The sequence below is a fragment of the Frigidibacter sp. MR17.24 genome, from assembly GCF_037095655.1.
Classification (GTDB): domain Bacteria; phylum Pseudomonadota; class Alphaproteobacteria; order Rhodobacterales; family Rhodobacteraceae; genus Frigidibacter.
The window spans coordinates 136,642-192,976 of sequence record NZ_JBAWKE010000002.1; the positions used below are offsets into that span (position 1 = coordinate 136,642).

Annotated in this window: 49 protein-coding genes, 1 tRNA gene and 1 pseudogene (1 of these 51 cut by a window edge); 29 read left to right on the plus strand and 22 right to left on the minus strand. The window is 71.9% G+C overall.

Annotation, left to right across the window (positions count from 1 at the left end; all coding sequences use genetic code 11):
- Window positions 1-172: 172 nt before the first annotated feature.
- The 3 genes from V8J39_RS07835 to V8J39_RS07845 are packed head-to-tail and all read right to left on the minus strand — an operon-like array spanning window position 173 to window position 3,137.
- Window positions 173-1,663 (minus strand): tripartite tricarboxylate transporter permease, encoded by a 1,491-nt coding sequence (locus V8J39_RS07835; protein WP_336460337.1) that lies wholly within the window; start codon window positions 1,661-1,663, stop codon window positions 173-175.
- Between the two features lie 13 nt (window positions 1,664-1,676).
- Window positions 1,677-2,114: a tripartite tricarboxylate transporter TctB family protein gene (locus tag V8J39_RS07840; protein WP_336460338.1), complete on the minus strand. Its 438-nt coding sequence runs from the start codon at window positions 2,112-2,114 to the stop codon at window positions 1,677-1,679.
- A gap of 57 nt (window positions 2,115-2,171) precedes the next feature.
- Complete coding sequence (locus tag V8J39_RS07845) at window positions 2,172-3,137, minus strand: Bug family tripartite tricarboxylate transporter substrate binding protein (RefSeq protein ID WP_336460339.1); 966 nt, start codon at window positions 3,135-3,137, stop codon at window positions 2,172-2,174.
- Between the two features lie 219 nt (window positions 3,138-3,356).
- On the opposite strand from V8J39_RS07845, the gene V8J39_RS07850 reads away from it, so the two are divergent.
- From V8J39_RS07850 to V8J39_RS07890, 9 genes are all read left to right on the plus strand, one after another.
- Window positions 3,357-4,031, plus strand: a complete 675-nt coding sequence (locus tag V8J39_RS07850) for a response regulator transcription factor (protein WP_336460340.1) — start codon at window positions 3,357-3,359, stop codon at window positions 4,029-4,031.
- A complete protein-coding gene (locus tag V8J39_RS07855; protein WP_336460341.1) occupies window positions 4,021-6,429 on the plus strand; it encodes a sensor histidine kinase in 2,409 nt (802 codons plus the stop codon). The genes V8J39_RS07850 and V8J39_RS07855 overlap by 11 nt, the downstream gene beginning before the upstream one ends.
- Before the next feature lie 388 nt (window positions 6,430-6,817).
- Window positions 6,818-7,405, plus strand: a complete 588-nt coding sequence (hisB, locus tag V8J39_RS07860; RefSeq protein ID WP_336460342.1) for an imidazoleglycerol-phosphate dehydratase HisB — start codon at window positions 6,818-6,820, stop codon at window positions 7,403-7,405.
- Window positions 7,405-8,043, plus strand: a complete 639-nt coding sequence (gene hisH / locus V8J39_RS07865; RefSeq protein WP_336460343.1) for an imidazole glycerol phosphate synthase subunit HisH — start codon at window positions 7,405-7,407, stop codon at window positions 8,041-8,043. The genes hisB and hisH overlap by 1 nt, the downstream gene beginning before the upstream one ends.
- Window positions 8,043-8,975 (plus strand): glutaminase, encoded by a 933-nt coding sequence (locus V8J39_RS07870; RefSeq protein ID WP_336460344.1) that lies wholly within the window; start codon window positions 8,043-8,045, stop codon window positions 8,973-8,975. The genes hisH and V8J39_RS07870 overlap by 1 nt, the downstream gene beginning before the upstream one ends.
- Window positions 8,976-9,065: 90 nt before the next feature.
- Window positions 9,066-9,797, plus strand: a complete 732-nt coding sequence (gene hisA / locus V8J39_RS07875) for a 1-(5-phosphoribosyl)-5-[(5-phosphoribosylamino)methylideneamino]imidazole-4-carboxamide isomerase (protein WP_336460345.1) — start codon at window positions 9,066-9,068, stop codon at window positions 9,795-9,797.
- Between the two features lie 211 nt (window positions 9,798-10,008).
- Complete coding sequence (hisF, locus tag V8J39_RS07880) at window positions 10,009-10,770, plus strand: imidazole glycerol phosphate synthase subunit HisF (protein ID WP_336460346.1); 762 nt, start codon at window positions 10,009-10,011, stop codon at window positions 10,768-10,770.
- The gene (locus V8J39_RS07885; RefSeq protein ID WP_336460347.1) at window positions 10,767-11,081 is read left to right on the plus strand and encodes a phosphoribosyl-ATP diphosphatase; all 315 of its coding nucleotides are present in this window, start codon (window positions 10,767-10,769) and stop codon (window positions 11,079-11,081) included. Before hisF ends, V8J39_RS07885 begins: the two co-directional genes overlap by 4 nt.
- A gap of 16 nt (window positions 11,082-11,097) precedes the next feature.
- Complete coding sequence (locus V8J39_RS07890) at window positions 11,098-12,513, plus strand: M20 family metallopeptidase (RefSeq protein WP_336460348.1); 1,416 nt, start codon at window positions 11,098-11,100, stop codon at window positions 12,511-12,513.
- A gap of 39 nt (window positions 12,514-12,552) precedes the next feature.
- Here V8J39_RS07890 and V8J39_RS07895 read toward each other — a convergent pair whose 3' ends face one another.
- The 4 genes from V8J39_RS07895 to V8J39_RS07910 form a co-directional block, all read right to left on the minus strand.
- On the minus strand, window positions 12,553-13,533 hold the full coding sequence (locus V8J39_RS07895) for a hypothetical protein (protein WP_336460349.1): 981 nt from the start codon (window positions 13,531-13,533) through the stop codon (window positions 12,553-12,555).
- Between the two features lie 41 nt (window positions 13,534-13,574).
- Window positions 13,575-14,420, minus strand: a complete 846-nt coding sequence (locus tag V8J39_RS07900; RefSeq protein WP_336460350.1) for an alpha/beta hydrolase — start codon at window positions 14,418-14,420, stop codon at window positions 13,575-13,577.
- 73 nt (window positions 14,421-14,493) lie between these two features.
- A tRNA-Leu gene (locus tag V8J39_RS07905) sits at window positions 14,494-14,580 on the minus strand.
- A gap of 150 nt (window positions 14,581-14,730) precedes the next feature.
- Window positions 14,731-16,239, minus strand: a complete 1,509-nt coding sequence (locus V8J39_RS07910; protein WP_336460351.1) for a peptidoglycan-binding domain-containing protein — start codon at window positions 16,237-16,239, stop codon at window positions 14,731-14,733.
- 117 nt (window positions 16,240-16,356) lie between these two features.
- On the opposite strand from V8J39_RS07910, the pseudogene lipB reads away from it, so the two are divergent.
- The 3 genes and pseudogenes from lipB to ctaD all read left to right on the plus strand — a co-directional run.
- A pseudogene (gene lipB / locus V8J39_RS07915) lies at window positions 16,357-17,061 on the plus strand (lipoyl(octanoyl) transferase LipB); the annotation flags it as partial.
- Between the two features lie 180 nt (window positions 17,062-17,241).
- Window positions 17,242-17,655: a c-type cytochrome gene (locus V8J39_RS07920; protein WP_336460352.1), complete on the plus strand. Its 414-nt coding sequence runs from the start codon at window positions 17,242-17,244 to the stop codon at window positions 17,653-17,655.
- 158 nt (window positions 17,656-17,813) lie between these two features.
- Window positions 17,814-19,487 (plus strand): cytochrome c oxidase subunit I, encoded by a 1,674-nt coding sequence (gene ctaD / locus V8J39_RS07925; protein WP_336460353.1) that lies wholly within the window; start codon window positions 17,814-17,816, stop codon window positions 19,485-19,487.
- A 212-nt stretch (window positions 19,488-19,699) separates the two neighbouring features.
- Here ctaD and V8J39_RS07930 read toward each other — a convergent pair whose 3' ends face one another.
- On the minus strand, window positions 19,700-20,053 hold the full coding sequence (locus tag V8J39_RS07930; RefSeq protein WP_336460354.1) for a hypothetical protein: 354 nt from the start codon (window positions 20,051-20,053) through the stop codon (window positions 19,700-19,702).
- Between the two features lie 229 nt (window positions 20,054-20,282).
- On the opposite strand from V8J39_RS07930, the gene V8J39_RS07935 reads away from it, so the two are divergent.
- Both V8J39_RS07935 and V8J39_RS07940 read left to right on the plus strand, forming a co-directional pair.
- A complete protein-coding gene (locus tag V8J39_RS07935; protein WP_336460355.1) occupies window positions 20,283-21,215 on the plus strand; it encodes a hypothetical protein in 933 nt (310 codons plus the stop codon).
- Between the two features lie 90 nt (window positions 21,216-21,305).
- Window positions 21,306-21,803: a DUF2244 domain-containing protein gene (locus V8J39_RS07940; RefSeq protein WP_336460356.1), complete on the plus strand. Its 498-nt coding sequence runs from the start codon at window positions 21,306-21,308 to the stop codon at window positions 21,801-21,803.
- Between the two features lie 267 nt (window positions 21,804-22,070).
- Here V8J39_RS07940 and V8J39_RS07945 read toward each other — a convergent pair whose 3' ends face one another.
- The gene (locus V8J39_RS07945; RefSeq protein ID WP_336460357.1) at window positions 22,071-22,532 is read right to left on the minus strand and encodes a GatB/YqeY domain-containing protein; all 462 of its coding nucleotides are present in this window, start codon (window positions 22,530-22,532) and stop codon (window positions 22,071-22,073) included.
- A gap of 195 nt (window positions 22,533-22,727) precedes the next feature.
- Between V8J39_RS07945 and carA the strand changes: the two genes are divergently transcribed.
- Both carA and V8J39_RS07955 read left to right on the plus strand, forming a co-directional pair.
- Window positions 22,728-23,888 (plus strand): glutamine-hydrolyzing carbamoyl-phosphate synthase small subunit, encoded by a 1,161-nt coding sequence (gene carA, locus V8J39_RS07950; protein WP_336460358.1) that lies wholly within the window; start codon window positions 22,728-22,730, stop codon window positions 23,886-23,888.
- Window positions 23,889-24,118: 230 nt separating this feature from the next.
- A complete protein-coding gene (locus V8J39_RS07955; RefSeq protein WP_336460359.1) occupies window positions 24,119-26,035 on the plus strand; it encodes a glycosyltransferase in 1,917 nt (638 codons plus the stop codon).
- Between the two features lie 19 nt (window positions 26,036-26,054).
- On the opposite strand, the gene V8J39_RS07960 is transcribed toward V8J39_RS07955, so the two are convergent.
- Complete coding sequence (locus tag V8J39_RS07960; RefSeq protein ID WP_336460360.1) at window positions 26,055-26,684, minus strand: GntR family transcriptional regulator; 630 nt, start codon at window positions 26,682-26,684, stop codon at window positions 26,055-26,057.
- A 140-nt stretch (window positions 26,685-26,824) separates the two neighbouring features.
- Between V8J39_RS07960 and V8J39_RS07965 the strand changes: the two genes are divergently transcribed.
- Both V8J39_RS07965 and V8J39_RS07970 read left to right on the plus strand, forming a co-directional pair.
- Window positions 26,825-27,493, plus strand: coding sequence for a pyrimidine 5'-nucleotidase (locus V8J39_RS07965; RefSeq protein WP_336460361.1), 669 nt, complete (start codon window positions 26,825-26,827; stop codon window positions 27,491-27,493).
- Window positions 27,494-27,551: 58 nt separating this feature from the next.
- On the plus strand, window positions 27,552-28,748 hold the full coding sequence (locus V8J39_RS07970) for a UbiH/UbiF family hydroxylase (RefSeq protein ID WP_336460362.1): 1,197 nt from the start codon (window positions 27,552-27,554) through the stop codon (window positions 28,746-28,748).
- A gap of 57 nt (window positions 28,749-28,805) precedes the next feature.
- On the opposite strand, the gene V8J39_RS07975 is transcribed toward V8J39_RS07970, so the two are convergent.
- The gene (locus V8J39_RS07975; protein WP_336460363.1) at window positions 28,806-29,264 is read right to left on the minus strand and encodes an Lrp/AsnC family transcriptional regulator; all 459 of its coding nucleotides are present in this window, start codon (window positions 29,262-29,264) and stop codon (window positions 28,806-28,808) included.
- Window positions 29,265-29,364: 100 nt separating this feature from the next.
- Window positions 29,365-29,829: an Lrp/AsnC family transcriptional regulator gene (locus V8J39_RS07980; RefSeq protein ID WP_336460364.1), complete on the minus strand. Its 465-nt coding sequence runs from the start codon at window positions 29,827-29,829 to the stop codon at window positions 29,365-29,367.
- A gap of 122 nt (window positions 29,830-29,951) precedes the next feature.
- Between V8J39_RS07980 and ilvC the strand changes: the two genes are divergently transcribed.
- Window positions 29,952-30,974, plus strand: coding sequence for a ketol-acid reductoisomerase (gene ilvC, locus V8J39_RS07985; protein ID WP_336460365.1), 1,023 nt, complete (start codon window positions 29,952-29,954; stop codon window positions 30,972-30,974).
- Window positions 30,975-31,036: 62 nt separating this feature from the next.
- Here the strand turns inward: ilvC and V8J39_RS07990 are convergent, their stop codons facing one another.
- A complete protein-coding gene (locus V8J39_RS07990; protein ID WP_336460366.1) occupies window positions 31,037-31,867 on the minus strand; it encodes a DUF6635 family protein in 831 nt (276 codons plus the stop codon).
- 234 nt (window positions 31,868-32,101) lie between these two features.
- Here V8J39_RS07990 and V8J39_RS07995 point away from each other — a divergent pair, with 234 nt between their 5' ends.
- On the plus strand, window positions 32,102-33,310 hold the full coding sequence (locus V8J39_RS07995) for an OpgC family protein (RefSeq protein ID WP_336460367.1): 1,209 nt from the start codon (window positions 32,102-32,104) through the stop codon (window positions 33,308-33,310).
- Between the two features lie 50 nt (window positions 33,311-33,360).
- Here the strand turns inward: V8J39_RS07995 and glmM are convergent, their stop codons facing one another.
- The 7 genes from glmM to V8J39_RS08030 all read right to left on the minus strand — a co-directional run bounded on the left by glmM (window position 33,361) and on the right by V8J39_RS08030 (window position 43,524).
- Window positions 33,361-34,707 (minus strand): phosphoglucosamine mutase, encoded by a 1,347-nt coding sequence (glmM, locus tag V8J39_RS08000; protein WP_336460368.1) that lies wholly within the window; start codon window positions 34,705-34,707, stop codon window positions 33,361-33,363.
- Window positions 34,704-35,726, minus strand: coding sequence for a dihydropteroate synthase (folP, locus tag V8J39_RS08005; RefSeq protein ID WP_336460369.1), 1,023 nt, complete (start codon window positions 35,724-35,726; stop codon window positions 34,704-34,706). The genes glmM and folP overlap by 4 nt, the downstream gene beginning before the upstream one ends.
- A 46-nt stretch (window positions 35,727-35,772) precedes the next feature.
- Window positions 35,773-36,714, minus strand: a complete 942-nt coding sequence (locus V8J39_RS08010) for a dihydroneopterin aldolase (protein ID WP_336460370.1) — start codon at window positions 36,712-36,714, stop codon at window positions 35,773-35,775.
- A gap of 93 nt (window positions 36,715-36,807) precedes the next feature.
- Complete coding sequence (locus tag V8J39_RS08015) at window positions 36,808-37,578, minus strand: cell wall hydrolase (RefSeq protein WP_336460371.1); 771 nt, start codon at window positions 37,576-37,578, stop codon at window positions 36,808-36,810.
- A 181-nt stretch (window positions 37,579-37,759) separates the two neighbouring features.
- The gene (locus V8J39_RS08020; protein WP_336460372.1) at window positions 37,760-40,348 is read right to left on the minus strand and encodes a putative PEP-binding protein; all 2,589 of its coding nucleotides are present in this window, start codon (window positions 40,346-40,348) and stop codon (window positions 37,760-37,762) included.
- 129 nt (window positions 40,349-40,477) lie between these two features.
- Window positions 40,478-42,541 (minus strand): glycine--tRNA ligase subunit beta, encoded by a 2,064-nt coding sequence (gene glyS / locus V8J39_RS08025; protein WP_336460373.1) that lies wholly within the window; start codon window positions 42,539-42,541, stop codon window positions 40,478-40,480.
- An 83-nt stretch (window positions 42,542-42,624) separates the two neighbouring features.
- Window positions 42,625-43,524: a hypothetical protein gene (locus tag V8J39_RS08030; protein WP_336460374.1), complete on the minus strand. Its 900-nt coding sequence runs from the start codon at window positions 43,522-43,524 to the stop codon at window positions 42,625-42,627.
- 444 nt (window positions 43,525-43,968) lie between these two features.
- On the opposite strand from V8J39_RS08030, the gene V8J39_RS08035 reads away from it, so the two are divergent.
- A complete protein-coding gene (locus V8J39_RS08035) occupies window positions 43,969-45,321 on the plus strand; it encodes a DEAD/DEAH box helicase (RefSeq protein ID WP_336460375.1) in 1,353 nt (450 codons plus the stop codon).
- Window positions 45,322-45,398: 77 nt separating this feature from the next.
- Entirely contained in the window at window positions 45,399-45,998 is a 600-nt protein-coding gene (locus V8J39_RS08040; protein WP_336460376.1) for a thymidine kinase, read from the plus strand.
- Here the strand turns inward: V8J39_RS08040 and V8J39_RS08045 are convergent.
- Window positions 45,974-46,906 carry a glycosyltransferase family 2 protein gene (locus tag V8J39_RS08045; RefSeq protein WP_336460377.1) on the minus strand — a complete coding sequence of 311 codons (933 nt, stop codon included), beginning with the start codon at window positions 46,904-46,906 and terminating at the stop codon, window positions 45,974-45,976. The genes V8J39_RS08040 and V8J39_RS08045 overlap by 25 nt on opposite strands.
- On the opposite strand from V8J39_RS08045, the gene V8J39_RS08050 reads away from it, so the two are divergent.
- Window positions 46,886-47,476: a histidine phosphatase family protein gene (locus tag V8J39_RS08050; protein ID WP_336460378.1), complete on the plus strand. Its 591-nt coding sequence runs from the start codon at window positions 46,886-46,888 to the stop codon at window positions 47,474-47,476. The two genes, V8J39_RS08045 and V8J39_RS08050, sit on opposite strands and share 21 nt — an antisense overlap.
- On the opposite strand, the gene V8J39_RS08055 is transcribed toward V8J39_RS08050, so the two are convergent.
- On the minus strand, window positions 47,473-48,441 hold the full coding sequence (locus V8J39_RS08055; RefSeq protein WP_336460379.1) for a glycosyltransferase: 969 nt from the start codon (window positions 48,439-48,441) through the stop codon (window positions 47,473-47,475). The genes V8J39_RS08050 and V8J39_RS08055 overlap by 4 nt on opposite strands.
- Window positions 48,442-48,545: 104 nt before the next feature.
- Here V8J39_RS08055 and V8J39_RS08060 point away from each other — a divergent pair, with 104 nt between their 5' ends.
- The 6 genes from V8J39_RS08060 to V8J39_RS08085 form a co-directional block, all read left to right on the plus strand.
- A complete protein-coding gene (locus V8J39_RS08060) occupies window positions 48,546-50,492 on the plus strand; it encodes an ABC transporter ATP-binding protein (RefSeq protein ID WP_336460380.1) in 1,947 nt (648 codons plus the stop codon).
- Window positions 50,489-52,429, plus strand: coding sequence for an ABC transporter substrate-binding protein (locus V8J39_RS08065; RefSeq protein ID WP_336460381.1), 1,941 nt, complete (start codon window positions 50,489-50,491; stop codon window positions 52,427-52,429). Before V8J39_RS08060 ends, V8J39_RS08065 begins: the two co-directional genes overlap by 4 nt.
- Window positions 52,430-52,431: 2 nt before the next feature.
- The gene (locus V8J39_RS08070) at window positions 52,432-53,430 is read left to right on the plus strand and encodes an ABC transporter permease (protein WP_336460382.1); all 999 of its coding nucleotides are present in this window, start codon (window positions 52,432-52,434) and stop codon (window positions 53,428-53,430) included.
- Window positions 53,427-54,599: an ABC transporter permease gene (locus V8J39_RS08075; protein WP_336460383.1), complete on the plus strand. Its 1,173-nt coding sequence runs from the start codon at window positions 53,427-53,429 to the stop codon at window positions 54,597-54,599. The genes V8J39_RS08070 and V8J39_RS08075 overlap by 4 nt, the downstream gene beginning before the upstream one ends.
- An 89-nt stretch (window positions 54,600-54,688) precedes the next feature.
- Entirely contained in the window at window positions 54,689-55,909 is a 1,221-nt protein-coding gene (locus tag V8J39_RS08080) for a glycosyltransferase family protein (protein ID WP_336460384.1), read from the plus strand.
- On the plus strand, window positions 55,902-56,335 hold the beginning of the coding sequence (locus V8J39_RS08085) for a glycosyltransferase family 4 protein (protein WP_336460385.1). It continues 820 nt past the right edge of the window; the window shows 434 of its 1,254 coding nt (coding positions 1-434); the start codon lies at window positions 55,902-55,904; its stop codon lies beyond the right edge, outside the window. Before V8J39_RS08080 ends, V8J39_RS08085 begins: the two co-directional genes overlap by 8 nt.

Here is a 56,335-nt window from a genome sequence, read left to right on the forward strand (position 1 = left end):
GCGGCGGCCCCCCGGGGGGCCGCCGCTTCGTGCCAACCGCGGCCCCGCATCGGCGCGCACCGGGCGGACCGGGTGAGACGGACCCCAGCGTCCTCCGCGGCCGCCCGCTTGACGAAAGCGGCCGCGGCCACCGGAACGGGTGGCCGCGGCGCGGTTGTCCTTTCAGGCGGTCTCAGGCCGCGCGGCGGCGCGCCAGCAGGAACGGCAGCACGATGACCGTCGCGGTCAGCGCATAAAGCAGCAGGCTCTGCCAGCTTTGCACCAGGATCGACCAGTCCCCGCCCGAGATCGACAGCGCGCGGCGCAGGTTGTTCTCGAACAGCCCGCCCAGCACGAAGCCCAGGATCACCGGCGCCAGCGAGAAGTCGAGCTTGCGCAGCACCCAGCCGAAGATGCCCAGCGCGATGATCAGGAACAGGTCGAACGGGTTGCCGACGATCGAGTAGATGCCGATGAACGACAGGATCGCGATCAGCGGCGTCAGGTACTGCTGCGGCAGCGTCAGCATCCGCGCGAACAGCCCGACCAGCGGCAGGTTGATCACCAGAAGCGCGATGTTGCCGATGTACATCGAGGCGATCAGGCCCCAGGCGATCTCGGGGTGCTGGGTGAACAGCAGCGGGCCGGGCGTGATGTTGAACATCAAGAGCGCGCCCAGCAGGATCGCCGTGGTGCCCGAGCCGGGAATGCCCATGGTCAGCATCGGCACCATCGCGCCACCGGCCGCGGCATTGTTGGCCGCCTCGGGCGCCATCAGGCCGCGCGGATCGCCGTTGCCGAAGGTGCCCTTCCCGCCGTTGATCCGCTTCTCGGTGCCATAGGCCACGGCCGAGGCGACCGAGGCACCGGTGCCGGGCAGCACGCCGATGACGAAACCGATCACCGACGAGCGCAGCAGCGTCCAGCCGTTGCCGGTGATGTCCGCGAGCCGCACGAAGCTGTTGTCGACGGGCAGGCTTTTCAGCTTGCCGACGGCCTGCTGCTCGACCAGGTGGAACAGCTCGGCCATGCCGAAGAGGCCGATCACCACGATCAGGAAGTCGATCCCCGCCAGGAGGTCCGGCAGGCCCATCGTGTAGCGGTTGACCCCGGTGTTGGCATCGACCCCGATCGTGGCCAGCATCAGCCCCATCATCGCGCCCGCCAGCGTCTTGACCGGGCTCGACCCCACCAGCGAGGTCAGCGAGGCGAAGGCGAAGACCATCAGCGCCACGTAGTCGGCCGGCGCGAAGGCCACGGCGAATTTCGACAGGATCGGCCCGAACAGCGTCATCAGGATGACCGCGAAGGTGCCACCGATGAAGCTTGCCACCGCCGAAAGCGACAGCGCGCGCCCGGCCTCGCCGCGCCGCGCCATCGGGTTGCCGTCGAGCGTGGTCATCACCGCGCCTGAGTCGCCCGGCACGTTGAGCAGGATCGACGAGATCCGCCCGCCGTATTCCGCCCCGTAGTAGATGCCCGCCAGCAGGATCAGCGCGCTTTCCGGCGGAAAGCCCAGGCCGTATGCGATGGGCAGCAGGATGGCGACGCCGTTGATCGGGCCGATGCCCGGAAGCGCGCCGATCAGGGTGCCCGCGATGCAGCCCAGCGACACCAGCATCAGGTTGAAGGGATCCAGCGCGACGCCGAAGCCGGTCGCGAGGCCCGAGAGAACTTCATTCATCTGAGGTTTCCGATCAGAATTGCGGCAGCGGCCCGGCGGGCAGGTTCAGCCCCAGCAGGCCCGCGCAGACGACGTAGCCCACCACCCCGGCAACCGCGCCGAAGGCCAGCGAACGGGTCCAGGCCGCGCCCAGCAGCCGGCCTGCGAGCGCGCCGAAGCCCAGCGTCGCCAGCACGAAGCCCAGCGGCTCGAGCAGCTCGGCATAGCCCAGCAGCAGCACCGCCATGATGCCAAGCTTGATCCAGGTCGGGCGGCCGGTGCCCATGCTGGCCACGCCCGGCCGCAGCAGGATCGCGGCGAAGCAGAGCGCGGCGACCAGGCTCAGCAGCCGCGGCCAGCTTTCGGGCCCCAGCGGATCGTACTGGAACGGCGCCCTGATGCCGAAGACGGCATACCAGCCATAAAGTGCGGTGACGCCAAGCATGACGCTGGCGAAGATGCGGTCAGCCATGCTGATCTCCTGGAGATGGGAGGCGGGGCCGGCGCCGGGCGCGGGCCCCGGCCATCGTCACTGGATGAGGCCCGAGTCCTTGGCCAGCGCGTGCAGGGTCTGGCTCTGCTCCTTGACCAATGCCGTCAGCTCGTCGCCCGCGACGTCGAGCGGCATCAGGCCCTTCTCGTGCTGAAGCGTCGCGAACTCCTCGGTGGCATAGGCGGCGCGGAAGGCCTCGACCCACGCGTTGTAGTCCTCGTCGGACACGTCCTTGCCGACGTAGAAGCCGCGCATGATCGTCCAGGTCGCGTCATAGCCCTGTTCCTTGGCGGTCGGGATCTGGTCGAAGGGCGGATCGAGCCGCTCGTCCGACATCGCGGCCAGCACGCGCAGGTCGCCCGCTTCCAGGTGCGACACCATTTCGCCGACATCGCCGGTGTAGACGGCGATCGAGCCGCCGAGCAGGCCCGCGATCGCGTCGCCGCCGCCATCGAAGGCGACATAGCGCATCTTGCGCGCGTCGATCTCGACCGACTTCATCAGCAGCGCCGCCTTCATCCAGTCCTGCGACCCGACCGAGCCGCCGGCGCCGATCACCACGTTCGACGGGTCGGCCTTCACCGCGTCCATCACGTCGGAAAGCGTCTTGTAGGGGCTGTCGGCGCGCACGACGACGGCGCCGTAATCCGCGCCGGCCGTGCCGACCCAGCGGGCGTCGTCGATGGTCCAGTTGCCGTACTTGCCGACCGCGAGGTTCAGCAGCGACCCGGTCGAGAAGGCGACGATCGCGTCCGCGTCATCGGCGCGGGTGGTGTTGAAGGCGTTGAAGGCCACGGCGCCGATGCCGCCGGGCATGAAGGTGACCTCGATCGGGCGGTCGAACTGCTTCTCAAGGCCGGCCTGCGCGACGCGGCAGGTCAGGTCGAAGCCGCCCCCCGGCTGGGCCGGCGCCACGCATTCGGGGCGACGGATCTCGGCGCTGGCGGGAACGGCCAGCAGGACGGCTGCCGCGGCGGCGGCGGAAAGGCTGCGAAGGGTCATGGTGTCCTCCCGACACGGATTTGTCGTTGTCGCGCGATGGCGCGCCCGGGCCCCTCCTCGGGCCCCGATCCCGGCGGACGGCCCTGCCGCCACCGGTCGCGCGACACTAGGCCAGCGCGCTGTCGCCTTTCTGAGCCGAAGCTGTCGTGACGCTGACCTGGGCGCGGCCCCTGCCCGCGCCATCTTCCGCGGGTCCGCGGGCGCGTGTAGGTTCGCGCCATGCGCATCCTGCTGATCGAGGACAACGACGAGCTGGCCGACACCATCCTCGACCGGCTGCGGTCCGAGGGGCATGCCGTCGACCGCGAGGCCGACGGCGCAGAGGCCGACGCGCTGCTGCACCACGCGCAGTTCGACCTCGTGCTGCTGGACGTGAACCTGCCGGGGCGCAACGGCTACGAGATCCTGCGCGCCCTGCGCTCGCGCGGGGACACGACGCCGGTCCTGATGCTGACCGCGCGCAGCGAGATCGACGACCGCGTCGTAGGCCTTGATGCGGGGGCCGACGACTACATGGTCAAGCCCTTCGATTTCCGCGAGCTTTCGGCGCGCTGCCGGATGCTGGCGCGCCGCCGCTCGGGGCTGGCCAGCAACGTGTTCGAGGCGGGGCCGCTGCGCTTCGACCGCGCGGCGCGTCACGCGACGCTGGCGGGGCGCGATCTCGACCTGCGCGCGCGCGAGGTGCAGCTGCTCGAAATCCTGATCGACAACCTCGGCCGGGTGCTGACCAAGGAAGAGGTCGCCGACAAGCTTTACACCTTCGACCAGGCGCCCAGCCTGAACGCGGTCGAACAGATCCTCGCCCGGCTCAGGCGCAAGATCGAGGGCTCGACGCTGCTCGTGCGCACGGCCCGCGGGCTGGGCTATCTGCCCTATCTGGCCGATGACGACTGAGCCGCGCGGCCGGTCGATCCGGCGCCGGATGATGACGCTGATCGCGCTGGGGTTTCTGGGGCTTCTCGCGGTGAACTCGGCGCTGTTGTGGACCTATGCCGGGCGCGCGGCCAACGGCAGCTTCGACCTGCTGCTGGGCGGGGCGGCGCAGGCGATGCTGGAACGGACCCGGCCCACGCCCGAGGGCCCGACCGTCGATCTGCCGCCGACCGCGCTGCAGATCATGGCGCTCGCGCCGCGCGAACGGGTGGTCTACCGCGTGTTCTCGCCCGGCGAGGGCGAGATCACCGGCACCCCCGGCCTGCCGCTGCCCCGCGGTTTCGCCGCCTCGGACAGCGCGGTCTTCTACGACGCGCCCTTCGGCGGCGAGGTGATGCGCTTCGTGGTGCAGGGGCGGATGCTGACCTCGCCCGCCGGCCGCACCTGGGTCGAGGTCCAGATCGGCCAGACCCGCGAGGCGCGGATCGAACGGCGCCGGTCGCTGTTCCTGATCGGCATGGCCGGCGTCGCGCTGGTCTCGGCGATCGGGCTGGCCTGCGTCTGGTTCGCGATCGGCGCGGCGCTGCGCCCGCTGCTGCAGATCGAGACCGAGCTGCAGGCCCGCCCGCCCAGCGACCTGTCGGAACTGCGCCTCGCCCCGCCGCGCGAGATCGTGAACCTGATCGGGGCGATCAACGGCTTCATCGCGCGGCTGCGCGCGAACCGGGCGCTGACGGAAACCTTCATCGCCGATGTCGCGCACCAGACCCGCACGTCGCTTTCGGCGCTCCAGGGGCAGATCAGCCTCGCGGCGGATGCGACCGACATCGCCGCGATGCGCGGGCGCGTCGCGCGCGCCGAACAGCAGTCCGCCCGGCTCGTGCGCCTGACCAACCAGCTTCTCGCGCAGGCCATGGTCATCCACCGCACCGAGGCCGGCAATCTCTCGGCCGTGGCGCTCGTCCCGCTGCTGCGCGACTTCCTGGGAGAGGCGCTGCGCGACCCGCGATATCGAAAAATCGTCTTCTCGCTCGATGTCGCGCCGGGAATCGACGCGGACGGTCTTGTCCGGGGCGATCCGGTCGCGCTGCGCGAGGCTTTGCGCAACCTGGTCGACAATGCCTTCCGCTACGGCCCCGAGGACAACCTCATCGACATCGCGCTGGACCCTGCGGGCGATGACGCGCTGCTCCTCAGCGTGTCCGACGCAGGCCCCGGCATCGCGCCCGGCGACCGCGACCGGGCCCAGCAGCGCTTCACCTCGCTGTCGGGCGCGCCCGGCGGCTCGGGTCTCGGGCTGTCGATCGTGCGGGCGGTCGCCGAGGGGCATGGTGGGCAACTGCGGCTGGAACGGTCGCGCCACGGCGGGCTGCGCGCGGGCCTGCTGCTGCAGCGCGTCGCCGCCGTGCTGGCGGCGCTGTGGCTGGTCGCGGCGCCGCGCCCGGCGCTGGCCGACCTCAGCATCCTGCACATGGCCAGCGCCACCGACTATGCCGCGATCGGCGGCCTGATCCGCGCCTTCGAGACCGCGAACCCGGACGTCCGCGTCGCCTACCAGGAGATCCAGACCGTGCCGCTGCACGACGCGGTGCTGGCCGGCCGCGTGCGCGCGGATCTGGTCGTCAGCCCGGCGATGGACCTGCAGGTCGACCTGGTCAACCGCGGCCTCGCGCGGCCGCTCGACGTGCCGGGGGCCGAGCGGCTGCCGGCCTGGGCCAGCTGGCGCCAGGAGCTGTTCGGCTTCACCTTCGAACCCGCGGTGATCCTCTACCGGCGCGACCGTTTCGCCGCGACCGACCTGCCGCGGACGCACCAGGAACTCGCGACCTTCATCCGCCTGCACGAGAACGAGCTGCGCGGCCGGCTCGGCACCTATGACCTGGGCTATTCCGGCATCGGCTATCTCTATGCCACGCAGGATGCCGAACTGGGCATCGACGCCTCGCGGCTGAACGAGACCATGGGCCGGGCGGCGGCGCGGGTCTATTGCTGTTCGTCCGAGATGATCGGCGCGGCGGTGGCCGACGATCTGTCGATGGCGCTCAACGTCATCGGCTCCTACGCGATGACCGCGACCGATCCGCGGACGGCGGTGCACCTGCTGGACGACTACAACCTGGTGATGACCCGCACCGCCTTCGTGCCCCGGACCGCCGAGAACCCCGAGCTTGGCCTGCGGTTCCTGCAATTCGTCCTGTCCGAGGCCGGGCAGCGCAGCCTGGTCACCGACACGCGGCTCTTGCCGATCCTGCCGCCGGCCGATGTCAGCAGCCCGGCGCTCGAGCAGCTGCGCGCGCACGAGGGCACGTTCCTGCCGATCCGGCTGGACCCGGGCCTGCTGACCTACCTCGACCGGCTCAAGCACGAACAGTTCATGGCCGGGTGGAAGGCGGCGCTGCGGTCGGAAGGCAGCCCCTAGCGCGCCCGACGACGGCCGGCCCGGAATCGTCGGGCCCCGGGCAAGCGTTCGCCAGCCCGCTCGAGTCGGCCCGGCGCGCGTCCGCGCCACGATGCCGACGCCGGCACCGGGTCGGGGCGCCGCTTGGCCTCGTGTCACGAAAGGCACGCCAGCCGCGGCCTCGGGCGCCGCGCGGCGGCGGATATCGCGACGGACAGGGCAGCGGACAGGGCGGCGGTCCGACGCCTGCCGGCACCTCGCGATGCGGCGCCGGCCGGGACGCCCGAGCTTGCGGAAGCCCCGCGCCCCTGCGGGGCGGAACGCAGGGCAAGGCCGCAGCCGCACCCAATCATTTGCCCAAGCCCCGCGCCGGCCCTATAAGGCACCCGTCCTCAAGGGAAAGAAGCCGATGCGCAGCGCCACCATCACCCGCAAGACCGCCGAGACCTCGGTCTCGGTCATGCTCGAACTCGACGGCACCGGCAGCTATCGCAACGAGACCGGGGTGGGCTTCTTCGACCACATGCTCGACCAGCTGTCGCGCCACTCGCTGATCGACCTGAACATCCAGACCCAGGGCGACACCCATATCGACGACCACCACACGGTCGAGGATACCGGCATCGCCATCGGCCAGGCCCTGGCCCGCGCGCTTGGCGACAAGCGCGGCATCCGCCGCTATGGCCATTTCAACCTGGCGATGGACGACGCCCAGGTCGCCTGCGCGCTCGACCTGTCGGGCCGGCCCTTCCTGGTCTGGAACCTCGACTTCCCGACCGAGAAGATCGGCAGCTTCGACACCGAGCTGGTGCGCGAGTTCTTCCAGGCGCTCGCCACCCACGGCGGCATCACGCTGCATGTCGACAAGCTTCACGGCCTCAACAGCCACCACATCGCCGAGGCCGCCTTCAAGGCCGTCGCCCGCGCCCTGCGCATGGCGGTCGAGACCGACCCGCGGCTGGAGGGCCAGCTGCCCTCGACCAAGGGCGCGCTCTGATGCTGACGGCACTGGTCGATTACGACAGCGGCAACCTGCATTCGGCGGAAAAGGCGTTCCAGCGCATGGCGGCCGAGACCGGCGCCGGCACCGTCACCGTCACTTCGGACCCCGAGGTGGTGGCGAAGGCCGACCGCATCGTGCTGCCCGGCGACGGCGCCTTCCCGGCCTGCCGCCGCGCGCTCTATGACCGCTCCGACCTGCACCAGGCGATCGACGAGGCGGTGACGGTCAAGGGCCGGCCCTTCCTGGGGATCTGCATCGGGATGCAGATGCTGGCGACGCGCGGGCTGGAACACGAACCCACGCCGGGCTTCGGCTGGATCGGCGGCGAGGTCACCCGGATCACCCCGGCCGACCGGGCGCTGAAGGTGCCGCACATGGGCTGGAACGACTTGGTGATCGACCGCGCGCACCCGGTGCTCGACGGGATCGCGACCGGCGATCACGCCTATTTCGTGCATTCCTACCACATGCAGGTCGCCGATTCCGCCGACCTGCTGGCCCATGTCGACTACGCCGGCCCCGTCACCGCGATCGTCGGGCGCGGCACCGTCATCGGCACCCAGTTCCACCCCGAGAAAAGCCAGGCCACCGGCCTGCGGCTGATCGCCAACTTCCTCGCCTGGGCCCCCTGATGCCGCTGCGGCCGCTCCCCGAGATCCTCGACCGCATCGTGCACACGCTGGCGGTCAGCGAGGATCGCGGCCAGGTCGCAAGCTACATCCCCGAGCTGGCGGCGGTCGACCCGCGCCGCTTCGGCATCGCCGTCGCCCTGCCCGACGGCACCGTCCATGCCGCGGGCGATGCCGACACGCCGTTCTCGATCCAGTCGATCTCGAAGGTGTTCACGCTGGCACTCGCGCTCGGCCGGCTCGGCGACAGCCTCTGGAGCCGGGTCGGCCGCGAACCCTCGGGCCAGCCCTTCAACTCGATCCTGCAGCTCGAACTCGAGCACGGCCGCCCGCGCAACCCGTTCATCAATGCCGGCGCGATCGTGGTCACCGACGCGATCCTTGCCGGCCATGCCCCGCGCGAGCTTCTGGGCGAGATCCTGCGCTTCGTGCGCACCGCCGCCGGCCAGGACCCCGCCACCGGCCCGATCCGGATCAACGAGGCGGTGGCGCGGTCGGAATCCGACACCGGCCACCGCAACCGGGCGCTCGCGCATTTCATCGCCGCCCATGGCAACCTCACCAATGCCGTGGAATGCACGCTCGGCTGCTACTTCCACCAGTGCGCGATCGAGATGACCTGCACCGAGCTTGCCCGGGCGGGCCTGTTCCTGACCAACGCGCCCGGCACGCCGCGCCTCGTTTCGCCCGACCGCGTGCGCCGGATCGGGGCGATCATGATGAGCTGCGGCCATTACGACGCCTCGGGCGATTTCGCCTACCGCGTCGGCCTGCCCGCGAAATCGGGCGTCGGCGGCGGCATTCTCGCGGTCGCGCCCGGCCGCGCCGCGATCGCGGTCTGGTCGCCCGGCCTCAATGCCCGCGGCAATTCGAAGCTGGGCACCGAGGCGATGGAGATGCTGGCCCGCGCCACCGGCTGGTCGGTCTTCGGCTGACGGGCGCCCGCCCCCTCCCCGACCCTTGAGCCCCGCGCCCCCGCGTGGCATGAGGCGCCCCGACGGAAAGTGGGCAAGGAGTCCCCGAGCATGATCCTCTATCCCGCGATCGACCTGAAGGACGGCAACTGCGTGCGGCTGTTCAAGGGCGACATGGACCAGGCCACCGTGTTCTCGGACGACCCGGCCGCGCAGGCGGCAGCCTTCGAGGCGGCGGGCTGCGGCTGGATCCACCTCGTCGATCTCAACGGCGCCTTCGCCGGCGCGCCGGTGAACGCCGCCGCCGTCGAGGCGATCCTCGCCCGCGTCAAGGTGCCCTGCCAGCTCGGCGGCGGCATCCGCGACATGGCGACGATCGAGCGCTGGCTGGAAAAGGGCCTCGCCCGGGTGATCCTCGGCACCGTGGCGGTCGACAACCCGGCGCTGGTGCGCGAGGCCGCGACCGTCTTCCCCGGCAAGATCGCCGTCGGCATCGACGCCCGCAACGGCCGGGTCGCGACCAAGGGCTGGGCGACCGAGACGGACGTGATGGTCACCGATCTTGCCCGCAGCTTCGAGGACGCGGGCGTCGCCGCGATCATCTACACCGACATCGACCGCGACGGCGCGATGGGCGGCCCGAATGTCGAGGCGACCGCGGCGCTGGCCAAGGCCGTCAACATCCCGGTGATCGCCTCGGGCGGGGTCTCCTCGCTCGCCGACCTGACCGCGCTGCGCGACGCGGCGCCGATGCTGAACGGCGCGATCTCGGGCCGGGCCCTCTACGACGGCGCCATCGACCTTGCCGAGGCGCTGGCGGCGCTGAGGCCGAAGCGGCGCTGACCCCGGCCGGACCGGCGTGGCGACAGGCTGCGCCTCCGGCGGGGATATTTAAGCCAATGCGAAAGCGTGTTTCGCGTTGGTCCAAATATCCCGGGGGTGAATTGGCCGCAGGCCAAGAGGGGGCAGCGCCCCCTCCCCTCGCCACAGCCCCTGCATCGCCCTTCCCCTCGGGCCGTGCGCGCGCTAGAGCATCCGCGAAAGGGGACCGCCCATGCTCAAGACCCGGATCATTCCCTGCCTCGACGTGGCCGACGGCCGCGTCGTCAAGGGCGTCAACTTCGTCGACCTGCGCGACGCGGGCGACCCGGTCGAGGCCGCCAAGGCCTATGACGCCGCCGGCGCCGACGAGCTGTGCTTCCTCGACATCCACGCCACGCATGAAAACCGCGGCACGATGTTCGACCTTGTGACCCGCACGGCCGAGCAGTGCTTCATGCCGCTGACCGTCGGCGGCGGGGTGCGCACGCCCGAGGACGTGCGCGCGCTGCTGCTGGCCGGGGCCGACAAGGTCAGCTTCAACTCCGCCGCCGTCGCCGATCCGGACGTCGTCGCCCGCGCCGCCGACCGCTTCGGCAGCCAGTGCATCGTCGTCGCCATCGACGCCAAGACCGTGGCGCCCGGCCGGTGGGAGATCTTCACCCATGGCGGCCGCAAGCCCACCGGCATCGACGCGGTCGACTTCGCCCGCACCGTCGCCGCGAAGGGCGCGGGCGAGATCCTGCTGACCTCGATGGACCGCGACGGCACGCGCGCGGGCTTCAACCTGCCGCTGACCCGCGCCATCTCGGACGCGGTCGCGCTGCCGGTGATCGCGTCAGGCGGCGTCGGCACGCTCGACCACCTGGTCGAGGGCGTGACCAAGGGCGGCGCCTCGGCCGTGCTCGCGGCCTCGATCTTCCATTTCGGCGACTTCACCATCGCCGAGGCCAAGGCACACATGGCCGCCGCCGGCATCCCGATGAGGCTTGCATGACCCACGCGCTCGACCGTCTCGCCGCCACCGTCGCCGCCCGCAGGGGCGCCGACCCCGAAAGCTCGTGGACCGCGAAGCTGCTGGCGCGCGGCCCCGAGAAATGCGCCGAGAAATTCGGCGAGGAAGCCGTCGAGGCGATCATCGAGGCGGTGAAGGGCGACCGCGACAAGCTGACCTACGAGGCGGCGGACGTGCTCTATCACCTCGTGGTCATGCTCGCCGCCCGCGACGTCGCCCTGGCCGACGTGCTGGCCGAGCTCGACCGCCGCCACGGCACCTCGGGCCTTGCCGAGAAGGCCGCCCGCGGCTGATCCCGAAAGGACCGCCATGACCCTGACCGATGCCGCCGCCGCGCTGTTCGATTCGGGCGACTTCACCGCGCTTCTGGCCCGTGCCGTCGCGATCCCGAGCGAAAGCCAGGACCCCGCGGCCGCGCCGCACCTGCGCGCCTATCTCGACGACGTGCTGCTGCCGCTGCTCGCGCCGATGGGCTTTGACGGCAGGGTGCACGACAATCCCGTCGCCGGCGCGCCGCCGATCCTGCTGGCCACGCGGATCGAGGATCCGGCGCTGCCGACGGTGCTGATCTACGGCCATGGCGACGTGATCCGCGCGCAATCCGCGGACTGGCGCGCGGGCCTGTCGCCGTTCCGGCTGACGGCCGAGGGCGACCGGCTCTATGGCCGGGGCGCGGCCGACAACAAGGGCCAGCACCTCGTCAACATCGCCGCGCTGGGCCTGCTGATCGCAGAGCGCGGGCGGCTCGGGTTCAATGCGAAGCTGCTGATCGAGATGGGCGAGGAGACCGGCTCGCCGGGGCTCGACGCCTTCTGCGCGGCCGAGCGGCAGGCGCTGGCGGCCGACGTTCTGATCGCCTCGGACGGGCCGCGGCTGGCGCCCGACCGGCCGACGATCTTCACCGGCGCGCGCGGGGCCAAGACCTTCGAGCTGGTCGTGAACCTGCGCGCGGGCGCCCATCACTCGGGCAATTTCGGCGGGCTGCTCGCCGATCCGGCGATGATCCTCGCGCAGGCGCTGGCGGTGATCACCGACGCGCGCGGCGCGATCCGGGTGCCCGAATGGCGGCCCGACAGCCTCACCCCCCGCCTGCGCGAGATCCTGGCCGCCCTGCCCCCGGTCGAGGCCGGCTTCGCGCTGTCCGAGCAGTGGGGCGAACCCGGCCTCAGCCCGGCCGAGCGGGTGTTCGGCTGGAACAGCTTCGCCATCCTCGCCCTGCACGCGGGCCGCCCCGAAGCGCCGGTGAACGCGATCGCGGGCTCGGCGCGCGCGACCTGCCAGCTGCGCTTCGTCACCGGCACCGACCCGCGCGCGATCCTGCCCGCGCTGCGCCGCCACCTCGACGCCGCGGGCTTCGGCATGGTCGAGATCCGCGACCCGGGCGACAGCGACTTCGGCGCCACCCGGCTTGATCCCGACCACCCCTGGGTCACCGCCGTCGCCGCCGCGCTCGAGCGCGCCACGGGCCTGCGGCCGCACCTGCTGCCGAACCTCGGCGGTTCGCTGCCGAACGGCTGCTTTGCCGAGACGCTGGGCCTGCCCACGGTCTGGATCCCGCACAGCTATGCCGGCTGCAACCAGCACGCGCCCGACGAGCACGCGCTGGCGCCGCTGCTGCGCCAGGCGCTGATCGCGATGACGGGGCTGTTTGGCGAAATCGGTGACGGCCGCACTGATGGGCGCACCAATGAGACCGGCCGCACCCGGCCAGAAGACGGGCGCTGAGGCGCGCCGCTCACCGGCAGGCGCCAGGGCGCCCGGGCCTTATCGCATCCACAGACCGGCGCCCTTGATCCGGGCGCGGATCGCCTGTTCGCGCCGGGGCAGATCGTCGCGGTCGAACAGCGCGCGCACCTTCGCCCCCCGGCCCTGGTAGACGATGCGCTTCATCGGCTCCCAGTCCTTCAGCAGCTTCTTGATCGGGTTCGGCGCCATCACCGACTCAAGCGTCGCGACCACCGCGTCGCTCTCGCGCGCATAAAGCAGCGGCAGCGTGCGGTAGTGGCAGGTGACATCGCCGTCGAGCCCGGCCAGCTCCGGCCCCGGGCGCCCGCCGCCGAAGCTGTGGATCACCAGCGGCAGCACCACCTGGTCAAGCCAGGGGTCGAGCGACTGGCACGCGAGCGCCTCGGGCGGATCGTCGCGCACCGACAGCGCCCAGTCGAGGAACCGCTGCCCGAAGGCTGCCGGATCGGCGCCGAAGAACCAGCCCGCGTTGAAATAGAGGTAGCGCGCCCAGTATTCGTCGGGCTGGGTCAGGTCCAGCGTCGTCTCGAACTCCAGCCCGAAGCGGTCGTAGAGCGATTTCCAGATCGCGCCATAGCCGGGGCCGTAAAGCGGCGGCTCGGGCCAGGTGCCCTCGCGCCGCATCGAGGCCGCGGGCCGCGCGAAATCGAAGGGCACCGCGGCCAGATCGCCCAGCACCAGCGTGTCGGTGTCGAGAAACAGGAACGGCTCGCCCGCAGGCAGGACCCCGAGCGCCTCGATCTTGTTGCCATAGGGATAGGTCGCGCCGAACTGGCGGTTCTCGAGCGGCACGATCCGCGCGCCCAGCTTTTCCAGCTGCGCCCGCACCGGGGCCGAGATCCGGGGATCGGCGGGCCAGTGCGGGCCCGGCTGCGGCTCGGCCAGCCACAAGCGACCCGCCAGCGCGGGGCTGTTCTGCGCCAGGCTTGCCGCCAGCACCAGCGCCTCGTATTCCAGCCGCCCCGCCTGCACCACGGCCAGGATGTTGAATGCCGTCATCGTCGCCCCGCCGCCTGTCAGCCGCCCCTTGCCCGGGGCGACTATAGCGGATGGTCCGGGCGGGAAAAGGGTGCGAAGGCGGCAGCTTGCGCACCGCGGACGCCGGGCGCGAGCATCGCGAAGTGGTCGGCCCCCTCGGCATGGACCAGCGTCACGGGAAGCCCCGCCGCCCGCAGGCCGCGCGCGAAGGCGGCGGTGGTGTCCAGCATCGCGCGCCGCGCGAGATGGGCACGGCGCTCGGGCGCGGTGCTGGGCGGCGGATGCTGTTCATGGCAGCCGGCGGTGATCGTCACCTCTGGCCGTGCCGCCCCCGGCGTCTGCAGCGCCGTGCCGCCCGCCGCGAGCCGGCGCAGCAGCTGGCGGTCGCTGAACCACAGCGACGGGCTCGCCGCCCAGATCCGCGCGAAGCTGCCCGGCGCCGCCAGCAGCGTGTCGCAGGCGAAAAGCCCGCCGTAGGAGAACCCGAACAGCACCGTCGCGCCCGGATCGAGCGGCCAGCGCGCGGCGACCAGCGGCCGCAGGACCTGCAGCAGGAACTGGCGGAATCGCGCGGCGCCGCCGTGCACCGGGCCCGAGCGCGGCGCGCCGGTCTCGGCGTCGGGCGGCGGGGTGAAGGCCTCGGACCGGCGCGGGGTGTCGAAGCGCTCGCCCGAGGGGAAGGCGATCGCCACGACAAGGCCCGCGCCCGGCGCGGTCAGCGGGAAGGTCGCGTCGCCGTCGAGCAGCCACAGCGACGGCCAGCCGGCCGCGGGCGCAGGGCCCTGCGGCGGCCGGATCCTGACGACCACGCCCTGCCCCGCTGCGCGCGCGGCAAGCGTCAGCCGCAGCTCGCCCGGCGCGGGCAGGGACCAGACGGGATCGGGATCGGGATCGGGATCGGACAGCATGGGCGGGCTCGCGCGGATGCGGCGCTGGGAAGGCGACCGATGCGCCATGCCTGGCTGTTCAGAAGAAGGAGAGTGGTGCGGTCGAGAAGACTCGAACTTCCACGGGGGTTAGCCCACAGCGACCTCAACGCTGCGCGTCTACCAATTCCGCCACGACCGCACTCTGTTTTGCGAGGCGCCAGCCCCGCTGAGGTGTGGGCCTTCTAGCCGAGGAAAACGGGGTACTCAAGAGGGAATTTTCACCCCGTCGATCGGCCTGCAAGGCCCAGCGGCGGCGCCCGTCGCGCGGGGCCGCCGCCGGCCCGCCCCCTCAGTTCCCGAAGGTCGTCAGCGGCAGCGGCGCGGCCTCGGGCAGCGTCCCGGCGCCCCCTGCCCCCCCCGTGATGCCGTCCGTGGCGCCGACCGCCATCGCCGGCACCGCGGCGCCTGCGGGCGCGGCGCCGAGGGCCGGCGGCGCGACGAAGGACTGCTGCGCCGGCGCGCCGAAGCTGGGCAGCGCGGCCGGAACGGGGGCCGCCATCGGATCGGCGCGCCCGCCCGCCCGGTAGGCGGCACTGCGCACGAGCGCGGTCCGCTCGGGCTGGCCCGGCGCGAAGACCGGCGTCACCCCCATGCCAAGCGCGTCGAAGGCCGTGTCATACCACGACAGCGCCAGGTCGGGCCGCTGCGAGGTGCCGAATCCCTGCGACAGGTGATGGCCGATCAGCTCGGCATAGGGCGCCTCGCCCAGCGAGGCGAGCAGCAGGCCCGAGCTGATCGCCACCGCCATGTCGTCGGTGCGGTAGCCGACCGAGAGGCAGATCTTCGCGGTCGAGATCAGCTGCTGCGGGGTCATGCCGCTGCTGGCGGCGAAGCCCTGCACCTCGGACATCACCACGTTGGCCGGCTGCATCGCCACCGCCGCGACCTGCGCCGCCATCGCCGGCGCGAAGCCCTGGCACTGCTGCGCGATCTGCGCGGGCGTGAAGCCCTGGATCCGGCCCGCCATCTCCTCGCCCTGCGCGATCGCGTAGGTCCGCGCGAGGCAGAACTGCTCGGCCAGCGCCTGATTCGGATCGCTCAGGCTGGCGGCGGTGACGAAGCCGCCGTTGGTCGAGGTCATCAGGCTGACCTTGTTGCACTGCGAGGCCAGCGAGGCCTGCGCGATGTCGCCCCCCATGAACGACGGCAGGCCGGCGGCCGGCGCGGCCCCGGGCACCACGGGCAGCGCGGCCATCACCGCGGGCGCGGCCTGCGAGGGCATCGCCGGGGCCGGCATCGCGGGGGCGGGCATCGCCTGGGCGGGCATCACCGGCATCGCGGGCTGGGCGGCGATCCCCATCTGCTCGTCGCGCCAGGCGACCAGCAGGCCGCGCATCCCCATCGGCTGGCCGGCCGCCAGCTGCATCGTCTGCGGCGAGGCGACGCCGCGGTGGTACGACCCGACCAGCAGCGTGCGCTGGTATTCGGTCAGCTCGCCGGTCGGCGGATAGCCCAGCACCGCCTGCATCTCCGAGATGCCGCTGCGGGTGCGCGGGCCGAAGGCGCCGTCGGGCGTGCCGACCGGGAAGCCGAAGTAGTTCAGCGCCGTCTGCACCTCGCGGTTCTGCTCGCGCTGGGCGGCGCGCGCGGCGGAACTGGCGGCGTTGCGGCGGTACTGCTGCTGGGCGACCGCTTCGCGCTGGCGGGCCTTGTTGTTCTCGTTGACGATGGCACCGCCAAGGATGCCGCCCACGATCAGGCCAAGCGCTGCATCCTTGCCATCGGCCGCGACGCGGCCCGCGGGGGCAAGGACCAGGGAACCTGCCAGGCAGGCCGTTGCAATTCGCTTCACGATCATCGATCTACTCCGAAATAGAACTGGCACTTCTGAAATTGCGGTCAGGCTATCACGACCGCGCGAGGAAATCCGCTTTTTCACCCGGGCCCGCCCCCACACGCGCGCGCCCGGGCTCAGCCGCAGCGAACGGAGCGCGCGATGGTCGAATGGATCCACAGCCAGGCCCCGGTGCCCTACCCCGTGGCGCTGAAGGCGATGGAGGAGCGGGTGGCCGCGATCGCGGCAGGCGAGGCCGGCGAGGCGATCTGGCTGCTCGAGCATCCGCCGCTCTACACCGCCGGCACCTCGGCCGATCCCGCCGATCTGGTCGCCCCCGACCGCTTCCCGGTGTTCGAGGCCGGCCGCGGCGGGCAGTACACCTATCACGGCCCCGGCCAGCGCGTGGCCTACGTGATGCTCGACCTCAACAAGCGCGGGCGCGACGTGCGCTGCTTCGTCTCGCGGCTCGAGGACTGGGTGATCGAGACGCTGGCCGAGTTCAACATCCGCGGCGAGAAGCGCGACGGCCGCGTCGGGGTCTGGGTCAGCCGCCCCGACAAGCCGCCGCTCTTCGACGGCTCCGCGCGCGAGGACAAGATCGCCGCGATCGGCGTGAAGCTGCGCCGCTGGGTCAGCTTCCACGGCATCTCGATCAACGTCGAGCCCGACCTGTCGCATTTCGACGGCATCGTCCCCTGCGGCATCCGCGGCCACGGGGTCACCAGCCTCGTCGATCTCGGGCTGCCGGTGACGCTCGACGATCTCGACGCGGTGCTGCAGGCGAAGTTCGACGAGGTGTTCGGCCGCGCGCCCGGCGCCGCGCGGGCCTGCGCCGCCGGTTGACCGCGCGCCCGGCGGCCGCGATCCTCCTACGACCAATGGAGGACGCGACGGCGGCGCCGCGGGGCGGCATTCTGGCGGACGGGACGCGCGCCCGCGACAGCGTGCCGCTTAGGCGCACCTGCCGGCAGGGCCTAGCAAGGGCGCCGCGACGGCGCGCGAGGAATGCCAAGGAGGATACCCATGCTGACCAAACTGATCGCCACGACCGGGGCGCTCGTCGTCCTGGCCGGTGCCGCGTCCGCGCAGGACGCCGCGAAAGGCGAGAGCGAGTTCAAGAAGTGCCGCGCCTGCCACGCGATCACCTCGGCCGACGGCACCGACATCGTGAAGGGCGGCAAGACCGGCCCGAACCTGTTCGGCGTGATCGGCCGCCCCGCCGCCGCGGAAGAGGGCTTCTCCTATTCCGACGCGCTCAAGGAGCTGGGCGAGGCCGGCGAGGTCTGGACCGAGGAGGATCTCGCGGCCTATGTCACCGACCCCAACAAGTTCGTGCAGGAGAAGACCGGCGACAAGGGCGCGAAGACCAAGATGACCTTCAAGCTCAACAAGGCGCAGGCCGACGTCGCGGCCTACCTGGCCAGCGTCGGGCAGTGAGGCCCGCGACCGGCGACGGCGGCCGGCCACCGGCGCCGTCACCGGTTTTTGCGCGACGTCAGCCACGCCGCGATTGCCCGCAAGCGCCATTCGGCTTATGACTTTTTCGTGTGCGGCGCAGGAGGCCCGGAGGCGTCGCGAGGGATTGGGAGAGATCTATGGCCGACGCAGCCGTTCATGGCCACGCAGAGCATGATCCGCGCGGGTTCTTCACCCGCTGGTTCATGTCGACGAACCACAAGGACATCGGTGTCCTGTACCTGTTCACCGCCGGCGCGGTCGGCCTGCTGTCGGTGCTGTTCACCGTCTACATGCGCATGGAGCTGATGCATCCGGGCGTGCAGTTCATGTGCCTCGAAGGCGCGCGTCTGTTCCCCAGTGCCGAGGCCTGCACCCCGAACGGCCACCTGTGGAACGTGATGATCACGTATCACGGCGTGCTGATGATGTTCTTCGTCGTCATCCCGGCGCTGTTCGGCGGCTTTGGCAACTACTTCATGCCGCTGCAGATCGGCGCGCCGGACATGGCCTTCCCGCGGCTGAACAACCTCAGCTACTGGCTCTACGTCACCGGCGTCTGCCTGGGCGTCGCCTCGATGCTGGCGCCGGGCGGCGACAGCCAGGCGGGCGCGGGCGTGGGCTGGGTGCTCTATCCGCCGCTCTCGACGCAGAACGCCGACACCTCGTCGATGGATCTCGCGATCTTCGCGGTCCACGTCTCGGGCGCCTCGTCGATCCTGGGCGCGATCAACATGATCACCACCTTCCTGAACATGCGCGCGCCGGGCATGACCCTGCACAAGGTGCCGCTCTTCGGCTGGTCGATCTTCGTCACCTCGTGGCTGATCCTGCTGTCGCTGCCGGTGCTCGCCGGCGCGATCACCATGCTGCTGATGGACCGCAACTTCGGCACCGCCTTCTTCGATCCGGCCGGCGGCGGCGATCCGATCCTCTACCAGCACATCCTGTGGTTCTTCGGCCACCCCGAGGTCTACATCATCATCCTGCCGGGCTTCGGCATCATCAGCCACGTGATCGCGACCTTCTCGCGCAAGCCGATCTTCGGCTACCTGCCGATGGTCTACGCGATGGTGGCGATCGGGGTGCTGGGCTTCGTCGTCTGGGCGCACCACATGTACACCGTGGGCATGTCGCTCACGCAGCAGAGCTACTTCATGCTGGCCACCATGGTCATCGCGGTGCCGACCGGCGTGAAGGTCTTCAGCTGGATCGCGACGATGTGGGGCGGCTCGATCGAGTTCAAGACGCCGATGCTCTGGGCCTTCGGCTTCCTGTTCCTGTTCACCGTCGGCGGCGTGACCGGCGTGGTCCTGTCGCAGGCGCCGGTCGACCGGGTCTATCACGACACCTACTATGTCGTGGCGCACTTCCACTACGTGATGAGCCTTGGTGCGGTCTTCGGGATCTTCGCCGGCGTCTACTACTGGATCGGCAAGATGTCGGGCCGGCAGTACCCGGAATGGGCGGGCAAGCTGCACTTCTGGATGATGTTCATCGGTGCGAACCTGACCTTCTTCCCGCAGCACTTCCTGGGCCGCCAGGGCATGCCGCGGCGCTACATCGACTATCCGGAAGCCTATGCGACCTGGAACTTCGTGTCGTCGATGGGGGCCTTCCTCAGCTTCGCGTCCTTCGTCTTCTTCATCGGCATCGTGTTCTACACGCTGACCCGCGGCGCCCGGGTGACCGAGGCGAACTACTGGAACGAATACGCCGACACGCTGGAATGGACCCTGCCCTCGCCGCCGCCCGAGCACACGTTCGAGCAGCTGCCCAAGCGCGAGGACTGGGACCGGACCCACGCGCACTGAGGCGCCGGCCCCGGCCCGCCCTGGACCCCGCCCCGGACCCCGGCCGCCGCGCGCGCCCCGCGCGACGGTCCGCCACCGAAAACGACGCGGCCCCGGGCATCCCGCCCGGGGCCGCTGTCGTCTGGCGCAGGCCCGATCCGGCCGGGCCGGACCTGAACCCGCCCGATCGCCGGGTCCGCGCTTGCGGGCCGCCGGCGCGGCCCGGGCGGCGGTCAGCCGCCGGCAAGCTCGATTTCGCCCGCGGGCCCCGGCGTCACGGGTCCGCGCACCTGGTACTTCCCGCCCGCGTCGCCGCGCGGACCGAAGCCACCCATGCCCTCGGCGCCGGGCGCCATCGACCGGTCGTACCGGCCCGCGCTGCCCGAGCGCGTGACCATCGCGGCATCGGCCTGCTCGATCGGGGCGATGGTGCGATAGCGGCCAAGGTTCGCCGAAGCCGCGGCATCGGTCGTCCCGACGACCGGCGGCACCAGCGACTCGGCCAGCGCCGCCCCGCCGGCGACGGCAAGCGCGATCGTCAGCACGGCGGCGGCGGGCGGTACGAGCACCCGGTATGGTTGTTTCATGGCGTGAACTCCCCACAGACTGAACGGAAACGGAAATGGTACCGCCGGCCCGGGACCCCCCTCGAACCCGGCGGCCTTTCGACTATCCGATCCCGCGGGCGCTGCCGCGACGCCGAAACTTGGAAGCCACTGGAAGTTGTATCCTCTTCCATTTTCCGGCAGCAATCTTCTGCTATTCTGGTCGGGCGCCACGTGGCGACTAATGGAATGAGTCTAAGCTGTTACTGAAATGTCCTTCGCCCGAAAACTCAGCCTGACGGCAGCGGTCCTCGCCTGTGGAACCCGCAAAGAGCTTTGCGCGCGGTTCCGAAGCGTCAATCCCGCGACGGAGTTCGAGCTCGAGCGCAGTTTCAAATGGCTGCAGGGCCGCGCCCAGCCGCGCTCCCTGCAGGTCTACGAGGATTGGGCCAGGCTCGTCGGCTCCGCGCGCTCGGGCGCGTGGTTCGCCGGCTGCTCGACCGAGGCCTTCCTGACCGAGCTGTGCATGCTCTATTCCGCCGATGCCGCCGATCTCGAACTGCGGGCCCAGGCCTTCGCCGGCGATGCCTGGCTGGGCTCGGACCGGACCGAGGAGACCGGCGACCATCTCTGCGGCACCTATGTCGCCTATTCCTGGGCCTGGTCGCCGTCGCAGCGCGACCGGCTGGTCCGCGGCCTGTTCACCATCGAGGAGGGCAAGCGCCACAAGCTGGTCGCGCGCTATGCCGAGGCGCTGCCCGACGGGCTGCTGAGCTGCGAGGGCGAGGCCTTCCGCGACGGCTCGGTGCTGCATACCTCTGTCGTCGCCTCCGGCCGGCAGCAGCACGAGCGGCTGTTCTTCTCGCTCCTGGCGCCGGGGCGGCCGGCGCGCGTGTTGATCGGGCAGATGCAGGGGGTGATCATCTCGGGTCCCGAGCCGCGCCCCTCGAGCGGGCGGGTGCTGATGCTGCGCATCCCCCAGACCGAATCGCTGCCGGGCGCGTGCTACCTGCGCGCCGCGCGCGGCGATCTCGCACAGGACCTGGCGGGGTTCGACCTGCCGCCGATCCGGCCCGAGACGCTGGCCGCAACGGTGCTTGGCTTCCTCAACCGCGACAGCCTCTACCCCGTCGACCAGGTCACCTTCGCCGAGCTGACGGCGCTGACGATCATGCTCGACAGCGCGCGCGAGCCGCCGGGCTGAGGTGCGATCTGACGTGCGGGAGCGCTTGATGCGCGGCGCGGGACGGGGCTAGCTGGGCGCCTGCCCCGCTCCGAAGACGAGGCGCCGCCGATGCCCTACGAATGGATGCCCGCCCCCGCGGCGGCCGAGGCCGAGCTGCACCTGTGGCCCTACCGCTCGCTGCCGCGGCGCGGCTTCGTCGGGTTCATCGCCGCGACGGCGCTGCTGCTGGCGGTGCCGCTGATGGCGGTGCTGGGCACGCCGGTGCTCTGGGCGCTGCTGCCGTTCCTGCTGGCCGCGATCGGAGCGGTCTGGTGGGCGCTCGCGCGCAGCTACCGCGACGGCGAGGTGCTCGAGATCCTGCGGCTGACCCGCGACGAGGTCACGCTCAGCCACCGCCCGGCCCGCGGCCCGGCGCGGCACTGGGCCGCCAATCCCTACTGGGTCGAGATCCGGCACTACGACGCCGGCGGGCCGGTTCCGTTCTACCTGACCCTGCGCGGTGCCGGCCGCGAGGTCGAGATCGGCGCCTTCCTGAGCGAGGACGAGCGCGCGCGGCTGAAGCCCGAGCTTGCCCGCGCCTTCGCCGCCGTCACCGCGCCGGGCTGAGCCCCGGAAGAACCCAAAAGAAGCCCCCCGCGCGGCCGGGTCGCCTCAGGCTTGCGAGCGCCGCCCGGTCAGGCCCTGGCGTGGCGTCGCCGCGGCCATCCCGCGGGCCGCGCCGCGCCTGGCCGACAGCACGGCGCAGGCACCGCTGCCGGGCCTTGGATCGCGCGCCCGAACCGGGCGCGGATGTCTGGTGTGGGGAACCGGGTCGGGCGGGCACCCATAGCAGGCTGCGCAGGGAACGCCGGGCGCGCCCGCGCGGTTCGTCGCTCAGCCGAGCCGCGCCTTCAAGAGCCCGCCGACCGCGCCGAAATCCATCTGCCCGGCATAGCGCGCCTTCAGTGCGCCCATGACCTTGCCCATGTCGCGCAGCGACGCGGCCCCGGTCTCGGCCACCGCGCCGTCGATCGCCGCGGCGATCTCGTCGCCGGTCAGCTGCCGCGGCAGGTATTCCTCGATCACCTTGATCTCGGCCAGTTCCTTCTCGGCCAGCTCCAGCCGGCCGCCCTCTTCGTAGGCGCGGGCGCTTTCCTGGCGCTGCTTGACCATCTTGGCCAGGATCGCCAGCACCTCTGCGTCGCCGACCCCGCCCTCGCCGCCGCCCTCGCCGCGCGCCGCGATCTCGCGGTCCTTGATCGCGGCATTGATCAGCCGAAGCGTCGACAGACGGTCGGCGTCCTTGGCCTTCATCGCCTCCTTCAGGGCAGAGGCGATGCGGTCTTTCATGGTCATGGGGAGGTCCGTGAGACGTTGCAAAGGCGGCCAATATAGCGGTTTCCGCGGCTTCTGCCAATGCGCGCCCGGGCCGTGACCAGCGCCCGGCCAGCGCCCCGCCGGGGCCCGACGGCGGCGGGCCGAACCCGCCTTGACCGCGCCGCGCGCCTTACATAGGTTGCCGCGAATTTGACCGCCCCGTGGAGTCGCGCCATGACCAGCCAACCGCAGCCGAAACCCACAGCCTGCATCGCCCTCGCCGATGGCACGCTGTTCTACGGCACCGGCTTCGGCGCCGTGGGCGAGACGGTGGCCGAACTGGTCTTCAACACCGCGATGACCGGCTACCAGGAGATCATGACTGATCCCTCCTACGCGGGCCAGGTCGTGACCTTCACCTTCCCCCATGTCGGCAACGTCGGCACCAACCCCGAGGATGACGAGACCGGCGATCCCGTGGCCGCCGGCATGGTGGTCAAGTGGGACCCGACCGAGCCGTCGAACTGGCGCGCCGCCGGGCACCTTGTGCCCTGGCTGGAAAAGCGCGGCCGGATCGGCGTCGGTGGCATCGACACCCGCCGCCTGACCCGCGCCATCCGCCAGCAGGGCGCGCCGCATGTCGCCCTCGCCCATGATCCCGAGGGCAATTTCGACATCGACGCGCTGGTGAAGAAGGCCCGCGCCTGGTCCGGCCTCGTCGGGCTCGACCTTGCCAAGGACGTGACCTGCGCGCAGAGCTACCGCTGGAACGAGATGCGCTGGGCCTGGCCCGAGGGCTTCTCCGAGCGCACCGGCGACGGCATGAAGGTGGTGGCGATCGACTACGGCGCCAAGCGCAACATCCTGCGCTGCCTCGCCTCGGCCGGCTGCGACGTGACGGTGCTGCCCGCGACCGCCACCGCGGAAGAGGTGCTGGCGCTGAACCCCGAGGGCGTGTTCCTGTCGAACGGCCCCGGCGACCCGGCCGCGACCGGCACCTATGCCGTGCCGATGATCCAGGGCGTGCTCGCGCGCGACGTGCCGGTCTTCGGCATCTGCCTTGGCCACCAGATGCTGGCGCTGGCGCTTGGCGCCAAGACCATCAAGATGAACCACGGCCACCACGGCGCGAACCACCCGGTCAAGGACCTGACCACCGGCAAGGTCGAAATCACCTCGATGAACCACGGCTTCACCGTCGACAGCCAGTCGCTGCCGGTGGGCGTGAGCGAGACCCACGTGTCGCTCTTCGACGGCTCGAACTGCGGCATCGCCGTCGACGGCAAGCCGGTGTTCTCGGTGCAGTACCACCCCGAGGCCAGCCCCGGCCCGCAGGACAGCTACTACCTGTTCGAGCGCTTCGCCGAGGCGATGAAGGCCCGCCGCGCCGCCTGATCCTGCGCGGCCTGATCCTGCGCCGGCCGACGTGCGGGGCGTTGCGCCCGGACGGGTGTCACCGTCGGTAAGCTTAACGGCGTTTTAACCCTCGCGGGCGAGCCTCCGGGCATCACCTGCGAGGAGCTGCCCCCGTGCCCGAACCAGATGTGGTCAGGCTGCCCGTCCGACGGGCAGGCCCTGGCATCGCGCGTCCGCACCGGACCCTGTCCCGACCGCCGCTTGGCCAAGTGCTGCTTGAACGCGGCGCGGTCGAGCCGCAGAACCTGATGCGGGCCGTGGCGCTCGGCGCGCGGCTGGACCTGCCGCTGGCCGAGATCCTGCTGGCCCACGCCTGGGTCGACGAGGGCGCGCTGCTCGCCGCCCAGGCGCAGCAGTGGCGGGTCGAGGCGCTCAATCTCGCCGCCCGCCCGCCCGATCCGCGGCTTCTCGACATCGCCGGCACCCGCGACTGCCTGCGCCACGGGGTGATCCCCTGGCGCCGGGTCGGCGGGCGGGTGGTGCTGGTGACCGCGCATCCCGACGGCTTCGCCGCCGCGGCCCAGACGCTGCAGGCCCGGCTCGGGCCCTGCCTGATGGCGCTGGCGACCGACCGCCAGATCCGCGCGGCGCTGCTGTCGCTGCGCCAGACCCGGCTTGCGCGGCGCGCGGAATGGCAGGTGCCGGCCGAGATGTCGGCGCGCACGCTCTCGCCGCTGCGCAACGCCCGCGTCGCGATCGCGGTCACCACGACGCTGGCGCTCGGCTTCCTGCTGGCGCCGCGGGCGGTGTTCCTGGGGCTGTTCGCGCTGGCGCTGGGGCTTCTGGTCGCCTCGCAGCTGCTCAAGCTCTCGGCGCTCGCCGCCACCTGCTTCCGCCGCAACCTGCCGGCAGACCGCGACGCGCAGGTCGGCCGGCTGCCGGTGGTCTCGGTCATGGTGCCGATGTTCCACGAGCCCGAGGTCGCCAGCAAGCTCTTGCCCCGGATCGCGCGGCTCGACTACCCGCGCGAGCTTCTGGACGTCCTGCTGGTGATCGAGGAGGACGACGCGGTGACGCGCCAGGCGATCGAGGCGGCGGGCCTGCCGGGCTGGATCCGGCCGATCGTGGTGCCGCGCGGGCCGATCCGCACCAAGCCGCGGGCGATGAACTTCGCGCTGAACTTCTGCCGCGGCTCGATCGTCGGCGTCTACGACGCCGAGGACGCGCCCGCCCCCGACCACATCCACCGCATCGTGCGCCGCTTCGCCGAACTGCCCGAGACGACGGTCTGCCTGCAGGGCGTGCTCGATTTCTACAACCCGCGCACCAACTGGATCGCCCGCGCCTTCACCATGGAATACGCGGCCTGGTTCCGGGTGCTGCTGCCCGGGCTCGCGCGCATGGGGATGGTGGTGCCGCTCGGGGGCACGACGCTCTATTTCCGCCGCGCCGCGCTCGAGGAGCTGGGCGGCTGGGACGCGCACAACGTGACCGAGGATGCCGACCTCGGGCTGCGGCTGCACCGGCGCGGGCTGCGCACCGAGCTGATCGGCATCGTCACGCTCGAGGAGGCGAACGCGCGGGTGATTCCCTGGATCAAGCAGCGCTCGCGCTGGCAGAAGGGATTTCTCGTGACCTGGTCGGTGCACATGCGCGCGCCGCTGCGGCTCTGGCGCGAGATCGGGGCCCTGCCGTTCCTCGGCATCCAGGTGCTGCTGCTGGGATCGGTGCTGCAGGCGCTGCTGGCACCGGTGCTCTGGAGCTTCTGGCTGCTGTCGCTCGCCCTGCCCCACCCGGTGACCGCGAGCCTGCCGCCGGGCGCGATCCATGCCGCGGTCGCGCTGTTCATCGGCGCCGAGGTGGTGACGATGCTGGCCGCGGCCTGGGCCACGCGCGGCCGGGCGCACCGCCATCTCTGGCGCTGGCTGCCGGTGCTGCATGTCTACAACATGCTTGCCACCTTCTCGGCCTGGAAGGCGCTGCACGAGATCATCGCAAGGCCGTTCTACTGGGACAAGACCCAGCACGGCGTCTTCGACCAGGCGCTGGTCGACATCGCCGCCGGGCGCGCGCCCGGGCTCGACACCGCGCCCGAGGCGCTGGCGGGCCTGCCCGACGCGCTGATGGCCGACCTGGCCGAGGCCGAGCGCGAGGATCGACGGGTGCATCCGCTGCGCCCGTCCTGAGCCGCTGGCGGCGCCGGGATCAGCCGCGGATCTCGCCCGCGTCCAGCTTCAGCCGGGTCTCGAAGGCCTTGCTGATATGGGTGCGCAGCGCGGCCTGGGCGGCATCGGGGTCGCGCCGCGCGATCGCCTCGACGATGGCGCCGTGTTCGGCCAGCGTCGCCTCGCTGCGGCCCTCGGCCGCCAGCGAGGTCGTGGCCAACAGCGCCATCGAGCGGTGCACGAGGTCGAGCTGCTGCACCAGGTAGCGGTTGTGCGACGCAAGGTGGATCAGCCGGTGAAAGCGGCGGTTCGCGCGGCTCAGCGCGTTCGGATCGCCCGCCAGCAGCCGGTCGGCCGCGACCATGTCGTTCAGCACCCGGCACTCCTCCTCGGTCGCGTGCAGCGCCGCGAGCCGCGCCGCCAGCCCCTCCAGCTCGGCGCGCACCACGTAAAGCTCGGCCAGCTGGTTGTGGTCGAGCGAGGCCACGACCAGGCTGCGGCCGTCGCGCGCCGCCATCGACTGCGTCTCGAGCCGCTGCAGCGCCTCGCGGATCGGGGTGCGCGAGACGCCGAAGCGTTCGGCAAGCTCGCTTTCCACAAGACGGTCGCCGGGGCGGTAGATGCCCTGGTCGATGGCGTCGAGGATCAGGCTGTAGGCGTCTTTCTGCATCGGCTTCGGCGGTCCGGTTCGGGCTGCGGGATCAGGCGCGCACCCTAGGCCCGCCGGGCCCCGCTCGGCAAGCGCGCATCTCGGCGCAGGCGCTGCGCGGCCGGCTTGCGCGCGCCCGCGCCCCGGCCTAGCGTCGCGCCATGGCCACGCTCCCCCTCCCCGCCCCGATCGCCGGCTTCGACGGCGTCACCGACTGGGTCTTCGACCTCGACAACACGCTCTATCCGCCCTCGGCGCGGCTCTTCGACCAGATCGAGGTCCGGATGACCGCCTGGGTGATGTCGAGCCTCGGCGTCGGGCGCGACGAGGCCGACGGGCTGCGCCGGCGCTACTGGCAGCTGCACGGCACCACCCTCGCCGGGCTGATGCGCGAACACGGGATCGACCCGGTGCCCTATCTCGACGACGTGCACGACATCTCGCTGGCCCAGCTCGCGCCCGCCCCCGACCTCGCCGCGGCGATCGCGCGGCTGCCGGGGCGGCGCATCGTCTACACCAACGGCTCGCGCCCCTATGCCGAGCGGGTGCTGGCCGCGCGCGGGCTCGACGGGCTGTTCGACGGCATCTACGGCGTCGAGCACGCGGGCTTCCGCCCCAAGCCCGAGCGCGCCGCCTTCGAGACGGTGTTCGCGCTGGCCGGGATCACGCCCGCGCGCGGCGCGATGTTCGAGGACGACCTGCGCAACCTCGCCGCGCCGCATGCGATGGGCATGCGCACGGTGCACGTGGCCGAGACCGCCGCCCCCGCGCCGCACATCCACCACCACACCGACGACCTCGCGGGCTTCCTTGCCCGGATCGCGCTCTGACACCCCTTCAAACCGCCCCGCCGCGGCGCTACCTAGGGACCAGACCCGGAGGCGCGCGATGACCGAGACCACCGACATCCTGATTTCCGGCGGCGGCATCGCCGGGCTGATCGCCGCGGCGGCCTTCGGTGCGGCGGGCTTCGCGACGCTGGTCGTCGACCCGGCCCCGCCCGCCAGCTCGGATGCCGATCCCGACGCCGACCTGCGCTCGACCGCCTTCCTGCAGCCCTCGGTGCGGCTTCTGGACGAGATCGGCCTCTGGCCGCGCCTCGCGCCGCATGCGACGCCGCTGCAGGTGATGCGCATCGTCGACGCGGGCGGCCCCGCGCCCGAGCCGCGCGCGATCCGCGACTTCGACGCGGCCGAGATCTCGGACCAGCCCTTCGGCTGGAACCTCCCCAACTGGCTGCTGCGGCGCGAGATCGCGGCCCATCTCGAGACGCTGACCGGCACCCGCTTCCGCCCCGGCTGCGGTCTTGCGGGTCTTCTCGCGCGCGAGACCGAGGCGCGGGCGCGGCTCAGCGACGGCACCACGGTCTCGGCCCGGCTCCTCGTCGGCGCCGACGGCCGCGACAGCGCGGTGCGCACCGCGCTCGGGATCGGGGCCCGCACCTGCCGCTACGGCCAGAAGGCGCTGGTCTTCGCCGTCACCCACCCGATCCCGCACGGCAACGTCTCGACCGAGATCCACCGCTCGGGCGGCCCCTTCACCCTCGTGCCGCTGCCCGACCGCGACGGCCTGCCCTGCTCGGCCGTGGTCTGGATGGAGACCGGCCCCGAGGCGATGCGCCTCGCGGCCCTGCCCGCCCCCGCCTTCGAGGCCGAGCTCGCCCGGCGCAGCTGCGGCCTCCTCGGGCCCCTGACGCTCATCACCCGCCGCCCGGTCTGGCCGATCATCGCCCGCCACGCCGACCGCCTGACCGGCCCGCGCAGCGCGCTGGTGGCCGAGGCCGCCCATGTCGTGCCGCCGATCGGCGCGCAGGGCCTGAACATGAGCCTTGCCGACATCCGCACCCTGCGCGACCTCGCCGTCGCCGATCCCGACGCGCTGGGCAGCGCCGGGATGCTGGCCGCCTATGCCCGCGCCCGCGCGCCCGAGATCCGCGCCCGCCTCGCCGGGATCGACCTTCTCAACCGCGCCTCGATGCTGGCGCCGCAGCCGCTGCGCGACCTGCGCGCCGCCGGCCTCTCGGCGATCCACGGCATCGCGCCGCTGCGCCGGCTGGCGATGAAGGCGGGCCTCGGCATCGGCTGACCGCACCCGCCGACCGCTGCAGCCCACCGACTCAGCCGACCGCCTCAGCCGACCGACTCAGCCGATCGGCCCCGGCCGGCGCTCCTCGCTCAGCAGCACGTTGGCCTCGACATTGCCGACGCCCGGCAGGGTCATGATCCGCCGCCGCAGCACCCGCTCGAAATCGGCGATGTCGCGCGCCACCACCCGCAGGCGGTAGTCGAACAGCCCCAGCACGTGCTGCACCAGCTGCACCTCCGGGATCGCCGTCACCGCCCGCTCGAAATCCTCGAGGCTGACGCGCCCCTTGGTCTGCAGCTTCACGCCCAGGAACACCGTCACCCCGAAGCCCAGCGCCTCGCGGTCCAGCACCACCCGCCGCCCGGCGATCACCCCCGCCTCCTCCAGCCGCCGCACCCGGCGCCAGCAGGCGGGCTGGCTCAGCCCCAGCCGCCGCCCCAGCGCCCCGGCACTGACCGTCGCATCCGCCACCAGCGCCCGCAGGATCTGCCGGTCCATGTCATCCAGATCGATCATTCGACTTTGTCCAAATATCCCCGGGGAGGTCCGGAGGGGCCGGCAGCCCCTCCGGCGCCCGCCACCCGCGCCCCCGCCCGGGCGCCGTCACACTGGGCCGTCACACCGGCAGGGTTTCCGAATGCTTCACCGTCGCCACCAGCATCAGCGCCTCGATGTCGGCGATGTGCGGCAGCGTCAGGATCCGCGCGCGATAGATCTCCTGATAATGGCGCATGTCGCGCGCGATCACGGTCAGCCGCAGGTCGACCCGGCCCAGGAAGGTCTCGATCCCGATCACCTCCGGCACCCGGCGCGCGGCCTCGGTGAACTCGTCGAAGGCGCGCGGCTCGGTCTTGTCGAGGATGAAGCGCAGGCTGACCTCGACCTCGTATCCCAGCGCCCGCCAGTCCACGACCGCCTCCTGCCCCTTCAGGATCCCCGCCTCGGCCAGCCGCTCCAGCCGGCGCCAGCAGGTGGCCGTGGTCACCCCCGCGCGCGCGGCAAGCTCCGCCGTCGGCAGCCCCGGCTCGGCCATCAGCTGGCGCAGCAGCCGCCGGTCGGTATCGTCAACCTGAATGGACATCTCGCACAACCCGCATCCGGCGAATGATCTTTCCGCAGATGCGCGAAATTCCCACCGCTTTGCAAGAAGCCAATCCCGCCTTCGCCTATGATGCACGCATCCAGAGGGAAAAGGAGACCCCGATGCGCGTCTATTACGATCGCGATTGCGACATCAACCTGATCAAGGACAAGAAGGTCGCGATCCTCGGCTACGGTTCGCAGGGCCACGCCCATGCGCTGAACCTGCGCGATTCGGGCGCGAAGAACATCGTCGTCGCCCTGCGCGAAGGCAGCCCCTCGGCCAAGAAGGCCGAAGGCGAGGGCCTCAAGGTCATGGGCATCGCCGAGGCCGCGGCCTGGTGCGACGTGATCATGTTCACCATGCCCGACGAGCTGCAGGCCGAGACCTACAAGAAATACGTGCATGACAACCTGCGCGAAGGCTCGGCGATCGCCTTCGCCCACGGCCTGAACGTGCATTTCGGCCTGATCGAGCCGAAGCCGGGCGTCGACGTGATCATGATGGCGCCGAAGGGCCCGGGCCACACCGTGCGCGGCGAATACGTCAAGGGCGGCGGCGTGCCCTGCCTGGTCGCGGTCCACAACGACGCGACCGGCAAGGCCATGGAAATCGGCCTGAGCTACTGCTCGGCCATCGGCGGCGGCCGCTCGGGCATCATCGAGACCAACTTCCGCCAGGAATGCGAGACCGACCTGTTCGGCGAGCAGGCCGTGCTCTGCGGCGGCCTGGTCGAGCTGATCCGCATGGGCTTCGAAACCCTGGTCGAAGCCGGCTACGAACCCGAGATGGCCTATTTCGAGTGCCTGCACGAGGTGAAGCTGATCGTGGACCTGATCTACGAAGGCGGCATCGCGAACATGAACTACTCGATCTCGAACACCGCCGAATACGGCGAATACGTCTCGGGCCCGCGGATCCTGCCCTACGACGAGACCAAGGCCCGGATGAAGGCGGTTCTGACCGACATCCAGAACGGCAAGTTCGTGCGTGACTTCATGCAGGAAAACGCCGTCGGCCAGCCCTCGTTCAAGGCGACCCGCCGCATCAACGACGAACACCAGATCGAGCAGGTCGGCGAGAAGCTGCGCGCGATGATGCCGTGGATCTCGAAAGGCAAGATGGTCGACAAGGCCCGCAACTGAGCCTGCCGGCCAGATGACACCGGACCGCGCATCCCCGGGATGCGCGGTCTTTTCCTGCCCGCTCAGCGCCCCAGCATCCGGATCAGGCTGACGCCTGCGTCGGTCGCGTCCCAGACCCGCGCCAGATAGTGCTCGCCGGCCGCGAACCGGCCCGAGCCCGCGTCCCGCGCCTCGGCCTCGAGCGCGTCGATCAGCCGGTGCAGGCGCCGCTGGTGGATACCCAGGCGCAGCTGCACCGGGTCGGCCACCAGCCCCGCGAAGCTTGCGCACAGCGACAGCACCAGCATCATCGCCGCCGCCACCCCCAGCGTCAGCCCCGTCGAGGGCGCAGCCGGAAAGGCGCCGTACCACAGCGCGCCGATGCCACCCCCCAGCGGGAAGGCCGCGATCGCCGCGCCCTGCGCCACGCTGAGCGCGAAGGCCGGCGCCAGGCTCAGCACGCCCGGCGTCACCGTCTTGAACAGCGCCGCCCCCGCCCCCAGCGGCACCAGCGAGGTCGTGAACTCGGCCACCGCCCCGCGCGTGTCGCCATAGGCGCCCAGGTGCAGCGCATCCGCGGCGATCGGCGGGCCCAGCAGCTCGTCGCGCACCAGCCGCTCGATCGCGCGGGCGGTGTCGGTGCGCAGGATCAGCGGCCGCGCCGCGATCCGGCGCGCAAGACCCCGCGCCCGCGCCGCGTAAAGCGCCATCGCCAGCAGCCGCAGCAGCAGGTTCACCGGCGCAAGCGCGGTGTTGGCCGGCGCGCGCAGCAGGTCCCAACCCAGCGCCGCCCGGTGCAGCCGCAGCGTGCCCCGCACCGAGAAATGCCGCCGCGCAAAGCCGGACACGCGGGCGCGCGCCGCATCGAAGGCGGCGGCGGGCATGTCGGCCGGGGGCGGCGGGGGCATGGTCATCGGCTGAAGATGGCGCCGGACGGGGCCCGCGCAAGGGGCGCCGTCGGCCAGCGGCCGCCGACGGCCCGCGGGCGGGCGGAACCGGACCGCGCCGTCGCGACTTGTTGCCACAACCATCCGGACAAACGGCCGTCCCGCCGACGCGGCGTTCCGCCGGCACCGGCCGCCCCCCGCGGCCCGGCGCCCGGCCCCGTCGCCGCGTTCCGGAGCCCCTCATCCGCGCGGGAGGATCCCATGCGCCTCAACATACTGGACGGCTTCCGGGGATTTTTCCTCGTCTTCATGATGGTGGCGCATGCCAACGCCTATCTCGATGCGCCGCTCGGCCACATCAACCACCACTATTTCGGCTGGGTCGAGGATGCGCAGGGCTTCGTCTTCATCTCGGGCCTCGTGGTCGGGCTGGTCTATGCCAAGCGGCTGGTGCGCAAGGGCGCCGGCGCGATGCGGGCGGGGATCTTCGCGCGGGTGCGCACGATCTACAGCTACCATGCCGGCCTGATCCTGCTGTTCCTTGCCGCCGCGCTCCTGCTGCCGCTCGCGGGGGTCGAGGCGCAGATCCTGCGCCAGCCCGCCGAAGAGCCGCTGGTCTTCACCCTCGCCCAGGCGCTGCTGCTGACCGGCACGCTGCACATGGGCATTCTGCCGATGTACATCATCTTCATGCTGGCGACGCCCGCGGTGCTGGTGATGTTCTCGCGCGGCCAGGGCGTCGTCGTGCTGGCGGCCTCGATCTGCCTGTGGCTGGTCGCGCAGACCGGCTGGCCCGACCTCGCCCAGCTTCCGGTCGAAGGCGCGCTGTCGGCGGCCGGGCACGGGATCAACCTCGGGATCTACTTCAACGTCTTCGCCTGGCAGGCGCTGTTCGTGGGCGGGCTCTGGCTCGGCTGGCTGATGGCCGAGGGGCGGCTCGATCTCGACCGGCTGAAGCGGCCCGAGATGCGGGCGGTGTTCTGGATCGCGCTCGCGGCCTTCCTCGTCCTCGGCACCCTCGACGTGATGGCCTGGAGCGGCGCGGGCGACGAGGGCTGGCGACGGATGATCTTCGCCAACATCGACCGCGGCAACCTCGCGCCGATCTACGTGGTGGCCTTCGCGGTCAACCTCTACCTCGTGACCTGGCTGGTCGTCGCAGGGCCGACCAGCGGCAACCGGGGCCTGGCCTGGGCGGGCGAGGCGTTCCGCTGGCTTTTCACCCGCGAGGCGCTGGTGATGCTGGGCCGCCACTCGCTGCAGATCTTCGCGGCGCACGTGGTGCTGGTCTACCTGCTGTCGATCGCGATGGCGGAGCGGACGCTGGCGCCGATGGCGGCCAATGGCGCACTGCTGGCGATGCTGGTGCCGCTGTGGCTGGTCGCCTTGGGCCGCGAATGGCTGCAGGGCGGCGCGCCGGTCGCGGCAAAGCCGGTGCCGGTCGCCGTCGCCGCCGCGCGGCGCAAGTGACGCTTGCCTGAATCGAACATCGGGCGGCCATCGCGGCCGCCCGTCTCGCGTCAGGCTGCCGCTTTTTCGACCGCGGCGACGATCTCGTCGACGACCTCGCCCAAAAGGCCCGCATCCTCGCATTCCGCCATGACCCGGATCAGCGGCTCGGTCCCCGACTTGCGGATCAGAAGCCGCCCCTGCCCCGCCAGCCGCGCCTCCGAGGCCCGGATGATCGCCTGCACCGCCTCGGCCTCCAGCGGGGCCTGGCCGGCGGCATAGCGCACGTTCTTGAGAAGCTGCGGCACCGTCTCGAACTGGCGCACCAGCTCCGACGCCGGGCGCCCGGTCTCGGCCATCGCGGCCAGGAACTGCAGGCCGGCGATCAGCCCGTCGCCGGTGGTGGCATAGTCGGTCATCACGATGTGGCCCGACTGCTCGCCGCCAAGGTTCATCCCCTTCTCGCGCATCCGCTCGACCACGTAGCGGTCGCCGACCGCCGTGCGCTCCAGCCGCAGGCCGCGACCGTCGAGGTAGCGCTCTAGCCCGAGGTTCGACATCACCGTCGCCACCAGCGCGCCGCCCCGCAGCCGCCCCTCCTCGGCCCAGCGGCCGGCGATCAGCGCCATGATCTGGTCGCCGTCGGCCACCGCCCCGGTCTCGTCGAGGATCATCACCCGGTCGGCATCGCCGTCGAGCGAGATGCCGACATCGGCGCCATGCGCGACCACGGCCTTCGCCGCGGCCTCGGGATGGGTCGACCCCACGCCCGCGTTGATGTTGCGCCCGTCCGGCGCGGTGCCGATGGCGATCACCTCGGCGCCCAGCTCCCACAGCACCTCGGGCGCGGCGCGATAGGCGGCGCCGTTGGCGCAGTCGACCACGATCTTCAGGCCCCGCAGCGTGTCGCCGCGCGGGAAGGTGGTCTTGGCATATTCGACATAGCGGCCAAGCCCGGTGTCGATACGCTTGGCACGCCCGATGTTGTGCGGCTGCGCCAGCCGGATCTCGCCTTCCAGCATCGCCTCGATCTCGGCCTCGGCCTCGTCCGACAGCTTGAAGCCGTCGGGGCCGAAGAACTTGATCCCGTTGTCGTCGGCCGGGTTGTGGCTGGCCGAGATCATGATCCCCAGGTCCGCCCGCATCGAGCGGGTGAGGAACCCGACCGCCGGCGTCGGCACCGGCCCCAGCAGCAGCACGTTCATCCCCGTCGAGGTCAGCCCGGCGGTCAGCGCGGTCTCCAGCATGTAGCCCGACAGCCGGGTGTCCTTGCCGATCACCGCGCGATGCACGGTCGAGCCGTCGCGGCGGAACCAGCGGCCGGCGGCCGCGCCAAGGCGCAGCGCCATCTCGGCGGTCATCGGGTGGGAATTGGCGCGGCCCCTGACGCCATCGGTTCCGAACAGCTTGCGGCTCATGCCTGCTCCCCTCCTTGAAGTTCCTGCCACAGGCGCAGCGCCTGCGTCACCTCGGCCACGTCATGCACCCGGTGCATCTGCGCGCCCTGGCGCAGCCCCTCGATCGTGATCGCCACGGTGCCGGGCATCCGCCCCGCAGCCGTGCCGCCGTCGCCGCCGCCGATCCGGCCGATGAAGCGCTTGCGCGACACCCCCAGCAGCACCGGGCAGCCCAGGCCATGGAACAGCGACAGGCCGCGGATCAGCGCGATGTTGTGCGCCTCGGTCTTGCCAAAGCCGATGCCCGGATCGACCGAGATCCGCGCGGGGTGGATGCCCGCCATCTCGGCCCGCGCCACCCGCTCGGCCAGCGCGTCGTAGACGTCCAGCAGCACGTCGTCGTAGGCCGGGTTGTCCTGCATCGTCTCGGGGATGCCCTGCGCATGCATCAGGCAGACCGCGACGCCGCTGCGGGCCACGACCTCGGCCATCCGGGGATCGAAGTCGAAGCCCGAGACGTCGTTCACCAGGTCGGCCCCGGCCGCGATCGCGGCCTCGGCCACCGCGGCCTTGCGGGTGTCGATCGAGATCGGCCCCTCGTGCCCGGCGCGGCGCAGCGCGGCGATCACCGGGGCGGTGCGGGCGATCTCCTCGTCCACGGGCACCTCGGGGGCGCCGGGACGGGTGCTTTCGCCGCCGATGTCGAGAATGTGCTGGCCAGCCACGGTCAGTTCGCGGGCGCGGGCGATGGCGATGTCGGGATTGTCGAAGCGGCCGCCGTCGGAAAAGCTGTCGGGCGTGGTGTTCAGGATGCCCATGATCCGCGGCCGGTCCATCGCCATCCCGGCATGGGCCGCGCGCGGCAGGGTCAGCGCCTGCAGCGCGCTTTGCGGCAGGTCGCCGACCGGGATCACCCGCGGCGCGATGCCGCGTTCCAGAACCTCGACATGGTCGAACCACGACCAGCCCCCGGCCAGGCGGCGGGCGGTCAGGGTCATCGGCAGGCCGGTCTGGCACAGCGGGCGATAGTAGCGCATCATCCGCCCCATTCACCGCAAGCGCCCGGCCTTGGCAAGGCCCCGGGGCTCAGCGGGCGATCACGGGAACGCGGCTTCCCGCCGGCGCCGACATATTGGCGTGAACGCCGTCCCGCAATCCGGGCCCGTGCAGCTCGAGCCGCGTCGCGGCCAGGCTCTCGGCCAGCCACAGCGCCAGCGCGACGCCGTCGCCCGCCGCGCCCTTGGGCCCGTCCACCGCGTCCAGCACGATCTTCGACGGCGCCCAGACCACCATCTGGTCGTGCTTCATCGCCCAGTCGATCTCGGTGCGCGAGGCGACGACGACGCAGCGGCGGTCGCGCGCGGCCAGCCGCCAGGCGTTCTGCTCGATCGCCAGCAGGTCGATGCGCCGCTGGGTGACCGGCTGGCCGCTTTCGGGCACCGCGCCGGGCGGCAGGCCCACCGCCAGGATCACCGGCACGCCCTCGGCCTGCAGCGCGTCCAGCCGCGCCGCCAGCCCCGGCCCCTCGATCGTCGCGTTGTCGAGATAGGCCACCACCGGGTGCAGCGCCGCGTCCGAGCCATCCTCGGCCCGTGCCCGCACCGGGGCGGCGGCGCGCGAGCGCACGATCTCGACCCCCAGCGCGCCGGGGCCGCGGTCGAGCTTCTCGATCCGCACGAAGACCCGCATCGCCTGCGGCTCGTCCAGGATGCGCTCGCCGACCTTCTCGGCCAGCGTCTCGAGCAGGTTCAGCCGGCTTGCGCCCAGCTCGGCCGCGATCGCCTCGGTGATCCGGTCGTAGCTCAGGATCCGGTCGACGTCGTCCTCAAGCGCGGCGGGATGCGGGCGCACCTCGACCACGACGTTGAAGCGCAGCCGCTGGCTTTGCCCGCGCTCCTGCTGGAAGGCGCCGATATCGGCCGCGACGACATGGTCGCGCAGCGAGATGCGGTCGCGGGGATCGGCCCCGGCCGAGGCTTCGGCCCGCTCCTCGGGATGGGCGAAGGCCAGGCTGATATCGGTGCTCATGACGAGGCTCCCGCGGGAAAAGACGCGCGATATATATCGCCGCGGGCCGGTCTGGGAAGGCGCAATCCGCCCCCTTTTCGGGCCGGGGCGACCTCAGCGGCGCAGCGTGCCCGAGGCGTCGGCCACGACCTCTTCGCCCGAGGCGACGGCGGCGCCGGGCTTGCGGTAGAAGATGTGGTCACCGATCGTGGCGGTCTTCACGAAGCGCCGGGCCCAGCCCGGATTGACGCGCGGCGTGTGGAAATGGGTCGCGCCCGCGGTCAGCAGGCGCGGCGCGCCGTCCATCATCGCGCGGGCGACGCGCCCGGCCCGGTCCCAGGCGGAGCGGTCGCCGATCGTCTCGGGGCGGCCGTCGCAGGTGTACGAGAACTGGCAGCTGCCGCCGCCCGATTGGTTGACCACGCCGCAGATGGTGTTGGGATAGTCGCGCGCCTCGACCCGGTTCAGGATCACCTCGGCCACCGCGGCCTGGCCGTCCAGCCCCTCGCCGCGGGCCTCGAAATACAGCGCCTGCGCCAGGCACTGGTACTGGTCGTCACCCTTGGGGATCGGCTGCCTGGCAAGCCAGGCGGGATCGGTGACCTTCGCCTCGGTCGCCCGGCCCTCGACCGCGCCGCTGCGCCCGAACCGGGCGAAGGCGCCGAACAGGCCGCGCTGGGTCTGCGGCCCGGGGCCGACCATCGCCGCGACCGCCGTGGGCGCGACGCCCGACAGCGCCGCGTGTTCCTGCCCCAGAAGCCGGGCCGCGTCGCCTTCGATCGCGGCGGCGGGGGCGTTCGACTGGCTCATCGTGACGTCCGCCGCGGCGGGTCCCGCCAGGGCGATCAGGCTCGCGGCCAGGGTCGAACGGAGAAGACGGGTCATGCGGCTTCCGGCATTGTTTCAACGGCGCGCGGAATCTCCGCGACCGGGGGCAATTAAAGACCGGTTTGAACATTGCCCACCAAGGGACTGATTTGTCGGCGGATTTCCGCCACCCGGTCGCAAAACGCGACCGTTCCCGCGCAAGGCGCGGCACCCCCAGATCCTGTTTTGGGCGGAAGATCTAGCGGGTGGACGGCGGCGCCATTGGCGCATCTTGTGGCGTTTTGCGATCGACCAGCGCGAAATGGGCGGCGGCGAGGCGCGCAACCGGAACGCGAAACGGCGAGCAGCTGACGTAATCGAATCCCGCCGCGCGGCAGAAGGCGATGGATTCGGGGTTGCCGCCATGCTCGCCGCAGATCGACAGCGTCAGGTCCGGACGGGTCTCGCGGCCGCGGCGCGCGCCGATCAGCAGCAGCTCCCCCACCCCGTCGTTGTCGAGCGTGTGGAACGGGTCCTCGGCATAGACGCCCTGCTGCACGTAGCTGCCCATGAACCGCCCGGCATCGTCGCGCGACAGGCCGTAGGTCATCTGGGTCAGGTCGTTGGTGCCGAAGGACAGGAAGGCCGAATGCTGCGCGATCTCGCCCGCGCGCAGCGCCGCGCGCGGCGTCTCGACCATCACCCCGAGCCGATAGTCGAAGGTGCCGCCGGTCTCGTTGCGCACCGCGGCCGCGACGGCGTCGATGCGGGTCTTGACCAGCTCGACCTCGCGCCGGGCCGAGACCAGCGGGATCATGATCTCGGGCACGATCATCGCGCCGCGGCGGCGGGCCGCGATCGTGGCCTCGAAGATCGCCCTTGCCTGCATTTCGTAGATTTCCGGCATGGTGATGCCCAGCCGGACCCCTCGCATACCCAGCATCGGGTTGAATTCCGTCAAGGCCTCGACCCGGCGGCTGACCTCGGACAGCGGCCGCGCCAGCGCCTCGGCCAGCTCGCGCAGGCCCTCGCGGTCATGGGGCAGGAACTCGTGCAGCGGCGGATCGAACAGGCGGATGCAGACCGGCAGCCCCGCCATGATGTCGAACAGCGCGATGAAGTCGGCGCGCTGCATCGGCAGCAGCCGGTCCAGCGCCGAGCGGCGGTCGCCGGCGGTGTCGGCGAAGATCATCTCGCGCATCACCGTCAGACGGTCCTCGTCGAAGAACATGTGCTCGGTGCGGCACAGCCCGATGCCCTCGGCCTCGAACATCCGGGCGGTGCGGGCATCGTCGGGGGTGTCGGCATTGGCGCGGATGCCGATGTCGCGCACCGCGTCGGCCCAGCGCAGCAGCGTGCGGAACCCGTCGTCGAGCGCCGGTTCGAGCATCGCCGGCGCCCCGGCCAGCACGTCGCCGCTGGTGCCGTCGATGGTGATCTCGTCGCCCTCGCGCAGCACCCGGCCGTCGGGCCCGGTCAGCGTGCGGTCGCGCGACGACAGCCGGATCTCGGAGGCGCCGACGATGCAGGGCAGCCCGAGGCCGCGCGCGATCACCGCCGCATGGCTGGTCATGCCGCCGCGCTCGGTCAGCACTGCGACGGCGGCGTGCATGCCGCGGATGTCCTCGGGCGCGGTCTCGCGCCGCACGAGGATGCAGGGCTCGCCCCGCGCGGCCGAGGCCTGGGCCGCGGTGGCGGTGAAGACGATCCGCCCGGTGGCCGCGCCCGGCGAGGCCGCGATCCCGCGCGCCACCCGGTCGCGCGGCACCCGCGGATCGACCTGGAAATGCAGCAGTTCCGACAGCGCCCGCGGCTCGATGCGCAGCAGCGCATCCTCGCGCGTGATCACCGCGTCATCGGCCAGCGCCACGGCGATGCGCACCGCCGCCCGCGACGACCGCGGCACCCGCACCGCGTCGATGACCCGCAACTGGCTGTCCTCGATCGCGAATTCGATCTGCATCTCTTCGCGCAGGCGCTTGCGGCAGATCGCGCCCATCGCCACCAGATCGGCGAAAAGCCCGGGCGCCGCATCCTGCAACGCCGGGCCGCGCGGATCGGTCGTCAGGTACAGCGTCTCGCGCGCGGGGCGGTCGGCGCCGGGATGCGGGGCGCGGCCCTGATGCTGGCCGCGGAAGCGCCCCGTCACCTGCGGCTGGCCGGTCACGCCCTCGACGAACTGGATCGTGCCCGAGCCCGACAGGCCCGGCCCGACGCCCAGCGCCATGCCCTGCACGATCAGCCCCAGGCTCGCTTCGGCCGGGGCGCCCTTGGCCTGGCGCAGCAGCCGCGCCGTCGGCCCCTCCCAGCTGCGCGCCATCGAGCGCATGACCTCGGACAGCTGCTGCGCCGGGTCCTGCGGGAAGGGTTCGTCGGTCTCGTCGGCATAGGCCTCGAGCGCGGCCTCGAGCGCGCCGGGGCCGAGCGGATCGCTGAACCGGTCGGGGTCCAGCCGCGCGACATGGATCGCGAAGGCCTGCACGAAATGCAGGTAAAGCGCATCCGCGGCCTCGGCGCCGTGGCTGTCCGACAGCCGCGCGTGCAGCGCGTCGTTCATGCCGACGTTCAGCACCGTCGAGGGCCCGCCCCATTCCGGGTTCTCGGGCGAGGGCCGGACCGAGACCAGCGGCCCGGGCCCGAATTCGGCGATGATGCGGGCGGCGTTGGGCAGCGCGCCCGAGGCCATGGCGCGCACGGTGTCGAAGGGCAGCGCCACGGTCACCGGCACCGGCAGCGCGAGCCGGACCAGCCGCTGCAGGCATTTCGCACGCCAGCCATGGCGCGCGACCGCGATCGGCGCGGTCGGCGCGATCACCGTGTACTCGGTGAGATCCAGCGTTTTCTGCACCGCAGCATCCTCCTGTCGGCGCCAGCATACGCTGGTTGCGATTCTCCGCAAGCGCTGCCGGGCCGCCCCCTCCCCGCCCCGAGACTCCCCCGTCCCGGGCCCGGTTTCAATTGGCCTTTCCGCTCCCCCTCAGCCGTCGACCCGGCCGAGATCGGCGACGGCGAGGCAGATGGTGCGGATGCGGCTGAGCAGGTTCAGCCGGTTGCGGCGCACGACCTGGTTGTCGGCATTGACCTGCACCGCCTCGAAGAAGGCGTCGATCGGGGCGCGCAGGGCGGCCATCGCCGCCATGGCGGCGGCGAAATCCTCGGCCTTCATCGCCGGCGCGATCAGCGCCTCGGCGGTGTCGAGCGCCGAGAACAGCGTCTTTTCCGTCTCGTGCTCGGCGAACTTCACGTCGGCGCCGAAGCTGTATTCGACGCCGTCCTTGGCCTCGGCCTGGGTCAGGATGTTGTTGGCGCGCTTGAAGCCCTGGATCAGGTTGGCCCCGTCCTCGGTCGCCAGCACCGTGGCCAGCGCCTGGGCGCGTTTCACCAGCAGCGTCAGGTCGTCGGCCCCGGGCATCGCGAGGCAGGCGTCGATGACGTCGTGGCGGATGCCCTGATCGCGCAGATACACCTTGAGCCGGTCGTGGAAGAACGACAGCAGGTCCGCCGCATCCGCGCCCGGGTTGGCCTTTTCGAACATTTCCGCCAGCGACAGCCGCAGATCGTTGGTCAGGATCAGACGAATGCAACCAAGTGCCGCCCGACGCAGCGCGAACGGATCCTTCGAGCCCGTGGGCTTCTCGTCGATCGCCCAGAAGCCGGTCAGCGTGTCGAGCTTGTCCGCGAGCGCCACCGCGACCGAGACCGGCGCCTGCGGCACCGCGTCCGAGGGGCCGAGCGGGGCGTAATGCGCCTCGCAGGCGGCGGCGACGGCGGCGGGCAGGCCCGCGGCCTCGGCATAATAGCGGCCCATCAGGCCCTGAAGCTCCGGGAACTCGCCGACCATGGCCGATTGCAGGTCGGCCTTGGCGACCTCGGCCGCCAGCCGCGCCTGCGCGGGATCGGCGCCGACGGCCGGGGCCAGCGTCTCGGCCAGCGTGGCGATGCGGGCCACCCGCGCGGCCTGCGAGCCAAGCTTGTTGTGGAAGGTGACATTCGCGAGGCCGGCGCCGAGGATCTTCATCCCCTCGGGCTGGGACACCACGCGCAGGTCGTTCTCCCAGAAGAATTTCGCATCCGACAGCCGCGCCCGCAGCACCTTGCCGTTGCCGTGCAGGATCGTCGCGCCGTCATCCGCCGTCTCGCGGTTGGCGACGGTCACGTAGCGCTCGATCCGGCCCGTCTTCGGGTTGCGGACCGAGAAGAACTTCTGGTGCTCCTTCATCGAGGTCTGCAGCACCTCGGGCGGCAGGCCCAGGAACTCTTCCCCGATCGCGCCCATCAGCACCACCGGCCATTCCACGAGGCCCGAGATCTCCTCGAGCAGCCCCGCGTCCTCGACGATCTCGAGCCCGGCGGCAAAGGCGCCATTGGTGGCGTCGGCCTTGATGTGCTCGGCCCGGTCCGCGGCGTTCAGCACCACGCGGGCGCGCTTGAGCTTCGCCGCGTAATCCTCGAACGAGGAGACCGAAAACCGCGCCGGCGCCATGAAGCGGTGGCCCTCGGTCGTATCGCCCGCGACGATGCCGTCGATGTCGAGCGGCACCACCGTCGCGCCGGCCTCGTCGGTCAGGATGCACAGGATCGACTGCAGCGGGCGCACCCAGCGCAGGGAACCCTCGCCCCAGCGCATCGATTTCGGCCAGGGGAAGGTGCGGATCGTGCGCTCGAGCACCTCGGCCACGATGCCGGCGGCGTCGCGGCCCGGCTTCTCGATCACCGCGAAGTAGACCTGGCCCTTCTTCTCGTCGCGCGTCTCAAGCTCGGCCAGCGTCAGCCCGGTCGAGCGCAGGAACCCCTCGATCGCCTTCTCGGGCGCGTCGGTGCGCGGGCCCTTGCGCTCTTCGCGCACCGCCATCGACTGCGCCGACAGCCCCTCGACCGTCAGCGCCAGGCGCCGGGGCGTCGAGAAGGCGGCGGCCGCGGCATAGGTGAGGCCGGCATCGACCAGACCCTGCGTCACCAGCGCCTTCAGATCCTCGCGCGCACGCGGCTGCATCCGCGCGGGGATTTCCTCGGAGAAGAGTTCGATCAGAAGGTCGGGCATCGGGTCACCGCTGGCTTGTCCGCTGGCGGGAATACCGGCCCTGCCCCGCGGCGTAAAGCCCGCTGATCCCTGCGGCGATCCGGCTAGTCGCCGCAGACCCAGACCGCGCCGCCGACGACGACCACGCTGGCGGCCGCCCCGGCCAGCGCCAGCGGCGCCGCCATCAGCGCCGTCGCCGCGCTGCCGATCCCGGCCATGGCCGAGCTGAGCCCGGCGGTCGAGCCCGACAGGATCATCGCCCCCGACTGGTGCTTGACCGCCTGCACCCCCGCCGAGGCCCCGGCCGAGGCCATCTCGCGCGCCTCGCGGCCCGAGGCGTTGACGAAGCGGCAGACCTTGCCAGGCCCCTCGCACAGGCCCATCGCATCGCGATCGCCCATCGCAAGGCCCGAATAGCCCATCATCGGATCGCTTTGCAGGCAGAACACGTCGCGTTCGCGCGGCGACAGGTCCGGCGCCATGTCGGCGATCACCACCTTGGCCGGGCAGCGCCCCGCGCCAAGGTTGCGCTTCTCGCGCTTCGACGACCATGTGTTCTCGTCGGTCGCGTCATAGCCCAGCGTCTTGGCCACCCCGCCGATCACCGCGGTGCAGGCGGTGACCTCGGTCACCTCGACGGCATCGCTCACCGGCGGGACCGGCGGCGCGCCGGCCGGCGTGTCGGGGCCCGGCGTGGTCGCGGGCTGCGACGAGGGCGTGTCGCCGGCCTGCCCCGCCGTCGCGGCGGCGGGTGCCTCTGCCGCGGGCTCGGCCGGTGCCGCGTCGGCCGTCTCGCCGCCGGCCGCGGTCGCCGGGTCGGAGGGCGCCGGGTCGGAGGGCGCCGCGGCCTCTGCTTCGGTGCCGGCCTTTGCCTCGGTGCCGGCCCCGGCGTCGGCAGTGGTTCCGGCGCTGGCGGCAGGCAGCTGCTGGGCCGCGAGCGGCGCGGCAAGGGGCGGGGCCGCCACGAACGCGGCAAGGGCCGCGGCCAGCAGGGGGTGACGCATGATGATATGGCTCCGGGGCTCGATCCGCGGGCGGTCTTCCGCCGCCCTCGGGCGCGCAATCTAGCCGATCGGCCGCGCCACGGCGAGAGCGGCCGGCGCATGGCTGCCATCACATCCGCATCACGTCGCGCCCGCCCCCCAACGACCCCGGCGAAGACCCTGCCGGGCGCGCGAGGCTTGACTTCCGGCCCCGCCTGCCCCATCTGCCGGAAACCCGAGGCCCGCTGCCGCGTGAGCAGCCGCGCCCGCCGACCACCCCGATCCGACGCCGATGGGCGCGGGGGTGGCCGGGCGACAGGCATCGGGGACCGGCTCCCATCACGCCAGGGGTCATGCGGGCCGTGCCCGCGACCCGCCCCCGATGCGCCCGGTCTCTCCCCCGGGTGCCCTCCCCCCTGCGCAGCCGCCGTCCCAGGCGGGCCGCGCCATCCGAAAGAGACAGCCTTGAGCAATTTCGAGAGCCTGGGCCTTGCCCCGGACGTCCTGAAGAACATCGCCAAGATCGGCCTGACCACCCCGACGCCGATCCAGGCCGAGGCGATCCCCGAGATCGTCAAGGGCCGCGACCTGCTGGGCCTGGCGCAGACCGGCACCGGCAAGACCGCCGCCTTCGGCCTGCCGATGATCACCCGCCTGCTCAAGCACGGCGGCAAGCCGGGGCCGAAGCAGGTCCGCGCGCTGATCCTCGCCCCCACCCGGGAACTGGCGACCCAGATCTCGGACAACATCACCGCCTATGCCGACGGCACGCCGATCCGCGTGTTCCGCATCGTCGGCGGCGCCTCGGTCAATGCCCAGATCGAGCGGCTGAAGCGCGGCGTCGACGTGCTGATCGCGACGCCGGGCCGGCTGATCGACATCCTCGACCGCAATTCGGTCGACCTGACCAAGGCCGAGTACCTGGTGCTGGACGAAGCCGACCAGATGCTGGACATCGGCTTCATCCACGCGCTGCGCCGGATCGCGCGCTACCTGCCGCGCACGCGCCAGACGCTGCTGTTCTCGGCCACGATGCCGAAGCTGATGGAAGAGCTGGCCGACACCTACCTGACCGAGCCGGTGCGCGTCGCGGTGAACCCGCCCGGCAAGGCCGCCGACAAGATCGAGCAGGGCGTGCACTACGTGAACCAGGGCGACAAGGCCAAGCTTCTGGCCGAGTACGTGGGCAAGCACCCGGGCGAGCTGGCGGTGGTCTTCGGCCGCACCAAGCACGGGTCGGAAAAGCTGTCGCGCCTGATGGAAAGCTGGGGCTTCTCGGTCGCCGCGATCCACGGCAACAAAAGCCAGAACCAGCGCGAGCGCGCGCTGGCCGCGTTCCGCGCCGGCGAGATCGAGGTGCTGATCGCGACCGATGTCGCGGCGCGCGGGCTCGACATTCCGGATGTGAAGCACGTCTACAACTTCGACCTGCCGAACGTGCCCGAGAACTATGTCCACCGCATCGGCCGCACCGCGCGGGCGGGCAAGGACGGCCGGGCGGTGGCGTTCTGCGCCCCGGCGGAACTTGGCGAGCTGCGCGCGATCGAGAAGGCGATGAAGGCCGAGATCCCGGTGATCGGCGGCGAGGTGCCCGAGGGTGCGGCCCCGACGCCGAAGGGCCGCGGCCAGCGCGGCGGCGGCCGCCCGGGCCCGAGCCGGTCGCAGGGCGGCGGCACCGGGCGCCCGCAGGGCAACGGCGGCGGCCAGCGCGGCCCGAAACCGGCGGCGGCCAAGCCCGCCGGCGGCGAGGCCAGCCCCAGCCGCAAGCGCCCCGCCCGGCGCCCCTCGCGCCGGCCCAAGAGCCAGCAGCCCGCCTGAGCGGGACCCGACTGGCGCCCGACCGGGGCCAGATCGGCGATTGATTTGCGGCGCGCGGGGGCCTAACCCTCGCGCGCATGGCCAAGCTGTACTTCCACTATTCGACGATGAACGCCGGCAAGTCGACGATCCTGCTGCAGGCGTCGCACAACTACCGCGAACGCGGGATGGCGACGGTGATCCTGACCGCCGCGATCGACGACCGCGCCGGCGCGGGCCGGGTCGAGAGCCGCATCGGCATCGGCGAGCCCGCCGCCACCTTCGACGCAACCACCGACATGTTCGATTTCGTCAAGCAGGCGGTCGCCGACTGCGATCCGCACTGCGTTTTCGTCGACGAAGCGCAATTCCTCAGCCAGGAGCAGGTCTGGGACCTGGCCCGGGTCGTCGACGATCTGGGGCTGCCGGTGATGTGCTACGGGCTGCGCGTCGACTTCCGCGGCGCGCTGTTCCCGGGCTCGGCCGCGCTGCTGGCGCTGGCCGACGAGCTGCGCGAGGTGCGCACGATCTGCCACTGCGGGCGCAAGGCGACGATGGTGCTGCGCATGGGCGCCGACGGGCGCCCGGTCTTCGACGGCGACCAGGTGCAGATCGGCGGCAACGAAAGCTATGTCTCGGTCTGCCGCCGGCACTGGCGCGCCTCGGATGCCGGTCAGCCCGCGCGCCAGATCCCGTAGGCGCGCTGCAGGTGCGCGACGCAGGCGCGGTTCGCCGCGTCGCGGTCGGCCGCCTCGATCACCTGGCGGTGCAGCGCCTCGGGGCCGCGCTGGCTGGGCAGGTCGATGCTGAAGCGTGACCGCGTCGCGTGCAGCCAGACCGGGTGGCCCGCGCGCATCATCTGCCCCGACAGCCAGACGTCGTCGACCGCCCAGAGCACGGGCGGGATGTCGAAGGCGGCATCGTCGAGGAAATCGGGCCGGATCGCCACGCCCGACAGCCCCTCGGCGATGTCGGCGAAGCCCGAGCGAGCGAAGCTGCGCGGGCGGGCGCGCAGCGCGGGCGGCACCCGCCCGGCCCCGCCCCAGCGCAGCGCCTGCCAGGCGCGCTGCAGCCGGTAGGCCGGGTCGCGCCGGCCGCGGCCGCGGCGCATCCGCGGCGCGGGCTGGGTGACCGCGGGCAGGCCGATGTGGCGCAGGTGGAACCCCTGCAAGCACAGCGCCGCCCCCGGATGCGCGGCGCGATCGGCCAGCAGCAGCCCGGCCCAGCCCGGGGTATAGATCCGGTCGTCGTCGCAATAGAGCAGGTCGACCGCCTGCCCGCGCAGGTCCCGCGCGGCATAGAGCGCCTTGGTCGCGGGCCCGAGGTCGTCGGGCACGCGGATGACCTCGACACCTTTCGGAACATCTGGCAAGGCGCCGTCATAGTCGGGAAAGCGGCGGTAGCGGCGCGGCAGATAGAGGCGGACCTCGGCCGGCGGGCGGTGCTGCGCCAGAAGCGCGGCCAGCACCCGCGGCAGGTCGGCGAAGCGCGAGGGGATCGAGCTGAGCGAGATGATGTACAGGACCGGCCCCCTCCAGAAGGCGCGGCTTCCTCTTGCCCCCGGGCCGGTGCGGGGGTCAAGGCGGTGATCTGGCTGATGCGGCACGGGCAGACCGCGTTCAACCTGCAGGGACGCTATCAGGGGCGGCTGGATTCGCCGCTGACCGCGCGGGGCCGGGCGCAGGCCGCCGCGGTCGGGCGGCTGCTGGCGCAGCGCCTCGACGCGCCGCCGACGGTCCTGTGCAGCCCGCTCGGCCGGGCGCGGGCGACGGCGGCGCTGGTCGCCGGCGCCTTCGCGCCGCCGCCCGCGATCACCGACGAGCCGCGGCTGTCCGAGGTGGCGCTGGGCGACTGGGACGGGCTGACCCGGGCAGAGATCACGGCGCTGGCGCCCGGCCACCGGCGCGCGGCGCCGCGGCGGCAGTGGATGTTCCACGCCCCCGGCGGCGAGCGGCTGGCGCCGGTGCTGGCGCGGCTGGAGGCGGTGCTGGACGAGGCCGGGCGCCTGCCGGGCGAGGTGCTGCTGGTCAGCCACGCGATCACCGGGCGGCTCTTGCGCGGGCTGCACGAAGGGCTGCCGCTGGCCGAGGCGCTGCAGCTGGACGCGCCGCAGAACGCGGTCTTCGCGCTGGCCCCCGGCGGCAGGATCGAGCGGGTCGAGGCCGCGGGCCTCTAGCCGCCCCCGCCCCCGCCCCCGCCCCAGCTTTTCCAGGCGTAAAGGGCCCCGCCCTGCCGCGCGACATTGGCGGCGACGGCGGCCTCGACCTCGGGCAGCGGGGTCGCGTCGGGCAGCTGGCCCGCGACGGTGGCCGCGGGCAGCAGCCGCACCATCGCGCCGCGCGCCGCCAGCGTGAAGGGCAAGGGCCCCGTCACCCACCAGGCCGGCTGGCCCGGCAGCAGCGCCGCCACCTGCGGCAGGCGGTCGACCAGCAGCCGCAGCACCGGGTGGCCCGGCGGCGCGGCGATCAGCGCGTTGCCCAGCAGCAGCGTGCCGGTATGGGTGAGCCGCGGCGTCGCCTCGGCCAGCGCCGAGAGGCCGGTCGCGGGCACCATCGACCCGGGCCCGAGATCGGGCCGCGCCGGCATCCAGTCGCAGTCGAGATAGACCCCGCCGTGGCGCGCGAGGATCGCGTAGCGCGCGACGTCGACCGCCCCCGGCAGGTCGCCCCGCGCCCGCATCGCGACGAAGAGCGGGTCGCCCGCGATGCCCTCGGCCGCCAGCGCGGCCTCGTCCCACAGCCGGTGGTGCCAGCCGTGGCGCGCGGCATGGGCGGCCCAGGCGGCCACCGTGACCGGCGCCGGCCCGCCGATCCAGACCTGGTGCAGCACCGGGGGCACCGCGGTCTCGTCCTGCGGGCAGGCGCCGAGCGGCGGAAACAGCGGCGCGAGCAGCTCGGGCGGCGGGACCGCCAGCGCCTGCAGCCCGAGCCGCGCGACCGCGTCGCCCTCGGCCTTGGCAAGCCGCAGCCAGGTCGACTGCAGCCGCCGCGGCAGGCCCAGCGCCGTGCGGGCGGCCGGATCGGCCGCGTCGTCGGGCACCCGGGTCGCCTGCAGCCGGGCCCGCGCCCCCGCCAGATCCCCGGCCGCGATCTGCTGCCGGACCAGGGCGATCGCCGCGCCAAGAAGCGATTTATTCGTCATCCGACCGTCCCGGGCTGACATTCCTTCTGGACGCGGGTAGCCCTTCCGTGAAGGGTCGGCAATGGGGGGGCGATCTTCAGGTCGCCTGAGACTGCTGGACACCGATGCCGACTGACCTTGCACATGATCCCGTGCCACCCGCCGCCGGACGCGACCTGCTGCGCGTCGAGGACCTGGCCGTGACCTTCCCGCTGCTGCGCGGCCAGATCGCCGCGGTGCGCGGCACCAGCCTGCGCGTGGCCCCCGGCAAGGTGACGGCGCTGGTGGGCGAGAGCGGATCGGGCAAGACCGTGGTCAGCCAGACGGTTCTGGGCCTGCAGCCGCGCGCCGCCCGCGTCTCGGGGCGGATCCTGTTCGACGACGGCACCGGGCCGGACGGTCCGATCGACCTGCTGGCCCTGCCCCATGACGGCCGGCGCATCCGCCAGATCCGCGGCGCCCGGATCGGGATGATCTTCCAGGAGCCGATGACCTCGTTCTCGCCGCTGCACACGATCGGCGACCAGGTGTCCGAGGCGCTGAAGATCCACAGCCTGATCAGCCCCGCCGAGCGGCGCGAGCGCACCGAGCACATGCTGGCACGCGTCGGCTTCCCGCATCCGGGCCGGGTCTTCGACATGTATCCGTTCGAGCTGTCGGGGGGGATGCGGCAGCGGGCGATGATCGCGATGGCGCTGATCTGCGGCCCGTCGCTGCTGATCGCGGACGAGCCGACGACGGCGCTTGATGTCACGATCCAAGCGCAGATCCTGGCGCTGATCAAGGACCTGCAGGCCGAGACCGGGCTTGCGGTGCTGCTGATCACCCACGACCTGGGCGTCGTGGCCAACACCGCCGACGAGGTGGTGGTGATGCACGAGGGCCGGGTGATGGAGGCCGGGCCGGTCGAGGACATCTTCCGCCGTCCCGCCCATCCCTACCTGCGCGGGCTGATGGCGGCGCTGCCCAACCTCGAGCCGGGGCCGCCCGAGCGGCTGAAGCCGCTGCGCGAGATCGCCCCGGGCAAGCTGGCCGCGATCGGGCGGATCGCGGCGCGGGCCGAGGCGCCGGCGCTGCCGGGGCACCGCGCGCCAGGCCAGCCGCTGGTGCGGGTGCGCGACGTGTGGAAATCCTTCCTGCCCCGCGGCGAGAGCTGGCGGCTGTTCGGCAGCCGCACCGCGCCGGTGCCGGCGGTGCGCGACGTCAGCTTCGACATCCTGCGCGGCGAATGCCTGGGGCTGGTGGGCGAGAGCGGATCGGGCAAGACGACGCTGGGCAAGATGCTGGTGCACGCGATGCGGCCCGACAGCGGGTCGATCACCTACGAGGCGGGCGAGCGCACCATCGACCTGGCCGAGGCGACGGGGGCGGACCTGACGCTGCTGCGCACCCGGGCGCAGCTGATCTTCCAGGACCCGGTCTCGTCGCTGTCGCCGCGGATGTCGGTGGGCCGGATCCTGTCCGAGCCGCTGGACATCCACCGCCGCGGCACCCCGGCCGAGCGGCGCGAGACGGTGGCGGCGCTGCTGCAGGCGATCGGCCTGCCGCCGGGCGCCGCGCAGCGCTATCCGCACAGCTTCTCGGGCGGGCAGCGCCAGCGCATCGGCATCGCCCGCGCGCTGGCGCTCGGCCCCGACTTCGTCGTCTGCGACGAGCCGGTCTCGGCGCTCGATGCCTCGGTGCAGGCGCAGATCCTCAACATGCTCAAGGACCTGCAGAAGGACCTGCACCTGACCTACCTGTTCGTGTCGCACAACCTCGCGGTGGTGAACTACATGGCCGACCGGATCGCGGTGATGTGGCAGGGCCGCCTGGTCGAGATCGCGCCGCGCGACCGGCTGATGACCGGCGCGCGCCATCCCTACACCCAGGCGCTGCTGGCGGCGGTGCCGCTGCCCGACCTGAACCACCCGCTGGACGTGGCCGCGGTCGGCCGGGCCGCGGGCAAGCCCGGCGACTGGCCCGCCGCCTTCCGCGAGGAGCCGGGGGCCGAGATGCAGATGGCCGACATCGGCGACGGCCACCTGGTGCGGATGCGCGCCGAGGCCGACGCGCGGGAGCTGGTGGCATGAGCGGCGCGTGGGTCCCGCCGATCACGCTGTCGCGGCGCCGGGCGCTGGGGCTTCTGGCCGCGGGCGCGGGCCTGCCGGCCACGGCCGCGCGCGCGCTGGGGCCCGGGCGGTTCACCGGGCCGCCGGTCCTCGAGGACGCGGTGCAGATCGGGCAGATGCCGCCGGTCGAGGGCCGGCTGCCGCGGGTGCCGCGGGTGGTCGACCTGTCGGGCGAAGGGCTGGCGCCGGGCCGGCACGGCGGCACGATCCGCATGCTGATCGGCGGGCAGCGCGACGTGCGCTACATGGCGATGAACGGCTATGCGCGGCTGGTGGGCTATGACCGCGATCTGCGGCTGGTGGCCGACATCCTCGAGCGCTACGAGGTGCAGGAGGGCCGGATCTTCACCTTCCGGCTGCGCCCCGGCCACCGCTGGTCGGATGGCGAGCCCTTCACCTCGGAGGACTTCCGCTACTGCTGGCAGGACGTGATCGAGCATCCCGAGCTGGGCGGGCTGCCGCGCGACCTGCTTGCCGACGGCGCGCCGCCGTGGTTCGAGCAGCTTGACGAGCATACCGTGCGCTATTCCTGGGATGCGCACATGCCCGACCTGCTGCCGGGGCTGGCGGCGCCGGTGCCGGTGCGGCTGTTCCTGCCCGCGCATTACATGAAGCAGTTCCACGCCGACTATCAGACCCCCGAGCGGCTGGCCGAGCTGGTGCAGGCGCAGCGGGTCGACGACTGGTCGGCGCTGCACACGAAGATGTCGCGCTATTCGCGCCCCGAGAACCCCGACCTGCCGACGCTGGAACCCTGGCGGCCGCGCACCGCCCCGCCCGCGCAGCAGTTCGTCTTCGAGCGCAATCCCTATTTCCACCGCGTCGACACCGAGGGGCGCCAGCTGCCCTATGTCGACCGGGTGCTGCTGAACGTCAGCTCCTACGAGATCATCCCCGCCAAGGTCGCGACCGGCGAGAGCGACCTGCAGCCGATGGGCCTCGATTTCGCGGATTATACCCTGCTGAAAGAGGCCGAGAGCCGCTATCCGGTCAAGGTCTCGCTCTGGACGCGGGCGCAGGGCTCGCGCGTGGCGCTGCTGCCGAACCTGACCTGCGGCGACGCGGTCTGGCGGCCGTTCCTGCGCGACGTGCGGGTGCGCCGGGCGATGTCGCTGGCGATCGACCGCACCGAGATCAACAAGGTGCTGTTCTTCGGGCTGGCGCGGGAAAGCGCCAACACCGTGCTGCCGCAAAGCCCGCTGTACCGCGAGGAATACCGCACCGCCTGGACCGAGCATGACCCCGAGCAGGCCAACGCGCTGCTGGACGCGGCCGGGATGGGCAAGGCCCGGCTTGACGGCTATCGCCGCCTGCCCGACGGGCGGGTGGCGGGGATCATGGTCGAGACGGCCGGGGAAAGCACGGTCGAGACCGACGTGCTGGAACTGGTCGCGGACCATTTCCGCGAGATCGGCCTCGCGCTGTGGACGCGGGTGTCGCAGCGCGACCTGTTCCGCAGCCGGATCATGGCCGGGCAGGTGACGATGTCGGTGTGGTACGGGCTGGACAACGCGCTGCCCACGGCGGCGATGCCGCCCTACCAGCTGGCCCCCACCGCCGACGACCAGTACCAGTGGCCGGTCTGGGGGGTGCACTACCTGTCGCAGGGCGCGCAGGGCCAGCCGCCCGAGCTGCCCGAGGTGCAGCAGCTTCTGCGCCTGGTCCACGACTGGCGCGCCACCGACGACGACGACCGCCGGGCCGAGATCTGGCACCGGATGCTGGCGATCCATGCCGACCAGGTCTTCACCATCGGCACCGTCAACAGCGCGCCGCAGCCGCTGCTGCACCGCGCCGACCTGCGCAACATTCCCGAAAAGGGGCTGATGGGCTACCTGCCGACCTCGCTTCTGGGCGTGTACATGCCCGACACCTTCTGGTTCGACGCGGAGAGCTGAGCATGCTGGGCTACATCCTGCGCCGGATCCTGATGATGATCCCCACGCTGATCATCATCTCGATGCTGGTCTTCACCATCGTCGAGCTGCCGCCGGGCGACTATTTCGAAAGCTACGTGCAGGAGCTGCGCGCGCTGGGCGAGACCGCCGACCTGCAGGAGATCGAGCAGCTGAAGGCGCGCTACGGCTTCGACCAGCCCGCGCCGGTGCGCTACGTGCACTGGGTGCTGGGGATGCTGCACGGCGATTTCGGCTACAGCTTCGAATACCGGATGCCGGTGAACGAGGTGGTGGGCGACCGGCTGTGGCTGACCATGGTCGTCAGCTTCGTGACGATCCTGTTCACCTGGGCGCTGGCCTTCCCGATCGGGCTCTACTCCGCCACCCGCCAGTACAGCTGGGGCGACTACGGGCTGACCTTCCTGGGGCTGATGGGCATCGCGGTGCCGCATTTCATGATGGCGATCATCATGATGTACTTCGCCAACATCTGGTTCGGCACCTCGATCGGCCACCTGATGGACCTGCAGTACCTCAACCAGCCGATGAGCTGGGACAAGTTCCGCTCGATCCTGGCGCACCTGTGGATCCCGGTGATCATCATCGGCACCGCCGGCACCGCCGGCATGGCGCGGCGGCTGCGCGCCAACCTCTTGGACGAGCTGAACAAGCCCTATGTCACCACCGCCCGCGCCAAGGGCCTGTCGCCCACCCGCACCACGCTGAAATACCCGCTGCGGATGGCGCTGAACTTCTTCATCTCCGACATCGGCTCGATCCTGCCCTCGATCATCTCGGGGGCCGAGGTGACGGCGATCATCCTGTCGCTGGAGACCACCGGCCCGATGCTGATCAAGGCGCTGCAAAGCCAGGACATGTACCTTGCGGGCTCGTTCCTGATGTACCTCGCCTTCCTGACCGTGATCGGGGTGCTGGTGTCGGACATCGCGCTGACGCTTCTCGACCCGCGCATCCGCCTGCAGGGGAGGAAGTCGCGGTGACGCTGAAACTCGGCCCCCCCGGCGCGCCGCTGCCGCATTACGTCTCCGACATCGTCTTCGACCCGGCGGTCGAGCCCGGCAGCCAGCAGGCCACCGGCACCGCCGAGGCGTCGCAGCTGCGGATGATGTGGCTGAAGTTCCGCCGCCACCGGCTGGCGGTGGTCTCGGCGGTGTTCCTTGCGGTGATGTATGCCTCGCTGCTGATCACCGAGTTCCTCGCGCCCTACGCGCTCGACAGCCGCGACATCGACGCGATCTATGCCCCGCCGCAGCGGGTGCACCTGTTCGACCAGGGCCGGTTCGTCGGCCCCTTCGTCTACGGCCAGACGATGGAGCTGGACATGGTGCGGCTGCAGCGGATCTACACCGACGATCCCGCCGACGTGCAGCGGCTGCGGTTCTTCTGCCGCGGCGACGGCTACGACTTCTGGGGCCTCGTGCCGGCCGACCTGCACCTGGTCTGCCCGGCCGAGGGCGGGCGGCTGTCGCTGCTGGGCACCGACCGGCTGGGGCGCGACGTCTTCTCGCGCATCCTCTACGGCGCGCGGATCTCGCTGACGATCGGGCTTCTGGGCACGCTGATCAGCTTCGGGCTGGGCATCGTCATCGGCGGCATCGCCGGCTATCGCGGCGGCTGGTTCGACACCGGCATGCAGCGGATGATCGAGGTGCTGCAGTCGATCCCGTCGATCCCGCTGTGGATGACGCTGGCCGCGATCATCCCGGTGTCGTGGTCGCCGATCCTGGTCTATGTCGGCATCACCGTGATCCTGGGGATGCTCGACTGGACCGGGCAGGCCCGCGCCGTGCGCTCGAAGCTGTTCGCGCTGCGCGAGGAGGACTACGTGCTGGCGGCCGAGCTGATGGGCGCGCGCGCGCCGCGCATCATCGGGCGCCACCTCGTGCCGGGGTTCATGTCGCACCTGATCGCCTCGGCCAGCCTCAGCGTGCCGGGGATGATCCTGGGCGAGACGGCGCTGACCTTCCTGGGGCTCGGGCTGCGGCCGCCGGTGACCAGCTGGGGCATCCTGCTGACCGAGGCGCGCGGGATCAACATCATCGCCGTCTACCCGTGGCTGCTGTGGCCGATGCTGCCGGTGGTGCTGGTGATCCTTGCCTTCAACTTCATGGGAGACGGCCTGCGCGACGCGGCCGACCCCTACAGATAGCCCTTTCCCCGCCCTTCCCCCGCGGCGCCCGCAGGGTGCTCGGGCCCGTCGCTTGAACCGGCGACGGGATCCTGTAAATGGAGCCCGCCATGGATACTCCCAGCTTCGAGAACGCCAGGATCATGATGTACAGCCACGACACGTTCGGGCTGGGACATCTGCGCCGCTGCCGCGAGATCGCGCATGCGCTGGTCGAGGCCTATCGCGGCCTGCAGGTGCTGATCATCTCGGGCGCGGCGGTGGCGGGGGCCTTCGACTACCGCGTGCGGGTCGACTTCCTGAAGATCCCCAGCGTCATCAAGCTGCGCAACGGCGAATACACGTCATTGGCCGAGCACATGCGGCTCGAGGACACGCTGGCGATGCGGCGCGCGATCATCCGCCAGACCGCCGAGACCTTCCGCCCCGACATCTTCATCACCGACAAGGAGCCGATGGGCCTGCAGGGCGAGATCGAGGAGACGCTCGAAGACCTCAAGGCGCGGGGCACCGGGCTGGTGCTGGGCCTGCGCGAGGTGATGGATGCCCCGCACCTGCTGCGCGCCGAATGGGCCCGCGCCGACATGATGCGCAAGATCGACCGCTTCTACGACCGGATCTGGGTCTATGGCCCCGAGGGGTTCCACGACCCGCTCGTCGGGCTCGAGGTGCCGGGGCCGGTGCGCGAGCGGATGCGCTATACCGGCTTCCTGCAGCGCAGCGTGCACCGGCACGAGGACGTGCCGGCGCGCGACCTTGGCGATTACACGCTGGTGACCACCGGCGGCGGCGGCGACGGGGCCGAGCTGATCCGCGCGGTCTTCGCCGCCTATCGCGCCGACCCGGGGCTGACCCGGCGCGCGGTGGTGGTGCTGGGCCCCTACCTGCCGGGCAAGGAGCGGACCGAGCTGCAGGCCGCGGCGCAGGGCCTGCCGATCGAGGTCATCCCCTTCGACAACCGGATGGAGGACCTGATCGCGGGGGCCAGCGCCGTGGTCGGGATGGGCGGCTACAACACCTATTGCGAGATCCTGTCCTTCGACCGCCCGGCGCTGATCGTGCCGCGCAGCCAGCCGCGCGAGGAGCAGCTGATCCGCGCCAGCCGCGCGGCCGAGCTGGGCATCGTGCGGATGATGAGCGCCGAGGAGGCCGCGGCCGATCCGTTGCGGCTGGCGGCGGTGCTGCACGATCTGCCGGGCGCGCACCGCCCGTCCGAGGCCTGCGGCGACAGCGGCCTGTGCGACCTTGACGGGTTGCCGCGGATCGCGGGCGAGGTCGGGCGCTGGCTGACCGAGCGGCGCCGGCCGCGGCTGACGGCCGCGCATGGCTGATCCCGCCCCCGCCGCGCCGCGGCTGGTGGTGGTGCTGAAGGGCTACCCCCGCCTGTCCGAGACCTTCATCGCGCAGGAGCTGCTGGGCCTGGAACGCGCCGGCCTGCGGCTGGAGCTGGTGTCGCTGCGCCACCCCACCGACAAGAAGCGCCACCCGGTGCATGACGAGATCCGCGCCCCGGTGCGCTACCTGCCCGAATACCTGCACGACGCGCCGGGCCGGGTGGCGCGCGCGCTGCTGGCCGCCCTGCCCCGGCCCGGGTTCTGGCGCGCGCTGCCGGGCCTGGCCGCCGATCTGGCGCGCGATCCGACGCGCAACCGGCTGCGCCGCTTCGGCCAGGCGCTGGTGATGGCGGCCGAGATGCCGCCGGGCCCGGCGCTGATCCACGCCCATTTCGCCCATACCCCCGCCTCGGTCGCGCGCTA

Coding starts and splice junctions, on each gene's coding strand:
- V8J39_RS08060 (WP_336460380.1), top strand. CDS start 48,546: ATGCCGACTGACCTTGCACATGATCCCGTGCCACCCGCCGCCGGACGC.
- V8J39_RS07840 (WP_336460338.1), bottom strand. CDS start 2,114: ATGGCTGACCGCATCTTCGCCAGCGTCATGCTTGGCGTCACCGCACTT.
- V8J39_RS08065 (WP_336460381.1), top strand. CDS start 50,489: ATGAGCGGCGCGTGGGTCCCGCCGATCACGCTGTCGCGGCGCCGGGCG.
- V8J39_RS08080 (WP_336460384.1), top strand. CDS start 54,689: ATGGATACTCCCAGCTTCGAGAACGCCAGGATCATGATGTACAGCCAC.
- ctaD (WP_336460353.1), top strand. CDS start 17,814: ATGGCCGACGCAGCCGTTCATGGCCACGCAGAGCATGATCCGCGCGGG.
- V8J39_RS07965 (WP_336460361.1), top strand. CDS start 26,825: ATGGCCACGCTCCCCCTCCCCGCCCCGATCGCCGGCTTCGACGGCGTC.
- V8J39_RS07855 (WP_336460341.1), top strand. CDS start 4,021: ATGACGACTGAGCCGCGCGGCCGGTCGATCCGGCGCCGGATGATGACG.
- V8J39_RS08055 (WP_336460379.1), bottom strand. CDS start 48,441: ATGACGAATAAATCGCTTCTTGGCGCGGCGATCGCCCTGGTCCGGCAG.
- hisF (WP_336460346.1), top strand. CDS start 10,009: ATGCTCAAGACCCGGATCATTCCCTGCCTCGACGTGGCCGACGGCCGC.
- V8J39_RS07895 (WP_336460349.1), bottom strand. CDS start 13,533: ATGACGGCATTCAACATCCTGGCCGTGGTGCAGGCGGGGCGGCTGGAA.
- glyS (WP_336460373.1), bottom strand. CDS start 42,541: ATGCCCGACCTTCTGATCGAACTCTTCTCCGAGGAAATCCCCGCGCGG.
- V8J39_RS07920 (WP_336460352.1), top strand. CDS start 17,242: ATGCTGACCAAACTGATCGCCACGACCGGGGCGCTCGTCGTCCTGGCC.
- V8J39_RS08015 (WP_336460371.1), bottom strand. CDS start 37,578: ATGACCCGTCTTCTCCGTTCGACCCTGGCCGCGAGCCTGATCGCCCTG.
- V8J39_RS07835 (WP_336460337.1), bottom strand. CDS start 1,663: ATGAATGAAGTTCTCTCGGGCCTCGCGACCGGCTTCGGCGTCGCGCTG.
- hisB (WP_336460342.1), top strand. CDS start 6,818: ATGCGCAGCGCCACCATCACCCGCAAGACCGCCGAGACCTCGGTCTCG.
- V8J39_RS07845 (WP_336460339.1), bottom strand. CDS start 3,137: ATGACCCTTCGCAGCCTTTCCGCCGCCGCCGCGGCAGCCGTCCTGCTG.
- V8J39_RS07910 (WP_336460351.1), bottom strand. CDS start 16,239: ATGATCGTGAAGCGAATTGCAACGGCCTGCCTGGCAGGTTCCCTGGTC.
- V8J39_RS07995 (WP_336460367.1), top strand. CDS start 32,102: ATGCGCCTCAACATACTGGACGGCTTCCGGGGATTTTTCCTCGTCTTC.
- V8J39_RS07980 (WP_336460364.1), bottom strand. CDS start 29,829: ATGTCCATTCAGGTTGACGATACCGACCGGCGGCTGCTGCGCCAGCTG.
- V8J39_RS07945 (WP_336460357.1), bottom strand. CDS start 22,532: ATGACCATGAAAGACCGCATCGCCTCTGCCCTGAAGGAGGCGATGAAG.
- V8J39_RS07975 (WP_336460363.1), bottom strand. CDS start 29,264: ATGATCGATCTGGATGACATGGACCGGCAGATCCTGCGGGCGCTGGTG.
- V8J39_RS07930 (WP_336460354.1), bottom strand. CDS start 20,053: ATGAAACAACCATACCGGGTGCTCGTACCGCCCGCCGCCGCCGTGCTG.
- V8J39_RS07935 (WP_336460355.1), top strand. CDS start 20,283: ATGTCCTTCGCCCGAAAACTCAGCCTGACGGCAGCGGTCCTCGCCTGT.
- V8J39_RS08070 (WP_336460382.1), top strand. CDS start 52,432: ATGCTGGGCTACATCCTGCGCCGGATCCTGATGATGATCCCCACGCTG.
- hisA (WP_336460345.1), top strand. CDS start 9,066: ATGATCCTCTATCCCGCGATCGACCTGAAGGACGGCAACTGCGTGCGG.
- V8J39_RS07850 (WP_336460340.1), top strand. CDS start 3,357: ATGCGCATCCTGCTGATCGAGGACAACGACGAGCTGGCCGACACCATC.
- V8J39_RS07970 (WP_336460362.1), top strand. CDS start 27,552: ATGACCGAGACCACCGACATCCTGATTTCCGGCGGCGGCATCGCCGGG.
- V8J39_RS07990 (WP_336460366.1), bottom strand. CDS start 31,867: ATGACCATGCCCCCGCCGCCCCCGGCCGACATGCCCGCCGCCGCCTTC.
- V8J39_RS07900 (WP_336460350.1), bottom strand. CDS start 14,420: ATGCTGTCCGATCCCGATCCCGATCCCGATCCCGTCTGGTCCCTGCCC.
- V8J39_RS08040 (WP_336460376.1), top strand. CDS start 45,399: ATGGCCAAGCTGTACTTCCACTATTCGACGATGAACGCCGGCAAGTCG.
- folP (WP_336460369.1), bottom strand. CDS start 35,726: ATGATGCGCTACTATCGCCCGCTGTGCCAGACCGGCCTGCCGATGACC.
- ilvC (WP_336460365.1), top strand. CDS start 29,952: ATGCGCGTCTATTACGATCGCGATTGCGACATCAACCTGATCAAGGAC.
- V8J39_RS08010 (WP_336460370.1), bottom strand. CDS start 36,714: ATGAGCACCGATATCAGCCTGGCCTTCGCCCATCCCGAGGAGCGGGCC.
- V8J39_RS07870 (WP_336460344.1), top strand. CDS start 8,043: ATGCCGCTGCGGCCGCTCCCCGAGATCCTCGACCGCATCGTGCACACG.
- V8J39_RS07885 (WP_336460347.1), top strand. CDS start 10,767: ATGACCCACGCGCTCGACCGTCTCGCCGCCACCGTCGCCGCCCGCAGG.
- carA (WP_336460358.1), top strand. CDS start 22,728: ATGACCAGCCAACCGCAGCCGAAACCCACAGCCTGCATCGCCCTCGCC.
- glmM (WP_336460368.1), bottom strand. CDS start 34,707: ATGAGCCGCAAGCTGTTCGGAACCGATGGCGTCAGGGGCCGCGCCAAT.
- V8J39_RS07940 (WP_336460356.1), top strand. CDS start 21,306: ATGCCCTACGAATGGATGCCCGCCCCCGCGGCGGCCGAGGCCGAGCTG.
- V8J39_RS08030 (WP_336460374.1), bottom strand. CDS start 43,524: ATGCGTCACCCCCTGCTGGCCGCGGCCCTTGCCGCGTTCGTGGCGGCC.
- hisH (WP_336460343.1), top strand. CDS start 7,405: ATGCTGACGGCACTGGTCGATTACGACAGCGGCAACCTGCATTCGGCG.
- V8J39_RS07890 (WP_336460348.1), top strand. CDS start 11,098: ATGACCCTGACCGATGCCGCCGCCGCGCTGTTCGATTCGGGCGACTTC.
- V8J39_RS07960 (WP_336460360.1), bottom strand. CDS start 26,684: ATGCAGAAAGACGCCTACAGCCTGATCCTCGACGCCATCGACCAGGGC.